The sequence below is a fragment of the Streptomyces sp. NPDC020299 genome (assembly GCF_044387825.1).
Classification (GTDB): domain Bacteria; phylum Actinomycetota; class Actinomycetes; order Streptomycetales; family Streptomycetaceae; genus Streptomyces.
In genome coordinates this window covers 215522-272005 of record NZ_JBIRWL010000009.1, presented here as the reverse complement: position 1 = coordinate 272005, position 56484 = coordinate 215522, and the positions used below count along the sequence as shown (strand labels likewise).

Below are 56484 nucleotides of genomic sequence, written 5' to 3'. Positions count from 1 at the left end.
AACCGCACGCGGCGGCGCCGGTCAGGGCCAGCACGACACCCGCGGCGACCAGCAGCCTGCGGTTGCCGCGCATGCTCGACATACTCGACTTGGACATGACGGTGCTCTCCTTGGGTCTGGACGCTCTCGGGGTCATGAGCGCTTCCGGGGTCATGAGCGCTCCCGGGGTCATGAGCGCTCCCGGGTCTTCCTGCGCATCTGGTCGATGTAGACGGCCGCCACCAGCACGACGCCCACCGCGACGTCCTGCCAGTACTGCTGGACACCGATGACGATCAGCCCGGTGGTGAGCACGGCGGGGATGAACACGCCGATCACGGTGCCCAGCACCGATCCGCGCCCGCCGAAGAGGCTGGTGCCGCCGAGGACCACCGCGGTGATCACCTTGAGGTTGTCGGTGGAGTGCCCGGCGATGGACGTCGTGCCGTACGAGGCCAGCCACATCACCGCGCCCAGCCCGGCCAGCAGACCCATCAGCCCGTACACCTTGATCAGGTGCCGCCCCACCGGGATGCCCGCGCGCCGTACGGCGGCCGGGTTGGAGCCGATCGCCAGGGTGTGCTCGCCGAACCTCGTACCGGCCAGAACCGCGCCGAACACGGCGGTGACCACCGCGGCCAGCACCACCATCCACGGGATGCCGAGCACCTTGCCGAAGCCGAGGCTGTTCTGCAGACGGGTGGCGGCCGCCCCGGCCGGGTCCTGGCCGCCCGTCGCGAGTTCGGCCAGACCGAGCGCCGCACCGAGGCCGCCGAGCGTCACGATCAGCGGGGGCACCTTCCCGGTCGCCACCACCGCTCCCTGGAGGGCGCCCCACGCGGTGCCGACGGCGAGGGCGATCAGGACGCACACCGCGACCGTGCCCCAGCCCGCCTCGGCCCCGCCGTGGTGGATGTTGTACTCGCCCGCGGCCACCGCGGCCAGGACGAGGACCGAGCCGATGGACAGGTCGATGCCCGCCGTGATGATCACGTACGTCATGCCGACGCCGAGCACCAGATAGATGGAGGCGTTCACGGCGATCTGCGTGAGGTCGTACGTGGTGAAGAACTTGCCGGGCGCGGCGATGGTGAAGAACGCGACCAGCGCCGCGAGGATCACGAAGGTCCACACTTCGCTGACGCCGGCCGCCCGCCGCAGCCACCCGGGGACCGCCGCCCCCGTGCGAGGGGGAACGGGCGGCTCCTGCGCCGGAACGGGCGGCCGGGTCCTCTGGCTGTCGGCGGTCATCTCCCGTCCTCCGATTCCTTCACCGCGGCCGGGCCCAGGGCCTGGTCCTGCCGCGCGGGGGCGTCGTCCAGCGATCCGGTCATGGCCCCGACGAGCTCCTCGATCGTGGTGTCCGCCGCGGTGAACGACGCGACCCGCCGGCCCAGCCGCAGTACCTCGACCCGGTCGGCCACCGACAGCACCTCGGGCATGTTGTGGCTGATCAGCACGGTGCAGATGCCCCGGTCGGCGACCTTGCGCACGGTTTCCAGAACGCGGGCGCGCTGTACGACGCCCAGCGCGGCGGTCGGCTCGTCCATGAAGATGACCTTGTTGGCGAACGCGACCGCGCGCGCCACGGCCACGGACTGCCGCTGGCCACCCGACAACGTTGTCACCGGAGCGGTCACGTCCTTCAGTTCCACACCGAGCTCGGCGAACGCCCTGACCGCCTCCCGCCGCATGGCGGGCCGGTCCAGCACACCCAGCCGGCCGAGGGCGCCACCGCGCACAAGTTCCCGGCCGAGATACAGATTGGCCGCCGCGTCGAGATCGGGCGCCAGCGAAAGATCCTGGTAGACGGTCTCGAGGCCGTGCCGCTGCGCGTCCATCGGCCCGCTGAACCGGACCGGCACCCCCTCCAGGCGGACCTCGCCGCCGTCCGGGGCGACCACGCCCGACAGTACGTTCACCAAAGTCGACTTGCCGGCACCGTTGTCACCGATCAGGGCGACGACCTCGCCGGGGTATGCAGTGAAGTCCGCGCCCTGGAGCGCCTGGACGTGGCCGAATCGCTTGAAGATGCCGGATGCCGTGAGAAGTGGTTCCCTTGCAGAGGCCATATGTGCCTTCTGGTTGCTCGTTGACAGTCCGTCGATTCTGGGCAGCCCGTGGGTGGGCGTCAAGGGTCGCGTGCGAACAGAGAGTTGGATGGTGCGGGGCCCCGGCCTGGGCCAGTGGTGCCGGTGACCGCCCTGCGGGGGAGAGTGCGGCGAGTCGAGGTGTGCACGCGGCCAAGATCTCTCTACGGTGGGTGCCCGACGGCTCTGCGGGGCAGCGGAACACGAAGGGGGTCGGGTGGAAGCCGAGTTGGCGGCGCTTGCCGCGTCCGGTGCCACGGCGTTCGTCGGATTACTGGTGTCGGAGGCCTTCGAGCAGGCGAAGGGCCGACTGGCCCGGTTCCTCGGGCGACAGCCCGGAGGCGAGGCGGCCGAGGAGGAACTGGCCTCCACAAGTGACGAGTTGGCGAGAGCGCGCGCGGCAGGTGACGAACGCGCCCAGGCCGCTGTCCACGCCCGGTGGGAGGAGCGGCTGGCAGGGATCTTCCAGCAGGATCCCCGTGCCGCGGGCGAACTGGCGTGGCTGGTGGCCGAGTCGGCGCCGCACGCGTCGCGGACCTTCGTCAGTCTGGTCAGCGGCGGGGTGAACTACGGGCCGGCCTTCCAGGGTTCGCACATCCACGGGGGCATCGTCTTCAACGTCCAGCCCGCACAGCCGCCGGGGCCGGACGGCCCGGACCGGCCGGACCAGGTTCCTGTCGTGACCGTACCGTTCAGCAACCGCACGGTCGAACTCGCCGCACTGGACGAGGCGCTCGGCGCGCCGGCACGCAGGCGGGGGTCCGTCGGCATCGGGGTGCTGGAAGGGCTGCCGGGCGTGGGCAAGACAGCCACGGCCTGGCGATGGGCCGAACTGGCCCGGGAGCGCTTTCCGGACGGACAGCTGTACGTGGATTTCGCGGCCCTGCGTGACCAGTCGGCACCGTCGGGTGCGGCGAGCGCGGACGTCTCCGAGGCCCTGGCCATGTGCCTGGGTGCGCTGCCGGGAGGCGACAAGGGCATCCCGGACTCGATCGCGGCGCGGACCAATCTCTTCCGGTCGCGCTCGGCGAACCTGCGCCTCCTGCTCGTCCTGGACGACGTGAACCAGCCCTCCCAGGTGCGTCCGCTGATTCCCAAGGGGCCGGGCAGCGCGGTCCTGGTCACGAGCCAGGGCCGGCTCGGTGAACTGGTCCTGAACGACGGCGCCCGGCTGATCCCCGTGAAACCGCTGGACCCGCGGGGTGGGCTGGCGCTGCTGAAGGACCGGTTGGGTGAGGAAGCGGTCGCGTCCGAAGGTGAGGCCGCTCGGCGGCTCGTGGAGCTGTGCGGTGGGCTGCCGGTGGCCCTGCAGGTCGTAGCGGCGCGCCTGGTCACCGACGACGGCCTGAGCATGACGGCGCTGGCCGGGGAACTGGAAGACGAGGCCGGCCGACTGGCCGGCCTGGCACTGTTCGGAGGGGAGTCGCCGGTGTCCGCTGTCCTCGGTTGTTCGTACCGGCTGCTGGCACCGGACGCGGCTCGGCTCTACCGGCTGCTCGGCTGGGTACCGGTCGGCGTCTTCGACGCCGGCGTGGCCGCGGTCGCCGCCGGGGCGGACACGAGCAGCGCGAAACGGCTGCTGGGCGTCCTGGCGAAGGCGAGCCTCGTCGAGACCATGCGGGACGGCCGTTACCGCATGCACGATCTCGTCCGTCTGCACGCGCGTGAGTGCGCGCTGCGGGAGGAGCCGGAGACCGAGTACGCGGCGCTGACGGAGCGGGTGGGCACGCACTACCTCGTCCTGACCGCGTTCGCCGACCGTGCGGTACGGGAGGACCGGCTGAGGGTCGCCCGGCTGTCAGCCCTGCTGCGGGACGCCGACAACCCGTTCGCCGCCGCCGGCGGGCCCTCCCCGCTGGAATGGATGGACGCCGAGCGCCCCGCCATCCTCGCGGTACTGCGCACGGCCGGCCGGCACGGGCTGCACACCCTGGTCTGGCAGCTGGCCGAGGCGTTCACGGCCCTGTTCCTGCATCGCCGCTACCTCGGGGCCTGGAAGGAGTCGCTGGAGCTGGGTGCGACGGCGGCCGCCGCCGCGGCGGCGTCGGCGGGCACGGCGGAGGAGGTCGCGCTGGCCACGGCGGCCGAGGCGAGGTTGCGCAGCCTGCTCTCGCGCCCGCTGCTGGACCTCGGGTACGACGATCGCGCGGGCGAGGAACTGGAACGGGCGGCCGCCCTCGCCGAGGTGGCCGGCGACCTCGTCGTACACGCTTCCGTGCGGGAGTTCCTCGGACGGTACCAGGACCGCTTCGAGCCCTCACGTGCCGTCGAGACGCTCCGCCTCTGCCTCGAACTCAACGAACGGGCCGGGGAAGCCCGCGGCGCGGCCATCGCCGCCTTCTTCCTCGGGTGCGCGCAGGACGCCCGGGGCGATCACGCGGAGGCCATGGCCGCACTTGTCCGGGCCCGCCGGGACCTGGCCGGCATGCGGGAGCCCGACCTGCGCATGGCGGCCCGGGTGGGCGCGGCCATCGGCGTCGTACACGATCACCTCGGCGAGACCGAGGACGCGGTCCGCGAACTGCGCGACGCGGTCCGGGTGCTGGAGGAGAAGGAAGCGGGGCACTACGCGGCGCAGGCCCTGGAGCGGCTCGCCGATGTCGTGGAAGGGGCGGGAGGCCAGAAGGACCTGGTGCGCGAGTACGTCGGGCGGGCCCACGCGATCTATTCGGCGGCCGGCAACCCCCGGGCGGAGATCCTGCACCGACGGCTCCAGGGCCTCGACGGCTGAGGGCGACCTCCGGACGGAGGGCCTGTTGCGAAAGGCCCGTCGTCCGCCCGGAGGGCGGGCCCGGCGCCCGCCGCGATGGGGGAGGCCTGGTGTCGCAGTCGGTGCGTGCTCTGGGGGCTCCCCCCGGCCGAAGGCTGGGGGAGGGACTTTCGCTTCGCAACAGGCCCTAACCGGTCGGTGCGGCGGGACGGAGGCGCAGGGTCACGTCCTCGTCGCGCAGGTCGCCGATCCGCAGTGTCACCGGGGTGTCCGTCAGCGGAGTCCCGGTGCGCAGGCAGGCGTAGACGACCGCGGCCGGCAGGCCCGGATCCAGGGCCGGCCCGGTGGTCGCCACCTCCACGGTCCGGCCGTCCCTGAGCCCGACCAGACAGCGGCCCCCGCGCACCGCCGACGCCGCGAGCAGGCTTCCGGGCAGCTCGGCGAGTGCCTCGCCGATCCAGCGCAGAGCCCCGGCCGCGGAAGACGCCGGATCGCGCCGGACGAGTACGGAGGCGCTTTCGGTCAGCCGGTGGTCGCGCTCGTCGTCCGTGCCTGCCAGATGGGTGAAGGTGACCGCGGTGTCGGGGCGACCGGCGTCGTATGCGGCGACGGCCGCCGGGAAGCGGCGCACGGTGACGGCCGGCTCTCCGCCGCTCCCGGTGACCTCGGTGATCACCTGCCACGAGGTGACGGGTGCGGCGGGCGGATCCGGAACCGGCAGTACCGGGGAAGCCGGGGACGGGGAGGACGGCTCCGGGAGCTTCAGGAGACCGTAGACCGCGGCGCGGAGCCGGGCGAGAGCGTGCCCGGGCTCCGCGAAGGCCTGCCCGGCGACCGCGGCGTAACGATGGGGCGCGTGCTCGCTCGCGGCCCTCTTCACCTGCTGGAGCAGATCCCCGCGAGGATCGAGCCGGGGTGCTGCGGCCGCCAGCGCGTGGACGGCCGTCCCGGGCACCGCGTCCTCACCGAACGCGCCCAGCAGTACGGGTGTGCCGGTCGCCGCGCCGTACAGCGTCACCGAACCGTGGTCGCCCACCAGGACGGTCGAGGCGACGAGAGCGGGTCGCCAGGCGTGGACGGCGGGGACCAGCAGCAGGCCCGCGTCCAGGGCGGAGGCGAGCAGGGTGCGGATCTGCCAAGCCCCGTGCGCCGACCACACGTTGGGATGGATGATCGCGCCGACCCGGTACTCGTCGCAGGGAAGCCGCGCGAGCAGACGGGGGAGGAGGTCCGGGTGGCGTCCCAGGAGCGACGTGGGCCCCCAGGTGGAACTGACCATGACCAGGCGCTGATGCTCCGCGACGCCCAGGGCCTCTCGATAGGCCTCCCCGCGCTGCCGGCTGGCGACCAGTTCGTCGAAGCAGGGATCACCTACCAGCAGCGTGTGCCCGGCCGCCTTCGGATGGGCGGCGAGCAACTGCTCCTCCTGCGCCGGGTGCGAGACCGCCAGCCAGGCCCGCCCGCTCTCCAGCAGGGAGTCCGGCACGACACCGGAGAGCCTCTCGCGCGAACTCCGCGAATCCGGCACGAGCTTCTGGAACCCGATGCCGTGCGGCAGCACCAGGACCGGGCAGTCGCCCTCCGGTACGTCGATGTTCTCGCTGGCCGAGAGGATGAGGTCGACAGCGATGTCCCGGAGCTGTTCCCAGGGCATGACCCGGCACCCTGCGTCGCGGAGGAGGTCCGGTACGCCGGAGTTGAAGGCGGACGTGGGGTCGTAGGCGAAGACGACGGTCACACGGGGGTCGTCGCGCAGGAGCGACGGCAGTGTCTCGAGCACCCGCACGGTCGATGTGACCGTACGGGCGGCGACGACGAGAGTGCGTTCGCCCGGGAAGGTGCTCCAGCGGTGGGCGTCACGCCCCACGGGCACGCGCAGCGGCCGGCTACCGAACAAGGCACCCGCCCCCGACGAACCCGCCTCTCCAGCCGGCTCGCGGCTCGCGGCTCGCGGCTTATGGTGCGTTTAGCGTATTTCAACCCGGTTGGCAATCTATGGGGCGGCTTCATCGCGGAGCATCGCCGAGACCAGACGTGTGGACTCGTACACGGTAACGAATTCAGTCGATCGCACCGTCCGGCGGCTCGGCCGCGGCGGAGGCATCCCGGTGCAGCAGGCGGAGTGTGTGGGCGAGCGTCTCGATGCCCGCATCGGTCTGGTCGATCTCCTCCTGAAGCATGCGCACCCGTGCCTCCAGCAGTGCGGCCTCAGCCGCCAGGGACACACTGGTGACGGCAGGGTCGGAGGCTTCCTCGGGGTCCGGTGGCATCAGGCGTCCCTCTGCTCTTCACTGCGATGGTTCAAGGAGAGCGGCGTGCGTGCCGCCCTCCGCAATGACCGGACAGCCGAGCCGGATGTGACAGCGCGCCCGCCAGGCGGCATCCGGCGGACGGGTGTCACAGATGCGCGGGTTGTCCGGTCCTATGTGGCAGCCCCCGGTACCTCGTCGTGAAGACAAGAGAGTGTGATTGATTTCCGGGGCCTCCCCACGCACAGGAATCCCGGAGGTTTCGCTGTCATGACCGCTGAGCGAGGAGAACAGGCCGCCTTCCGGCGCGATCAGGAACAGCGTTCGTCGCGGCGTGAGCGAATCCGGAGGATCTTCCCGGACCACTGGTCGTTCGTGCTGGGAGAGATCTGCCTTTACAGCTTCGTCGTCCTTCTCATCACCGGTGTGTATCTGTCCTTGTACTTCCATCCGTCCATGAAGGAGGTGAGATACGACGGAACGTACGCACCGTTGAGGGGCCAGTTGGTGTCGGAGGCGTTCGATTCGACCCTGCACATATCCTTCGACGTCCGCGGCGGCCTGCTGATCAGGCAGGCGCATCACTGGGCGGCGCTGGTCTTCGTCGCGGCTCTGCTCGTCCACATGATGCGCGTGTTCTTCACGGGCGCCTTCCGCAAACCCCGTGAGTTCACCTGGATCGTCGGCTTCCTGCTGCTGGTACTCGGTATGTTCGAAGGGCTCACGGGATACGACCTGCCGGACGACCTCCTGTCGGGGACGGGGCTCGCGGTCGTGAACGGGACGATCCTTTCCCTCCCGATCGTCGGAACCTATATCTCGATGTTCCTCTTCGGCGGCGAATTCCCGGGCACGGACCTCGTGGCCCGCTTCAACGTGATCCACGTCCTGCTCATCCCCGGCCTCATGGTGGGACTTCTGGTCCTCCACCTGTTCCTGATATTCCGTCACCGGCACACGCAGTACCCGGGTCCGGGGCGCAGCGAGAGCAATGTCGTGGGGCTGCCGGCGAAGGTGCGGGCCGTGAAGTCCGCCGGAGTCTTCTTCCTCGTGGCGGGCGTCATTGTCGTCATCGCCGCGGTCGTGCAGATCAACCCCGTCTGGTCGTACGGCCCCTACCGCAGTGATCAGGTCTCGGCCGGGTCGCAGCCCGACTGGTACATGGGGGTGGCCGACGGGCTGCTGCGGGTCATGCCCGGCTGGGAAGTCGTCTTCTGGGGGCACACGCTGGCGCTGGACAACCTGATCCCGCTCATGGCCGGCGTCGGCCTCTTCCTCGCCCTGGGCGCCTACCCCTTCGTCGAAGCCTGGGTGACCGGCGACAAGCGGGAGCGGCACCTCCTGGACCGGCCGCGCAACCAGCCCGTGCGCACCGCACTCGGCGTCGCGTGGCTGGGCTTCTACGCGACGGCCCTGATCGGTGCCGCGAACGACATCATCGCCATCCGCCTCCATGTCCCGGTCGAGTCGGTCACGTGGGCGGTCCGGGTCGGCCTGTTCGCCGTCCCGTGGGCGGCGTACGTCCTGACGAAACGGTGTGCCCTGGGCCTGCAGCGCAGAGACCGCGACACCGTGCTGCACGGCCGTGAGACCGGCGTCATCAAACGCCTGCCGCACGGTGAGTTCGTCGAGGTGCACGCACCGCTCAGCCAGGAGCGGCTGCACCTGCTGACCCAGCACGAGCAGTACGAGCCGATCGGTACCGATCCCGGGGCCGACGGAGGGGACGCGGCCACCGCGGCCCGCCTCACCCGGAAGCTGCGCGCCCGGCTCAGCAGCGCCTTCTACGGCGAGGACGCACAGATCACCAAGCCGACCGAGCAGGAGTACCGGCAGATCACCGGGGTGCACAGACACTGACCGCGGTACGGGATCGTGCGTGCCGGCCTGGTCGGGATCAGCGTCCGCACGCGGAAGAGCCGGGCATCGGTGACGATGCCCGGCTCTCGTCGGCCGTGCGGTCCTCGCGAGCCGTTCCGGCTAGGAAGCCAGCGTGATGTTCGTCGGCGTGCCCTGCCCGGCCATCTTGGCGTAGGGGCACAGCGAATCGGCCTTCTCCATCAGCGGGGCGGCCACGCCGGGATCGACGCCCGGCCACTCGACCACCAGGTCCACGCGCAACAGGTAGCCGCCGTCCGCGGGGTCCCGCCCGAACGCGACGGTCGCCTCGATGGAGATCGCCGAAGGGTCGAGCGCGGCCTGCCGTGCCACCAGGCTCAGCGCCCCGTGGTAACAGGCGGCGAAACCGGCGGCGAACAGCTGCTCCGGATTCGTACCCTGTCCGTCGCCGCCCAGTTCGGCGGGCATACGCAGGTCCAGATCCAGGACTCCGTCGGCCGAGCGGGCCCGGCCGGTGGCGCGGCCGTGACTCGCCGCACCGCCGCTCACCGTCACCGTCGTGGTGTAGATCGCGGCGAAGGACTCCCCGTCGAAGTCCTTTTCGGTGGACAGATCGGGCAACCTGGCCGGCTCGTTCACCGCGTGACCTCCTCGATGTCGCGGTCCACCGCCGGGCGCGGAGCCGGATCGGAGGTCCGGGGGCGGGAAACCACCGGCCGCCGGTCAGAGCCCACGGCCCTGTGTGTGCTGGGTGTCATGTTGTGCGCGCCTTTACGTGGTCGGGGCGTATCAGCCAGGGACGGTCCGGGACAGCTAGTTGACCGGCCTGTCCCCCCTGTTGTGACAAGCCTCGACGGAACACCCGCCCGCCCGGGGTCCGTGGCCGTCCGCAGCGTGCGGCAGCCGCCTCAGGCGTCCAGCGAAGCCACGTAAGGAACCAGTTTCGCTGGGTTCATCACCCACAAGAGGCGTTCGATGCCGCGCTCGGACACGTCGGCACAGAGCAGCACCTTGGCGTTGCCGTCCTCCGAGACCAGTACGGCGGGCCCGCCGTTGGCCTCGACCCAGCGGACATCCGTCCCCGGCCAGAAGCGCGGGGCGAAGGCGGCCAGATACCGGGAGACGTGTGGCAGCCCGGACACCGGGATCTTCGATGCCCCGCGCATCCCGCCGCCGTCGGCGTAGCTCACGACGTCCTGAGTGAGGACTTCCTCCAGTACGGCCAGATCACCGGTCCGAGCCGCGTCCAGGAACACCTCCAGCAGACGCCGGTGCGTGGCGTGGCTGACCGGTTCCCGGCGTTCCGCGGCCAGACGCCTGCGGGCGCGGGTCACCAGCTGGCGCGTGTTGGCCTCGCTGGTCTCCAGGATCTCCGCGATGCGGCGGTACGGGTAGACGAAGGCTTCCCGCAGCACGTATGCGGCGCGTTCCACGGGATTCAGCTTCTCGAGCAGGAAAAGGACGGCCAGGTCGACCGCCTCCGCCCGCTCCGCGCCCAGCTGCGGATCCGCCCTCGTGTCCACCGGTTCGGGCAGCCAGGGCCCCGTATACGATTCGCGCCGCACTCTGGCGGACTGGGCCACGTTGATCGCCAGCCGGGCGGTGACCGTGGAGAGGAAGGCGGCCGGTTCGTCGATCCCGGCGCGGTCGGTGCTCTGCCAGCGCAGCCACGCCTCCTGGAGGACGTCCTCGGCCTCTGCCGCGCTGCCGAGGACACGGTAGGCGATACCGAAGAGCTGGGGACGCGCCGCGACGAAGTCACTCGTCGCCCGCTCGAGGGAGCCTGGCCGGTCACCGGCGCGCATGTGTTCCTCCAGTCTCGGACCACCATGCTACAAGCCGGACCGGTGGTTCCTGCGTGTCGCCGCGAGCCGGACGGTCAACACGGTGGGATCCGCCGGACCGAACAGTGGGACGAACGCCCCAGCCAGTTCCGCGACCACCGCTCGGGGCCGCGACCGGCACGATGTCGCACAGGGCTCGACGGACATGCCGGACCACGACGGTACGACCGCTCACTCGTGGCGGAGGCCCTCCGGCCGCGTCGACCGCCACAGTGTGGGCAGGGTCAGCAGCGTCACGCCGACGGCGGCGGTCGCGCCGATGCCGGCCATGGCCGGCAGGGTGCTCCAGTCGTAGACCACGGACTTGCCCACGAGACCGAGCAGCGCGCCGCCGAGGAGCGTCCCGAGCAGCTCCGCGACGAGCAGCCCCAACGCGACGGGCAGTGCGGTCTGCCAGAGGACGGATCGGCCGAGCGTACGCCGCCCGGTACCGAAGGCGACCAGCACGGCCAGGACGCGTGCGCGGTCGCGGAGTTGTTCCAGCGCGCCGAGCAGCATGCTCGCGGCGATCAGCAGCAGGACGGCCGCCACCCCGGCGAGCAGGGCCCGCTTGATCCCGTCGAGGGCCGGATTGCCCTGCGGCTGTCCGGGGAAGTCGACGGTGAAGGAGGGGTCCAGCCGGGCGGCCGCGGTGCGGATGCGGTCCTGCACGTCCCTGCCTGCGGCCGGGTAGGTGAGGTCGACCGTGCTGACAGCGTGTGCGGTCGCGACCGGCCCAGCTGCCCCGGGGGTGGCGAACAGCATGCGCTCGGGGAAGTCACCTGGTGGATCGGCCTTCGTGGCGTGGGCGGTGGCGGTGATGCGCGGGGTTTTCCAGCTGGGGCCGTCCGCGCCGATGCGCAGCGTCACGCCCGACTTCCACGTGGTCATGTCGTCCGCCCCGGGCGTGCCGGCCGGGGTGACGAGGAAGGCGTCCCCGTCGGAACAGGCGGGCAGCACGGCCAGTCGGCGCAACCCGGCACAGCCGGCTATGCGGACCGTCTGCGGGAACGCGCCGTCGGACGTACTCACGGACAACTCCCCGAAGCCAACGGCCTGTTGAACACCGGGAGTCGCGGCGAACACCGAGGCGTACCGCTCCGCGTCTGCCTTGCCGTCATCGAGGCGGGCGTAACCGACCTGCGTGCGGGGCGCGGAGGACCCGTGTGCCGCCGGTGTGGTGCGGTCCGCGGATTGCTGGGTGATCCCGGTGAAGAGGGTCTGCAGTGCCACGGCACCGGCCACGGCGACCGCGATCCCGTTGACCGAGCGGGTGGCAGCCTCGCCGCTCAACTGCAGCCTTCGTACCGCCAGTTGCCAGGACAGCGGACCGAAGCCGCCGAACAGCCCGGTGAGGCGTTCCACGATCCAGGGCAGCACGGCGGTGACCCCGACGAGCAGCGCGAGCATGCCGGCGACCACCTGCACGACGGTGATGGGGTCGTGCAGGTCGGATGCGTTCCGCACGGACGTCCGCAGCAGGACCAGTCCGAGCAGGGGAAGGGTGATACGCCACCACAGGCGCCGGGTGGTCCCGCCGGACCTGCGGACGACTCCGAGGGGCTCCACGGCCACCTTGTCCATCGCCATCCGCGTGACGACGAGGGAGAGTGCGAGGACGCCGACGACCGTGAGGGCCGCCAGTAGGGGCTGCGGAGTGAGATCCTCGGTGAAGACGGCCAGCCCCTGTACCTCCACCAGCCCGATGAACCGGCGGCCCGTCATGAACAGGATCGCGCCCAGTGCGACCCCTGCCAGCGCGCTGACCAGCGTCTCGCCCGCGGCGATGCCGGCCGTCATCCGGCGGTCCGCGCCGACCAGCCGCAGGGCGGCCAGCCGCCGGTCCCGGTGTTCACCGCCGAACCGGACGGCCGCGGCGATGAACACACCGACCGGGGCGAGCAGTACGACGATCCCCGCGATGCCGAGCAGGGCGAGTTCGGGGGAGAGGGGCTTCTTCGGGTAGACCTTGCCGAAGTGGTCCAGTCGCCGCGTGCCCGCGACGCCGTTCACCATGTGGTCTCCGCCCAGGTAGAAGACGTACTCACCGGGGTCGAGCAGGCCCGGGTCGCCGACCTCGCCCACGACGGGGTGGGCGAGGCGCTCGCGCAGCAGTTCGCTGCCCGGTGCGGCCAGCAGCTTGCGCAGTGCCGGTGACACGACCATCTCTCCGGGCCGTGGATAACGCCGGAGTCCGGGCGCAAGCGGTGCGCCGGACCCCTCCGGCTGCACCATGCGGCCCCGGATCTTCTTGTCCCGGAACACGGTGTCGATGTCACTGATCAGCACAGTGCCCGCCGAGGGCTTGACGGCCCGGTCGTCGAGGTTGACGTCGATACGGTGGTGAATGCGCTCGTCCCGGTGGTGTCTGGCGGTGGGGATCGACGCGGCGAGCAACAGCACGGCGACGCCGAGCCCGACTCCGATGGCCGTCAGGGTGGTGCGGACCTTGCCGTCCCGGCCGCCGCTCAGGGCGAGCCGGGCACCGAGGCCGAGCGCGCGGAGTCCTCCGAAACGCCGCCCACCGCGCGGGGTTCTCGAGGTGACGGCATGACGCGCATCTTGCCGGGCTGGGCTCACTGTCTTCCTCATGGCCGTACGGAACGGGGGCGGCATGGCGTGGAACCCGCCTGCCGGCATGCCCGCACTATACACAGAAGGTATAGTCATGCACACCTACATGACGTCAACCATTGAACACCGTGTCACAACATCCTGCGTGCAAGCGGTCGCCGGCGCAGAACGTACGGGCAGTCGCCCGCTGGATCGGGGACGCGGAGATTTACGCGGCGCGGTACAGACCCCGGCCCGCGCGCTGGATCCGGGATGTGCCGACCAGGCGGTCGAGAGTGCTGCGCACGGCGTTGATGCTGCCGCTGTCCGTGGCACGGCCGAGAGCCTCGGCGACATCGCGGGCCCGGACGTCGGTGTCACCGGCTCCGGCGAAGTAGTCCAGGATCTGCTCGGTGAGTTTGCCGTACTTCTGCTGACCGCCCGCCTCGTCGGAGGCCGTGGTCTCGTCGACGGGAGCCGTCGCGGCCGGCTCCCGTCGCGGCTCCACGCGGGCGGCGCCGCCGGCTTCGGACGGTGCCGACCCGGCGGCGGACATGAGGGTCTGCAGCGCGCCCAGGGCCCGCTGGACGGAGCCGAGGTGCGCCTTGACCGCAGCCAACTCCCGCTCCAGGGCCTGCTTCTGGACCTCCAGCCGAGCCAGGTCGTCCTGGAGGCTCTCGGCGGTGACCTCGATCTCGTGCGCAGTGTGGGTTACAGACACCATGTGTTCCTCTCGCCCCTCAACCCTGTGGTCGCGCCCGTGCCCCGTGCCACGACATGTCATTCGACTCGCTGCCAGTACCACGCAACATCATAGGCAGGAACTGCGGGTTGGTGTGCCCGACGCGGTCGCGTACCGCGAGCGGGAGTCGAGGAAAGCGGCGATCTTGCTCGGGTTGAACACCCACATGACCCGGTGGATCCCCTCGCGCGAGGCCGCGACGGTCATGAAGGTCGAGGGGCGGCCGTCCCGGTGGAGCAGCACCCCACCGCGTCCGTTGGCCTCGACGGACCGTACCTCCACCTCGCCCCAGAACCTCGGATACGCGGTCGAAAGGTTCGCCACGCGGGTGCGCCCCAGTACCGGCACGCGCGCGGCGCCGCGTATGCCGTTGCCGTCGGACAGGCTGACGGCATCCGGGGTGAGAAGCGCTTCCAAGGAGGCGATGTCGCCGTTCTGCGCCGCCGCCACGAACGTCTCCAGCAGGCGCCGGTGTTCGGCGGCGTCGACATTCCCGCGGTGCTCCGCGCCGAGGTGTGTGCGGGCGCGGCTGACGATCTTGCGGACGTTGACGACGGTCAGCTGGAGGATTTCGGCGATCTCGGCGTAGGCGTAGTCGAACGCCTCGCGCAATACGTATGCGGCCCGCTCCGTGGGGGTCAGCTTCTCCAGGACGAGCAGGATCGCGAGTTCCAGGGCTTCGGCCCGCTGGGCGCCCACCTCGGGATCGCTGCTGGTGTCGACGGGTTCGGGCAGCCAGGGGCCGATGTAGGTCTCGCGCCGCACCCGGGCGGACTGGGCCACGTTGATCGCCAGCCGGGTGGTGGTGCTGGACAGAAAGGCCGCCGGGCTGACGACCACCGAGCGGTCCGTCTTCTGCCAGCGCAGCCACACCTCCTGCACCACGTCCTCGGCCTCGACCGCGCTGCCCAGTACGCGGTATGCGATTCCGAAGAGGCGTGGCCGGAGTCCCACGAAGACGGACACGGCCCCGTCCAGGGCATCGTCCGCGGGGGGTGTCTCGGGATGCATGATCCTTCTGTCTCCGTTCCTCCGCGGGGCGGGACCACCCACAGGGCCCTGCTCCCGTCGCATCAGCCCTACTGACCGTGGAGGCCACTGTTTTGTGACAGGTGTGACGTGTCGCTGCGGCCGTGGCATCGAAAACGTGTGGATGTTGTGCGTCTGGGCCGGCCAGGCAGGCCGCTCACAGTCACTTGACTGATGCATCAGGCCTCCGCCGGTCCCAGGCTTGGAGGAGCAGCCGCCGTGGCGGGAAGACGAGAGAGGACGAAGTATGAGCGGGCGGGACACCCGGCCCGAGCCGGTGACGTGCCGGACGGTCGTCGCTCTTGTCGAAGAGGAGGCGGCGTTGCCGGTCATGACAGATCTCCGGTACGACAGCGCGGAGCCGTATTCAGTATCCATGGCATTCAACGCGGGCACCGACGTGGCCATTGAGTGGGAATTCGGGCGCGAACTCCTTGTTGCGGGTCGACGGCGCCTCGCAGGCCTCGGCGACGTCCAGGTGTGGCCTGAAGAAATCCGCGGTCACGGGTTGGTGTACATGTCATTCAGGTCGGGCTGGGAAAAGTTTGTCGTAGCCACATCGGCGGTGGTGATCGACGAATTCCTGCACCGCACGTTCGAGGCCGTGCCCCTTGGAGAAGAAAGTCGTCATGTGGGTGTCGAAATTCGGGTGAGCCACTTGCCGGATGATGCATGACGACTGCACCGGTCATATGAGAGGCGGCACCTGACGGGTACGATGGCGGTGGGAACTACCCGTTGACGAAGGAAGCTTCACGTGCTGTGCCCGACGCCTGCTGTGCCGATCAGTGATCGTCCGGTCCTGCCTGAGCTTCCAGCCATGGTTTCCGCCCGGCCCGTTCCGGTCCGCACGCGACGATGATCGGACGGGACAAGGAGCTGCGCACCCTGCGGGGGTTGCTGGCGGACGCCGCGGCCGGGCACGGCAGTGCGCTGCTCGTCCATGGTGCCGCTGGTGTCGGCAAGTCGGCTCTGCTGCGCACGCTCGGGGCCGAGGCCACCGGGAGCGGCTTCCAGGTGCTCCGCACGTCCGGGGTGCAGCCCGAGCAGTGGCTGCCGTTCGCCGCGCTGCAGCTGCTGCTGCAACCGGTCACCCGTGGCATGAAGGACCTGGCGGCTCCGCACCGGTCGGCGCTGAGCGGCGTGTTCGGAGCCGGGGACACCGAGCCCGAGATATACCGGGTCGCACTGGCCGTGCTCGAGCTGCTCGCCGACGCGGCCAACCGGCAGCCGCTCCTGCTGCTGGTCGACGACGTGCAGTGGATCGATTCCTCCAGCAGGGACGTGCTGAAGTTCGTCGCCCGGCGCACCCGCGACCTCGCCATACAGGTGATCGCCGCCTCCCGGATCCAGTACTCCGAGTCGTACGTGCTCCTGGACCTCCCTCTGGAACCGCTCGGCCCGCCGGCCGCAGCCGAATTGCTCGATGTCAGCAAGCCCGACCTGCCGGCGCCGTTGCGGGCGCTCATCCTGGAGCGTGCCGCGGGCAATCCGCTGGCCCTGGTGGAGCTGCCCAAGGCGGTGCAGGGCGTGAGCACGCAGATGGACGACCTGCCGCTGACCCAGCGCCTGGAGGATGCGTTCTCCGCGCGTACCGATGCGGTGAGCCGGGAGTGTCGCACGCTGCTCCTGGTCATGGCCGCCGAGCCGGCGGCGCCCCTGAACCTGCTGCTGGACGTGTCGAGTCGCCTCTCCGGCTCGGCGGTCTCCGTCGATGCGGTGCAGGAGGCGGTCGACGCGGATCTGGTCAGCCTGGTCGGCTACACCGCCGAGTTCCGCCATCCGCTGATGCGCACGGCGATCTACACCCACGCTACGCTCGCCGACCGGCTGGCCACCCACCGTGCCCTCGCATCGGTGATGGACGACAGCCCGGAGCATCAACTCGCCCACGAGGCAGCGGCCACCATCGGGCCGGACGAAAAGCTGGCCGCCAGACTCGAGCGTTTCGCCGATGAGTCGCAGGCCCGAGGAAAGGTGGCGGCCGCCGTCCCGGCGCTGCGCCAGGCGGCCGACCTGGTCGCCGATTCGCAGCGCCGGACCGGCATCCTGGTCCGGGCGGCCGAGCTGTCCAGCGAGATCAACGACCGCATCGGCGTCCAGAAGCTGCTGGACCGCACCGACAAGAGCGCGCTGGGCCGGGTGGAGCGGGCCCGCCTCATGGTGGTGTCCGACAGTTCTGCTTTCGAACCGGGCGAGCCGCAGCGACGGATCCAGGACATGGTCACGGCGGCGGCCGGAGCGTTCGACGCGGGAGCCGAAGACGTCGCGGAGAACCTGCTGTGGCGCGCCGGCGCACGATGCTTCTTCCAGGACGGCGATGCTCAGGTGCGTGCTCGGGCCGCAGCGGAACTGGACCGATGGAATCCTGATCCGGACTCCCCCCACGTGCTGACGGTGCGGGCGTACACCGAGCCGTACCAGTACGGGGCCGACGTGATCGCACGGCTCGACAGAATCCGGGCAAACCGTCAGGACGGCCGGAGCCTGCATTTTCTCGGCAGTGGCGCGATGGTCATCGGTGACATCAGCCGCGCGGCCCATTACCTCGCGCTGGCGGCCGCGGCATGGCGGTCGCAGGGCCGGCTCGGGCTGCTCGCCCGTTCGCTGGCCGCCAGTTGGCCGCAGGTGTACCTCGGCCGTCTCGAGCGAGCTCGCGAGGAGTCCGCCGAGGGGCTGACCCTGGCCGAGGAGACCGGGGAATGGATCGTCTGGCTGGGACTGAAGGCTACGGCCGGCCTGGTGGCGGCGCTGCGCGGAGAAGCCGAACAGGCAGCGCGGACGGTCCGCGAACTACGCACGCACAGTCTGTTCCCGGGCATGCCGTTCGTCACCGTGATGGCACAGCAGACCGACGGCCTGCTCGCTCTCTTCGACGGCCGCGCGATGGAGGCATACCACCTTCTCGCTCGTGCGTTCGATCCCGGTGACCCGCACTACCACTCGGTGAGTCGCTGGCTGCTCGCACCGGACCTGGCCGATGCCGCGGTCGCCGCGGGCACCGTGCAGCAGGCCCGGGAACTGCTGTCCGGCCTTCCGGAGCTGGCCGGACAGCTGCCTTCGGAAATGATGGCGGTGGCGCACGCCTACACCGACACGGTGCTGGCTCCGGACGACGCAGCGGAGGAGCGCTTTGCCGCGGCCCTCACCGCACTGCCGGCCGACTGGACCCTGTCACGTGCCCGGCTGCATCTGCACCAGGGCCGCTGGTTGCGCCGCCAACGCCGCAATGTGGACGCCCGGCACCCGCTTCGACTCGCCCGCGACGAGTTCGACCGTGCCGGTGCGCGGCCCTGGGCCGAGATGGCCCGCGAGCAACTGCGTGCCACCGGCGAGTCGAGCAGCCGACGTTGCGCGAACACCGGCGAGCAGCTCTCGGCCCAGGAGATGCAGATAGCCGTGCTGGCGTCACAGGGGCTGAGCAACAGGGAGATCGGCCAGCGCCTGTTCATCTCGCACCGGACCGTGGGCGCGCATCTGTATCGCATCTATCCACGCCTCGGCATCACCGGCAGGGGCAGGCTCGCCGCCGCACTCGCCGCTCTCCACGATGAACAGCCCAGATCCGACGTCTCCAGCGCCCCGGCGTGACGCGCCGGCGAGGGAAGCGAAACGTCGCCCGCCCGTCAGCCGTGAGGTGAGGCCGCGGCGGGGCGGCCCCCGTCTGCCGCCGGGGACCACCCCGCAGGGAGGCCTACTGCTGCCGCACGAGCCAGTCGGCGAACCGGGTCTCGGCGATATGCGCGTCAGGACCCGGCACGAGGGTGGTCTCCGTCAGCCCGGCACCGGAGTACGGGGCACCCGGGTCCGTGACGACCGTGCGGGCGTCGTTCTTGTCGCCGAGTATCCGACGGATGAGCTCGTCGAGCTGGAACACGTCGGGGCCGGCGACCTCGACCACGCCGTTGACCGGTGCGCCGACCGCGGTGCGGCCGACGGCCGCGGCGACGTCGTCGGAGTAGACGGGCTGGAACTTGACAGGTGCCAGGCGCACGGTGTCGCCCTCGGTCGAGATGTCCGCGATCCCGCTCACGAACTCGAAGAACTGCGTGGCGTGAACGATGGAGTACGGGATGTCGGAGGCCTTGATCAGTTCTTCCTGCGCCTGCTTGGCGCGGAAGTAACCACTGTCCTGGAGGCGGTCGGTGCCGACCACGGACAGCGCCACGTGGTGCGTCACGCCGGCGTTCGCCTCGGCCTTCAGGAGGTTGCCGGTCGAGGTGCGGAAGAAGTTCATGACCTCCTCGTCGCCCCACGAGGGGGAGTTGGACACGTCGACCACGACTGACGCGCCCTGCAGCACCTCGGCCAGTCCTTCGCCGGTCAGAGTGTTGACCCCGGTGTTGGGCGAGGCCGCGACCGCCTCGTGCCCGTACTCGTTGAGCTTGCCGACCAGCTTCGAGCCGATGAGCCCGGTTCCACCGATCACTACCACCTTCATGGCGGTGTCCTTTCGTGGGTTTTTTCGGTATGCACCAGGAGAGACCGGGCAGCGGCTCCACTTGTGACATCGCTCTATTCGACGAGCTTGCCAGCGGTCGAGACCTCGGCCATCAGGGAGGAAATCTCGTCGGGGATGGCCGGAATGCTCTCGCGGGTGATACCGGTCGTGGGCGACCACACGAGGTTGACCTGCTGAGCGGGGTCCAGCTGGGGGTGGTCGCTGCGGTTGTGGCAGCCGCGAGTCTCGCGACGCTCCAGCGCTGCTTCGAGGGTGGCGCGGGCCGACAGGGCCGCGGACTTGAGGTCGAAGGCGTGCGCGAGATCCTGGAAGCCCGCGATGTCCGGGTGCACGCCGACGTCCTCCATCCGCTTCTCGATCACCGAGAGTTCCGCCAGCCCGGCACGCAGGCCTTGTTCGTCGCGTACGACTCCGGCGTGCTCGGTCATGGTGTTGCGGATGGCACGCTGCAGGGCGCGGACGTTCTCCGGTCCGTCGGCCTCGAGGAGATCGTCGATCTCCGAGCGGGCCTGTGCGATGGCTGATGCCGACCGCGGCTGGGCGGTCAGCGACTGCGAGTAGGCGGCGGCTGCCTGACCCGTGATGCGGCCGAAGACCAGCAGTTCGATGAGGCTGTTCCCGCCGAGGCGGTTGGCGCCGTGCAGGCCGCTGGACGCCTCCCCGATGGCGTACAGGCCGCGCACGTCGGTGCTGTGGTCCTCGTGACGTACCCACACACCGCCCATCGAATAGTGAGCCGTGGGCGCGATCTCGATCGGCTCGCGGGTGATGTCCAGCATCTGCAGATCGAGCAGGGTCTGGTAGACGCGGGGGAGCCGCGTCATGATCGTCTGCCGGGGCAGATGGGAGACATCGAGCCACACGCCGCCCTTGGGCGTGCCGCGCCCTTCCTTGATCTCCGTGTAGGAGGCCAGAGCGACGCGGTCGCGGGTGGACAGCTCCATGCGGACGGGGTCGTAGCGGTTCATGAACCGTTCCCCGAGCGCGTTGCGCAGGATGCCGCCCTCACCTCGCGCGGCCTCGCTGACGAGGGTGCCGGCCGCGTTCTCCGGCTCGATGATCCCGGAAGGGTGGAACTGCACGAGCTCCGGGTCGCGCAAGCGGGCCCCGGCCTCCACGGCCAGACGGAAGGAGTCGCCCGTGTTCTCGTCGCGTCGCGAGGACGTGCGCCGCCAGATGCGGGTGTGGCCGCCCGCCGCGAGGATGACGGCGTCGGCATGGATCAGGTAGCGCGTCCCGTTCGTGAGATCGAAGCCGTAGGCACCGAAGACAGCGCCGTCGTGGACGAGGATCCGGGTGATGTAGACGCCGTCGAGCACCGGGACCTTCAGCTGGTTCGCGCGACGGATCAGCGTGCGCTGGATCTCCAGGCCGGTGTAGTCGCCGGAGAAGGCGGTCCGCCGGAACCTGTGCGCGCCGAAGAAGCGCTGGGAGATCCGGCCGTCCTCCTCCCGGGCGAAGGCCATGCCGTACCGCTCCAGGTCGCCGATGCCGCGAGCGGCGCCCTGGGTGACGATCTCCACGGTGCGGGGATCGGCGAGCAGATAGCTCTCCTTGAGAGTGTCGGCGGCGTGCTGCTGCCAGCTGTCCTCGGGATCCATGGTGCCCAGGGCGGCGTTGATCCCTCCGGCGGCAAGCGCCGTGTGCGCGTCCTCCTTGGGGCGCTTGCCGACCGCGAGGACGTCGACACCGGCCTCGGCCAGTTCGATCGCTGCTCGCAGTCCGGCGCCTCCGGTTCCGATCACCAGCACCATGGTGGAAATACGTTGTTCGGTGATAGCCACGATCTACTCCGGTCGCCGAGGGATTGTCAGTCAGTAGGACCAGGATGTTCCGGAATCTGTGACACCTCTCGTGGACGCTCCTGTGGCGAGCACTCCTGGGCGGGACAGGAGCCGGCCGTCACAACTGCGTGGGCTTCGTGGTCATACCTCCAGCCAGGTGAAGCACACGGGAATGGGGCAGCAAATGACCGTTCACTCCGGAGACCTCCGCTTGCGCCACGAACGGCTGGTGTTCGCGAGGATGCGCACGTCGCAGGACCGGTTCGCGGACGGGATCACGGCCTTCGCCGGCACGATGACCTTCGTGTACGTCCATGCCGTCTGGTTCGCGGTGTGGATCGCCCTCAACCTCAGGCTTTTCGGCTCCGCGGCGGTCTTCGACCCCTACCCTTTCGGGCTGCTCACCATGATCGTGAGCCTGGAGGCCATCTTCCTGTCCACCTTCGTGATGGTGAGCCAGAACAGGCATGACGCTCGTGAGAACGTCAGGGCCGATCTGGATTTCGAGACCGATCTCCGCGCCGAGGTCTGGGCGGTGCACATAGGAAAGGTGCTCGGCCTGGACCCGCAGGAGATCGAGCTTCACGTCCAGGAGGTCATCCGGCAGAGCAGGAACGCGGTGGAACCGGGGTCCGCGGATTCGTGTCCGGGCCGAACCCATTCTGCGCCCATATAGTGTCTTATGCCTCACTTCGGACTTACTTCCGGCGAAAGGGCATGTCATGAAGTTCGCAGTCATCGGTGGTACCGGGCTCATCGGGTCGCAGGTGGTCAAGCAGCTGAACGCCGCCGGGCACGAGGCGGTGCCGCATTCGCAGTCCACCGGGGTCGACATCATCAGCGGCCAGGGGCTGGAGGAAGCGGTGGCGGGGGCCGACGTCGTGGTCAACCTGACGAACTCCCCGACCTTCGACGAAGCCTCCCTGGCCTTCTTCCAGACCTCGATGGACAACCTCCTGGCCGCGGCGCACAAGGGCGGCGTCGGTCACTTCGTCGTCCTGTCGATCGTCGGCACGGACCAGGTGCCGGAGCTGGACTACTACCGGGCCAAGGCGCTCCAGGAGAAGATCCTCGCGGCCGGGCCGATCCCCTACTCGATCGTGCGGGCCACGCAGTTCATGGAGTTCATGGACGCGGTCCTGTCCTGGACCGCCGACGGCGAGACCGTCCGGCTGCCCGCCACGCCCATCCAGCCCATCGCCGCCAGGGACGTGGCCGCCGCGGTGGCGGAGGTCGCCGCCGGCGCCCCGCTGAACGGCATCCGCAACGTCGCCGGCCCCGAGATCCTCACCCTGGACGAGGTGGGCCGGATCACCCTGTCCCACAAGGGCGACAACCGTACGGTCGTCGTCGACCCCACCGCCGGCATGTTCGCCGTCGTCAAGGGCGACGTCCTCACCGACAAGGACGCCCGCCTCGCCCCCACCCACTACACCGACTGGCTCGCCTGACCGGGAGTTTCGAACAGTCAGGGGTGCATGAGCAGCATGATGACTGTTCCCAGGGCCATCGATCCGTCCCAGAAGTAGCCGTAGCGCCCATTCGTGCTGGTGGACATGGCCGCGGCAGCCGAAACGCCGCGTAGCGTGGGCATGCCGCGGGTCAGTGACCAGAGAGCGTACGCGAGCAGGTACAGCGACAGCACTCCGGTGACCATCGGGGGCTTGTGCGAGGGGCCCGCCATGGAGAGCGTCATCCAGGCCATCGCGGCCATGCCGGCCGCGTACGGCAGCCGCTGTGCGGTCGCGGTCAGTCCCGACTGCCGGCAACGGCCGGCCGGGGCCAGCGGGAACCACAGGGCGGCAGCCGTGAAGAAGGCCGCCAGCGGCAACTCCGGCAGCGCGAAACCGCAGTTCCATGGCATCACCGCCATGGCCAGGGCCATGGCGGTGTGGAGGAGATGGTCCACCCGGCTGCGCCATCGAAGACGCCGTGACACGAGGGCGTACCGCAGTGCGCGGACGGCCACCGACGCGAACAGCGCTGTCAGCATGCAGTACACGACATCGGTGGCGCTCATGCCTTACCGCGTCCTCCCGCAGCGCGACGGTCAGTCGGTGGGCCGCGGGGCGCGCAGGTGTGCTCGCTTCTCCAGTTCCTCGTCGTCGACGAGCGTGAGCATCGGCTGGCCCGGCGCGCACATCATGAACACGACGTACTTGGCCGGCGCGTCCGACGAGGCGTTGCCGTTCTGGTAATGGATCACTTCACCGCCCGGCTCCCAGAACGTCTCACCGGCCTTGATCACGTGCTCCGGTTCACCCTCGAGCTCCCACCGGACCGCGCCCTCGATCACGTAGCCGAAACACGGCCCCGAGTGGCGGTGCGGGGGAGTCCCGGGGTCACCGGGGGCCCATTCGACAAGGACGGTCATTCCCGAAGCGCCCTCGGGAACGAAAGGCGGCTTGACGTCCGCCAGCATCTTGGGGCCGAAGCCGTCCTCTGAATGCATTCCGTGCATTTCATGCATTGTGTTACACCTCCGAATACCTGCCCGGAGTGGACGACCTCGCGTCGTCGATACCGGGCTCACGACAACATGCTTGACTGTGAAGACAAAGCACGGCCCGTATCTGTGACACGCCGCGTGCCTTTGCCCTGCACGCGGCGAGTCCCCATATCACCCTGCCCCCTGCCGGGGGCGTCCACAATTCGGCGAGCCGCAGCTTCGAGAGGGCAGCGCACCGCGGCAATCGGGCGCGAACCGGCTCAGCCGAACATGCCCACCTTGTAGCCGCCGGCCGGCTGCTGGGTGATGATGTTGATGCGGTTGTAGGCGTTGATGATGGCGATGAGGGTCGTCAGCGCGGCGAGTTGGTCCTCGTCGAAGTGCTTGACGGCGTTCGCCCAGACCTCGTCGGGGACACCGCCGGCCGCGTCCGCGACGCGGGTGCCGTGCTCGGCCAGCTCCAGCGCGGCGCGCTCGGCCTCGGTGAAGACCGTCGCCTCCCGCCAGGCGGCGATCAGGTTGAGCCGCACCGAGGTCTCCCCGGCGTGCGCGGCCTCCTTGGTGTGCATGTCGGTGCAGAAGCCACAGCCGTTGATCTGGCTGGCGCGGACCTCCACCAGATGCTGAACGGTGGCCGGCAGTGTCGAGTCCGACAGCGCCTTGCTGGCCGAGAACAGGTGCTTCAGCACCTTGCCCGCGAGGGGATTGCCGTAGTAGTTGAGACGTGCGTCCATGGGTCCTCCTGGCAGAATCGCCGTTACGCACTTCTGACCGGACTCCCCGGCACGGTGTGACAGCCGGACTGTGTGATGCGGGTCTCGGCTTCTCCGGACGGTCCTGCCCGAAGAACCCTTGTCCGGCGTTGTGTTGTCTTCGGCGCGGTGCTCGGTACTGTCACGAAAGTGGCATGAGCGCGGTCCTAGGTGAGGTGAAGGGGTGGATACCTCCCCATCGTCTGCCCACGCTGTGACAGGAAGGCCGCCATGAGTGATCCGTCCCGGCCCACTGAGACGGTTGCCCGAGGGAGGAAGGCATGATGTCCCCGACGATTCGCAGGGCCGTGATCCCGGCCGCCGGACTCGGCTCCCGCCTGCTGCCGCTGACCAAGGCCATACCGAAGGAGATGCTTCCGGTCGGTGACAAACCGGTCATCGAGCACACGGTGCGCGAGCTGGTGGACTCCGGCATCACCGATATCACCATCGTCGTCTCCGGAGGGAAGAGCCTCATCCAGGACCACTTCCGCCCCAACCCCGCCCTCGTGGAACAGCTCCGCAAGGACGGCAGGACGGCCTGTGCCGACGCGGTGGAGGAGGTCGCGGAGCTGGGCCGCCAGGGCCACATCACTTACCTCGACCAGTACGGTCCGTACGGCAACGGCACTCCGGTGCTGAACGCTGCCCGTGCCTTCGGCGACGAACCGGTGCTGGTGCTGTGGCCCGACGACGTCTTCGTGGCCGAGGTCCCCCGTGCCCAGCAGCTGATCCGCGCGTATGAGCAGACCGGCTGCCCGGTGCTGGCCCTCATACCGATGGACCCCGTCGACTCCCAGCGCTACGGCGTGCCCGTCGTCGAAGAAGACCTCGGAGACGGCCGACTGCGCATCACCGGCCTGGTCGAAAAGCCCGAGCCCGCCGCAGCCCCGTCGTCGTACGCGGCTATCGGGGGTTACGTCGTCACCCCGGGCATCATCGACGAACTGCGCGAGCAGACCCGCCGCTGGTACGAGCACAGGACCGGTGAGGTCTACCTGACCGACGCCATCAACGCCTACTCCTCCACCCGCGCCACGTACGGGCAGGTCATCAAGGGCCGCTGGTACGACACCGGCAACCCCGCCGACTACCTCGTCGCCCAGATGGCCTCCGCCCTCGCCCACCCCGAGTACGGTCCTGTCCTGCGCGGCCTGGTCACCGGACCGGACGGCGACTACCCGTCGACGAACGTGACCGTCTCGTCGAGCGGCGCTCGGCCCGTACGGGTGTAGGGCACCGCGGCGTCCTCGAATCCGATCGACATGCCGCAGAAGAGGACGAGGTCGTCCGGGGGCGACAGGACCTCCGCGACGGTCCTGCGATAGACCGACCACGCCATCTGCGGGCAACTGTGCAGGCCTTCGGCGCGGAGCAGCAGCATCACGGTCTGCAGATACATGCCCACGTCGGACCACTGGGGCCGGCCCAGACCGCGGTCGATGTAGCAGAACAGGGCGGCGGGCGCGCCGAAGCAGTCCCAGTTCGCGGAAGCGGCCCTCTGGCGCGCCTCCCAGTCCTCGCGCGCGATGCCGAGTGCGCTGTAGCGCTCCGCACCGAAGGCGGATCGGCGCTCGCGGTAGGGGGACTTCAGTGTGGACGGGTACATCTCGTATTCCCGCTCGTCCCAGGGATCGCATGCCGTTACGCGCCCGCCGGCGAGCTCCTTGAGTTCGGCGAGCGGCCGGCCGGCCAGCACGTAGACGTGCCACGGCTGGAGGTTCGACCCGGACGGCGCCCAAGCCGCCGCGGACAGCACCCGCTCCAGTACCTTCCGCGGGACGGGCCGGTCGCTGAATCCACGTACGGCCCTTCGGCTCGTGACTGCCTCGTAGACGTCCAAGGTCACCCATCTCCGTCTTCTGCTCTCCATGCCCGCCCCCTGACAGTCGGGGGCTACAAAACGTAACAAAAATTGCAAAGCGGTACAGGTGGCAGGTCAGGGGCCTGGCGGGGCCGGTTGATCCGATGCCGGTGAGCCGCTCGCCGGCAGGTGATCCTCCGCCCACAAGAACAAGACGGCCAGGGGGATGAGGAAGGCCTTGCCGTGCGGAGAGAGGGCGTAACGGGTGCGCGACGACAGCCCCGGCCGGACGTCCCGGGTGACGAGGTCGATCGCGGTCAGTTCCTGAAGGCGCTGGGCGAGCATGCGGTCATTGATGCCGCTGACGCGCTCGCGAATATGTGCGAAGTCGGCCGGGCCTTTGGCCAGAGCCATGAGGATCAGGCCGTTCCAGCGTCTGCTGAGCAGGTTGAAGGCCCGGGTGATGGCCGGAGAGCTGTCGGTGGTCATGGTGCGTGTCCGCTCCGGTACGGGGCGAGGCATCGCGGTTCAACACCTCGCGCGGTATTCCGTGGTCGTGGTCATGGGGCGGGACGGGAGCCGGCCCGGGTGTCTGCCGGGACGCCGTAAGGCGCTCGCCATCAGCCGTCACCGTCATGGCGACGGGCGTGGGTGTGCGCGTGCCGCCGCACCGGCAGAGCGGCGCCGGATCCCGCCAAGGCCGGGAGCAGCTCCCCGGAAGCCGTCGCACCGGTCTTCGTGCCGCGGGCTTCCCCGGTGACCCAGTGGCCGCACATGACTGCCGTGAGCCCGCAGACGCTCCACAGGGCGAGGACGGCGAGGTGGCCGGCACCGGCGTTGCCGTCGAAGTACGTGGTGTCGCGGAGCAGGCTGGCTCCGGCGCCGGGGGGCAGCCACTGGCCGACGTGGTCCACACCCTCGGGGAGCATCTCCGGGGCGGAGGTGGCGCCGGAGAAGGCGTTCCCGACGAAGACCATGAGCGCGGCGCTGAGCCCAAGGCCCCCCGGCCCGACGAGCCGGATCACGCCGGCGGCGGTGGCGCTGATGGCGAGCAGGTCGAGCGAGAGAATCGCCCAGGTGGCCACGGGATGGTGCGGCAGCGCCCCGAGGAAGCCCTGGGCCACCAGATAGATGCCCAGGGCCGCGACGGCGCATGCGACGAGAAGTGTCAGCACTCGGTGCCGCGGGCGGGCCAGGCCGCGAGCCATCGTGACGAAGGCCCCGATCAGGATGCCGCAGATCGTGAGCGGGAAGACCGATGAGCTGAACACGGCACCTCGGGGGTCCTCTGTGGCGACGGGCACCACGTCGACCGCCTTCACGAGGATCTTCACCGAGGAGTCGGCACCGGCGGCTCCCTGCCGGGCGGCTGCCTGCTTGTGGGTCTTCGCCCGGGAATGTGCGGCGGCGGCCTTCTGCTGGGCGGCCTTCTGCTGTGTGATCTGCTGGGTGGCCCTGTCGGCCAGCTGCTGTCCGACATCGGTCAGCAGCTGGGCCACGGAGGGGCCGGCGGCGGTGGCCTTCAGCACGGTGATGCCGTGCCCGGAGATCGCGAAGGCGCCGTAGACATCCCGGTTCTTGATCGCCGATCGCGCGGCCTGCTGGTCGGCATAGAGGTGGAAGTCGAACGCGCCGGGCTTCGCACGGGTCAGTCCCTCCACCGCGTGCTGGCTGGCCGGCCCGGTGCCCACGATCCCGACCGGGACGTCGCGCGGCGAGGTCCGAGCCGCCGGCCAGGCGAACGCCATCACCGCCAGAGTGATCGCTATGGGCAGTGCCACGGCGGCGATGGCCACTTCCCGCCATGTCCGGTGACGCGACAAGGGGTTCCTCACAACCCGCCCTCTCCTAAAAAAGAATGATCGTTTTTTTATCTCTCCAGTGTGGCCCGTCGCGTCGGCAAACGTCAACACGAATGTTCGTTTTCTTTGTTACGCTGGTCTCATGCCCAAGGTCACCCAGCAGCACATGGACGCCCGCCGTGCGCAGATCCTGGACGCGGCGCGCCGTTGTTTCCTCCGTGACGGTTTCCACTCCACGTCCATGCAGGACCTGTTCGCCGAGGCGCAGCTGTCCGCGGGCGCGGTGTACCGGCACTTCACCAGCAAGGACGAGATGATCCTCGCGATCGCCGAGGAGAACATGCGCGATGTCCTCGACATCACGCTCGCCGTCGCCACCAACCGGCAGGGCCGGTCCATGGGGGCGGTCATGGCGGAACTGCTCGACGTGATCCGGGTCAAGTCCGTGGAGGAAGACGTGGCCGGCCTCGCGGTTCTGGTCTGGGGGGAGGCCATGCGCAACCGCTCCCTGGCGCGCAAGCTCGACCATCTCATGGGCCGCATACGCGCCAATCTGGTCACCTTGGTCCGCGACCACCAGGAACGCGGCGGCTTGCCCATGGACGTGTCGGCTGAGGCGATCGCTTCAACGATGGTCTCCATGCTCCCCGGCTACATCCTTCAAGTGGCTCTGCTCGATCCGGCCCTGGTGGCCGAGGTGCCTGACGCGGTGCGGGCGTTGTGGCCGGGGCCGGCCGGTGAGCGCTGAGCGGTTCCGCCACCTGCCGGGCCGCACACGGGCGGTTGTCAGGGCAACAGGTCGTCGACGTCTGTCGCCGCGGTCGCGCCGTAGCGGGCACGGATGATGGCGATCACGGTGTCAGTGGTGCGGTCGAGGTAGCTGCGGCCATCGGGCAGCCGCGCCTCCGGGCTGATGTAGCTGCGCGGTCCGACGTGGGTGGCCGGGTCGAGCCGGTGCACGGTGATCTTCCCGGCACGAAGGGCCCGATTCCATGGGCTGTGGCGGAACAGCCGCCAGCGTTGCGGGAACATCCAGGTGCCGACCCGCTCGATCCGGTCGTTCGCGCTGGTGAGCTGATGCACGTGCACGGCATGGGTGAGGTCGTTGGCACCATTGTGGAACCCGCCGAGCATGATCAGCAGAAGCGGGGAGCGCAGCCGGGCGTGCAGTGCGTCGACCGCCCCCGCGGCGACCTGGGCGCCGCCGCTGTAGCTGAGCAGCACCACGGGGATACCGCTGCCGGGCTCGTAGCCGGCAAGCCGGAGCTGGGCGGCGATCTGAGAGCCGACGGCCCGGTCGTACAGAGGACGGTACCGGTGGTCGGCGGCGACGAAGGTCTGCATGACATTGTGCAGGAACAGCAGCAGACCGACTCGGCGGCCCACCCACGACCACACAGGCCGGTCGGCAAGCGGTTCCGCCAGTGGTGAGTAGGGCTGCACCTGACCCAGCACGCGCAGCTCCGGCGCTCCGGCGAGCACGGCCCTGACCAGCTGGCCGCCGTCACGGGTGTCGCGGGAGCGGCGCTTGCCGATGCCGTCCAGGTAGACGAGGTAGGCAACCGGCGGACTGTCAGGGGCCGCACCCCGTGCATAGGGCACACCCGCCGGGAGCTCGGTGACAGGGCTCCGCCAGCCGGCGCTGTAGGCCAGCACCTCGTAGCGGGCCAGCAGGGCTTCGACGAGCAGAACCGGCCCCAGCACGCAGACCCAGAGCAGAAGGTCGTTCATGCGATCGGCTCCGGAATCCTGGGCGCACTGATTCTCACGACCAGGCGCCGCGCAGTCTCCACAGCAAGCCCCAGGCCCACTCCGGCGACGGCCACACAACCGGCGGCGGACCACCAGCCCAGCCCGGTCGCCGCGGCGAGCGGACCGGCGAGACCGGCTCCGACCCCGACGAACAGCAGCAGGTGGAACAGGGGCCCGAGCAAGGGAAACGCAAGGACGGCGGCGAGCACCAGCGGGGCGACCAGGCGGGGTGTCCACACCACCCCGCCGCCTGGCGGGGGAGGGGACCGCACCAGCTCGGCCAGGGTCTCGGCGGTCAGCGGCCACAGGGCGAACACAGCACCCTCCGCCATGCCACCGGCCAGGAGCAACCCGGACACAGATGCGCGCGACATGCCGGGCCGGCGCGCCACCATGGGCAGGATGCGCCCGGCGGCCTCGGACAGCCCGGCGAACAGCAGCAGGACGACGACAGGTGACATGGCTCAGCCTCGCGGTGCCGGATCGGCGGAAGCCCGCCGACCGACCGAGCCGGCGGTGTCCACGTATCGCTCGAGTTCGTCGGCGGCCCGCAGGTATCCCCCCGCCTCCCGCTGGGCGGCCCTCAGATTCGCTGCGGTTGCCTGGAACGAGGGGTCGTCCAGCAGGCGCCGGGCGAGGGTACGTACGGAGGCCTCGGTGACGTCCTGGGTGCGCATCGACAGTCCGGCGCCGAGCCCGGCGACCTGCCCGGCCACCATCGGCTGGTCAGCACCCTGCGGGACCACCAGCATCGGAACCCCGGCGTACAGGGCCTCGTTGACGCTGTTCATCCCGCCGTGGGTGACGAACAGCGCCGCGCGGGCCAATACCTCCGGTTGCGGTACGAAGCGACGGGCGAGCACATTGGCCGGCAAGGGCTCCAGAGCGGAGGGATCGGTCTGCCCGGTGGCGATGATCACGGTCCCGCCCAGCGGGGCGAGCGCGGTGGCGAAGGTGCGCAGCAGTTGCGGGGCGGCGTTGAACACCGTGCCCAGCGAGGCGTACAGGACCGGCTCGCGCAGCTGTTGGGCCGGAAACGACGGGTCGACGGGACGGGCCCCGACGCTTGGTCCGACGAACCGGTAGGACGGGTCGAATTCCTCGGCCGCGGGCTGGAACGCCCGCGAGGTGTAGACCAGATTGAGCGGCTGGCGGATGTTTATCAGGTCGACCAGTGGCAGTCCACGCGTGTCGAAGCGGCGACGCAGACTCCAGCGGGACCGAAGGTAGGCCTGGAGGCCGCGGGGCCGGGCCAGCGCCGCGGCCAGCAGGTCCCACGAGGGGCGGGTGATGCTGGGGACGTGCCGGTTGTAGGCGAACGTGGTGAACGACGAAGCCGCAGGCACCTCGAGTTCGCGGGCGGCGATCGCGCCCCACAGGCAGTCGCTGTCGTGGACGATCAGGTCGGGTCGGACGCGGCGCAGGTCGGTGAGCACAGCGGGCAGCAGGCGGACGGCGGCACCCCCGAGCGTCTCTATGAACATGGCCGGCGTCGGCGGGTCGGGTAGCGGCTGGTCGCCCCCGGGGTAGGGGTACACCGTCGCGCCGGCGGCTTCGATCTCCTCGCGGAACGCGGGTGGGGCGTGGTACGTCACGGTGTGGCCGCGCCGGACGAGCTCGGCCACCACCGGCAGCGTCGGGTTGACGTGCCCGTGCATGCCGATGTTGAGGAACGCGATGGTACTCACAGGTCAACCCCTGAAATGGAAGAAGTGGATGCCTCGCCCGGACCGGCGGATGCCATCGGAGCGCCCTCGAGCCGGTACAGGCCCGGACCGCTGACGCACAGCCCGTCGAGAAAGCGCCCCGCCGTGCGGGACGCGGTCTGGATCAGGCGCTGGGCCTGGCGGAAGTCCCACGGAGCGGGCCAGGTCTCGATTCCGGTCGGCAGCACGACGGTCGGGATGTGCTGGGACACCTCGTGCAGGTCACGCTCGATCTGGTGGTGCAACAACAGGGTTCCGGCCCTGGCGGCGATGGCACTGGCACGTCGGCGTGGGGTGGTGGGGCGCAACGGTGCGCTCTCCGGACCGGTCGACAGCACCACCACGCTCGCCGCCCCGGCCCGCAGGGCCGCCAGTACCGGGACGTAGGCGATCACCCCGCCGTCGACGAGCACTCGCCCCTCACGATCCACCGGGGGCAGCATCCCGGGGATGGCCGCGCTGGCCAGCAGCGCGGACTCCAGGTCGCCGTGGTCGAGCAGCACCGGACCGCCGGTGTCCAGGTCCATGGCCACCGCGGTGAACGGGATCGACAACTGCTCGATCCGCGACGGCAGTTCGGCCCGGGCGATCAGCCGGCGCAGGCCGCGATCGGTGAAGACGCTGGCCCGTGACAACAGGCGATGGCCCAGCGGATAGACCTCACGGCGGTGCAACTGGGTCCATACGTGGTCCAGCCACGGCGCGGCTCTGTCGGGGTGGGCGGCGGCGATGGCTCCGTTGAGAGCACCCACCGACGTTCCGATGATCATGTCCGGGATGAATCCGCGCCGTTCCAGCGCGTACCCGCTACCGACGTGCGCCGCTCCGAGTACGCCACCGGCGCCCACCACCACGGCCACGGGCCGGGGAAGGGAGCGCAGGCCCGTCCGCGGCGGACTCCCGGGCGGGCGGCTCGATGGGGTTGGTCTTTGCGACACGTAAACCCTCCGCCTTTCTCACGACGGCGTCGGATCGGATGGGGTTCCGCAGTAAAGGACCGGTCGGGCACCCGGTCTGTGACACCGAACCCGTCGGCGAAGCGCCGGGCCATGGCGCGGATCGTCGGACGACACCCGGACATGCGGGGTGGCCGCCAGAAGCGAGTGGCCGTTGGAAGTGACCGGCCTGTCAGAAAGAGGGCGCCGTTCGCGGCGATCGGCCCAGGGCTTGTTCGGCCCAGATGGTCTTGCCCGTAGAGGTGTAGCGGGTGCCCCAGCGCTGAGTGAGCTCGGCGACGAGGAACAGTCCCCGGCCGCCCTCGTCGCTGACCTGGGCCCGGCGCAGGTGAGGGGCGGTGTTGCTGCTGTCGGAGACCTCGCAGATGAGGGAGCGCTCCTTGATCAGCCGCAGCCGGACCGGTTCGGTGCCGTATCGGATCGCGTTGGTGACCAGTTCGCTGACCACCAGTTCCATGGTGAACGCGGCCTCCTCCAGCCCCCACGCGGTGAGCCGCTCGTCCACCAGCTTGCGTGTCTCCGCCACAGCGGCCGCGTTCGCGGGGACGTCCCACTCGGCGACGTGTTCCTGCCCGAGGACCCGGGTGCGGGCGACGAGCAGGGCGATGTCGTCGGTCCGCGTCTCGGAGTGCAAGGACTCCAGGACCGTGTCGCACAGTTCTTCCAGCGAGGGCACGGGCCGGGCCAGGGCGCGGCGCAACTCGTCGATCCGTTCGTCGATGTCGTGGCCGCGGGTTTCGACGAGTCCGTCGGTGAACAATGCCAGCAGGCTCCCCTCGGGAACGTTCACCTCCGTCGCCTCGAACGGCAGGCTGCCGAGCCCGAGCGGGGGCCCGGCGGGCACGTCGACGACCTGTGTGGCGCCGTCCGGGTGCACCAGAACCGGGGGCGGGTGACCTGCCCTGGCCAGCGTGCAGCTACCGGAGACGGGGTCGTAGACGGCGTACAGACAGCTAGCGCCGATGTCGCCGGGGATCGCGTCGTAACCGGTGACACCGGCACCGGCTCCGTCGCCCGCCTCCTCCGCCGGGTGGGTCACCATGTCGTCGAGGTGGGTGAGGAGTTCATCGGGCTGCAGGTCGATGTCCGCGAGGGTACGTACCGCCGTCCGCAGCCGGCCCATGGTGACCGAGGCGCCGATGCCGTGGCCGACGACGTCCCCGACGACCAGGCCGAGACGAGTGCCGGGCAAGGGGATCACGTCGAACCAGTCCCCACCCGCCTCGGTGGCGCGGCCGGCGGGCAGGTAACGGGCAGCGGTCTCCGCGCCCGGATGCGTGATCGGGCCACGCGGCAGCAGGGTGCTCTGCAGCAACAGCGCGATGCCGCGTTCGCGGGTGAACCGGCGGGCGTTGTCCAGGCAGATCGCGGCACGGGCGACCAGGTCCTCGGCGACGGCCAGATCTTCGGCGGCGAAAGACTCACGGGAGGCGCCATGGCGGAGGAAGGCGGCGGCTCCGAGAGTGGTGCCTCGCGCTCGGACCGGCACCGTGATCAGCGAGTGCGCTCCACAGGCGCGCAGTTCCGCCGCCGTCGTGGGCTCGTCGGCGAACCACCGGGTCACCTCTGGATCGGTGAAGTCGTGCAGTTCCGCTCTTCCGGTCGCCACACAACGGCTGACCGGTGACGAGGCCGGGTGCAACCGCGTCCCGCCCGGGGCAGGTCGCGCCCCTGCCGCGAAGAACTCCGGCCGTAGCGCGGCCCGGCGCAGCAGAACGGGGCCGGAGAGAACAGCCGCAGGCAGCTCACCGCTGAAGACCGCCTCGAACAGGTCGACGCTGACGACGTCCGCGAAACGGGGCACGACGAGCTCGGCGAGCTCCTCAGCCGTCCCCTCCAGTTCCAGGCTGGCGCCGATGCGGGTGCGGGCCTCGCCGAGCAGGGACAGCCGCTCCCGTGACTCGTACTGCTCGGAATAGTCGTACGCGGTCATCGCCACCGCGCGTACCCGGCCCACCGGGTCCTTGAGCGGGAAGTAATCCACGGCCCAGGCGTGCGCCTTCGGTTCGCCGGGAACCTTGAGGAAAGCCTCTCTCTGCGCCGGGTCGCCGGTCGAGGCCACCCGCCGGATCCATCGGTCGTTCTCGATCAGCGGGGCATCCGGGATCAGGTCGCTGATACGCCGGTCGCGGAGTTCGTCCTCGCGCAAACCGGTCGCCCGGGCCATCCTCCGGTTCTGCTTCAGGCTCCGGGCTTCGCCGTCGAATATCCCGAGGTGAGCTGGATGCTGCTCGAACACCCACCGCATCAACGCCTCGTCCCCGGGGTCCTGTGCACCCGGCCGAGCCTCCGCGGGAACCCGGGGCTCCGCGGTCAGCAGAAACCCGCCCGGCCGTTCGGACGCCGCCAAAGGCGACACACAGACCCACGCTTCGACAGAGCGGCCGTCACGGTGCAACAGCGCCGCCCCGTCGGCGGTGAAGAGACTGCTGAGGGGCTTGCCGATGACTTCTTCGGGTGTGTAACCCCACAGCACCTGTGCGGCGCTGCTCCAGAGGACTATCCGCCCAGAAGGGTCAAAGACGGCGACGGGCGCGGCTGTGTCGACGTGGATTCGTGCCGGTCCTGGAGGCAGCGGACCGGACCGTGCGGGGGAGTGCGCCATGGTGCCTACCTGGTGTGCCGTGCCGGATGACCGCCGGACTGCCTTCGCCATCGGCTCTCTTCACGATCGTTCCACCGCTGACCGCCGTCAAGACGAGCGTCCGGCACCCCGGCGCGAGCACGCACAGACGTTGCGTGGCACAGCCATATTTTGTTTCAAACGATACCGTATCGGATGAATAGGTGGCTGGTAGCCTGGAACTGTGACTGCTGACGCTCCGCACCCTTCCGCCGCCTCGCGTGCGACCGACCGTCCCGGGGACACCTCGCCTTTCGCTCTCGGCCTGCTGCTGCGCCGGGCGCACTGGCATGCGGCCGCGGTGATGACGGAGGCGCTCCGCCCGCTCGGTGTCGAGTTGCGGCATTTCGCGGTGCTGCTCGTGCTGGTCGACCGCGGGCCCACGGTGCAGCGGGATCTGGCGGCGGCGACGGGGTCGGACAAGGCGGGGATCATGCGGGTCGTGGACGACCTGGAACGCATGGGGCTGGCGGTGCGCAAGGCGGTTCCGGGGGACCGGCGGGTGCGGGCGGTGGAGATCACACCTCGGGGTGTCGAGCTTTTCGACGCGGCACACGTGGCGGCGGAGCCGCTGGCCGAGCGCCTGGTCGCCGACCTGGGGCCCGGTGAGTCCGAGCAGCTGACGGGCCTGCTGACCCGACTCGCCCACCCCGGCGAGGCGTAAGCACTCCCACGGCAGGGCGTCACCGTCTCGGGCTGGGCGCAGGCAACGCAGACACCGTGTGACGCAGTCCTGCACCGGGGCATCACACGGTGTTCGTCTGCCCGAGTAGCTACGCGGCGAGGAGTTCCGCGAGCTCCTTGGCCTTGGCGGCCGCGTTCTCCAAGGCGCGCTTGCGGGAGGTCTCGTAGAGCGGGATGAGCTCCGCCATGGCCGGGTTGCGGGGAGCCATGGTGAGTTCCGGGACGATGAAGTGCAGGTCCAGGCCGAGGGTGTCCTTGAGGACGGCTTCCAGGTAGTTCTGCACGAAGTCGAAACCCTCGCGCGGCGTGCCGGGTGCGTAGGAGCCGCCGCGGCTGGCGACGACCACGGTCGGGGTGCCCTGGGCGGAGGGTGCCTCGCCCGCGGTGCGACCGAGGAGGAGCACGCTGTCCAGCCATGCCTTGAGGGTCGAGGGGATCGAGAAGTTGTGCATGGGGGCGCCGATCAGGACGGCGTCCGCCTGTTCCAGTTCCCCGATGAGTTCCACCCGCGCGGCGAACGCGGTGGACTGCTCCGGGGTGCGCTCGGACGGGGTGGTGTAGCCGGCGGACCAGGCGGCCGCGGTGATGTGTGGGACGGGCGATGCGGCGAGGTCGCGGTAGATCACCGTGCCCTCCGGGTGCTGTTCCTCCCACGTCTTGCGGAAGACGGCCGTGACCGAACGGGACGAGGACGCCTCGCCGGGGAACACGGACGAGTCGATGTGCAGCAGCGTGGCCATGGGTTGTCTCCCAAGAGAAGATCGGCGCTCAATTTCAGTCGAACACGTGACGGTATCGAATGAGACTATAGCGAGTGTAACGGATGGGTCGCCCTGACCCACTGCCGTCCCGGTAAGGCCTCAGACGCGCACCGGCAGACCGTCCTCGCCGTCCGGCTCCTGGACACTGCCCCGCCTGGTCACGGCCACCAGCAGCGTGTCCGCTGCCGCTATGGCCTCATGCACGTCCCGGGTTCCCATCGTGATGCACAGCGTGTAACTCACGTCTTCAAGCTCGCGTGCCCTTTCCCGCGCCTCCTTTTCGGCGAGCGCGATCTGCAGGGACGCGTACCGGGTCAGCAGCCCTCTGACGACCTTCGGATCCGGAACAACGAGCACGGTCAAGCCCTCTCTCTCGACGGGCGAGTCACCCCCGCACCTTGAGTGAGGGACCGGATGCCCACGACTTCTGTGACGAGAGCTACTCCGTCGCTCCCTCGTTCACAGCCGTGTCACACCGTGCTGATCCGTCTGGTCTATCTGGTGTCGCACAACGAACAGAGGGACCGATGCGTGAGATTCTGATTGTCGGTGGAGGCTACGCGGGCTTCTACACCGCATGGCGCCTTGAGAAGAAGCTGCGTAAGGGCGAGGCACGGGTCACGGTCGTCGACCCGCGTCCATACATGACGTACCAGCCCTTTCTGCCGGAGGTGACGGCTGGATCGGTCGAGGCACGTCACGCCGCCGTATCATTGCGGCGACATCTGCGCGGCACCCGCCTGATCGCTGGGAGCGTGACCGAGATCCGCCACGCGGACCGGACGGTGTCCGTGCGCTCTGCGAGCGGAACGGACTACGAACTCCCCTACGACACCCTTGTGGTCACCGCCGGCGCCGTGACCCGCACCTTCCCTGTCCCCGGGCTGGCGGAGCAGGCGATAGGCCTGAAGCATGTGGAGGAGGCGGTGGCCATCCGAGACCGGCTGATGACGGCGTTCGATCAGGCGGCGTCGCTGCCGCCGGGCGCCGAGCGGCAAAGGCTGCTCACCGTCACGTTCGTGGGCGGCGGGTTCTCCGGCGTCGAGGGCTTCGGTGAACTGCTGTCGCTGGCGACCGCGATGGTCAGGTTCTACCCGGAGCTACGCTTCGACGAGGTGTCGTTCCACCTGGTCGAGGCCCGAGGCCGGATCCTGCCTGAGGTGGGAGACAAGCCCGGTGCCTGGGTCGTGCGCTCTTTGGAACAGCGCGGCGCGCGAATCCATCTGAACACGCAGCTGCTCTCCGCCGAAGACGGCCACGTCGTGCTGTCCAACGGAGCGGAATTCGATTCCGCGCTGATCGTCTGGGCCGCTGGGAACGCTTCGAATCCCATCGTGCACAACCACACCGATCTGCCCGTCGACGAGAGGGGCCTGATCGTGGTGAGACCTGATCTGCGCGTGGGCACCGACAGCGAACCCGTGCCGGATGCCTGGGCGGCCGGAGACGATGCGGCCGTTCCGGACCTCGCCTCTCCCGTACCGGGCGCGCGTACGGTGCCGAACGCCCAGCATGCGGTGCGGCAGGGCAAGCGCCTTGCGCAGAACATCGCAGCGAGCCTCCGGGGTGGCAAGATCCGAAACTATCGCCACAGCAGCCTGGGAGTGGTGGCGACACTGGGTCTCGGACGAGGCGTCTTCCAGTACAAGAGCATCGTTGTCAAGGGACTTCCCGCCTGGCTCATGCACCGGGGCTATCACGTCCTTGCTGTGCCCACCTGGGAGCGCAAGGTCCGCGTTCTCGCCGTATGGCTCACCGCCGCGCTGTGGGGCAGGGATCTCGTCTCCCTCGCCTCCGTTCAGCACCCTCGGGACGCGTTCGTCACGAACGGCAATCCGAACCGGCCCCATGAGAGCCGGGCGGGCGACCACTCGGTCGCATGAGCGTGCCGGAGAGTCCCTTGTCGGGGAGACGTCGGACGACTTCGACTTCGACGTCGTCGGCGTTGTCACAACTGGCCGGCCCCCCAGTGGAGGACACCATGGATCCGAGTAAGGAGGCTGAACGCGGCCTCACCGACATCGAAACGTACCTCTACCGGGAGGCTCATCTGCATGCGGCACGTCAGCGTGTGGCAGCTTTCACCGCGCGGGCCCCATGGCTGACCCTGGAACAGAAGACGGATATCGAGCGGTGGTATCTCGACGAGCAGAAGTACGTGGCTCGTATGGTCACCGAGCACATCTCGGACCGCATCGGTCTGGCGCAGGAGCAACACCAAGTGCGCTTCAGGCACTGGCTGCGCGGAACGGCGATCGCGATGGCTCTGATCACCGCCGCGATGCTGTGTGTCGCTGTCATGCTGGGGACGTTGCGCTGAGCCCGTTCCGTATCCGGCTCTGCCTTCCCACGGCCCAGTCGAGGCACTGCGCTCCCCGCGGCGACTCCTGGGGAGGGCCCGGGACAGCTGATGTCACAAGACGCGTGCATGCCCGGTCGAAGGATCGAGCCGGGAAGCGAAGCGAAGGAGGTGTGTCGTGTGCGAGGACTCAGCCATCGGGTGGGGGAGTTCCCTTGCCGGGCGCAGGCGCTGCATGGTGACGCCCCGTCATCGGCGCGCGGAAGTCTCTGAAGCCCTCGTGAAGGCCGAAGGGATCATTGGGTGCGGCCGTGTTGTGTGGTGCCGCGTGAGCAGGAGGATGCCGTATGGACCATGCTGACGCGGTGCCGGTCGCGGAGTTGCTCGACGAGCGTCGGCACCTGCTGGAAGTCGCCTACTGGATGCTGGGCAGTTGTGGTGAGGCGGAGAGTGCCGTCAACGAGACCTACCGCCGGTGGTACGGGCTGTCCGCCGCGGAGCACGGGCGGATCACAGCTCCCCGGCGCTGGCTCGTGAAGACCACGGGCGGGATCTGTCTGGACCTGCTCGCCGACTCCCGCCGGGGTGCGGCCGGCCGGAGGGACCAGGGGGAGGAGCACCATCCGAAGACGGCAGACGCCGACGGGGCGCAGGCGAGCCTGGCGGAGGAGGTCAGCCGGGTTCTGCTGGACGCGCTGGACTCCCTGTCGCCGGCCGAGCGTGCGGCGTTCGTGCTCAATGACGTGTTCCGGATGGCCCCCGGAACAGTGGCCGACATCGTGGGACGCTCAGAGCCGGATTGCGCCGAGCTTGCCGAACGGGCCCGCCACAGCCTTCGGACACAACGCTCACGCCCCACCCCGCCGGACGAGCGCGATGTCCTCGCCCGCGCCGTCCGCCAGGCCTGCGTGGACGAGGATGCCGAACTGCTCGAGTCGCTGCTGTGTCCGGACGCCACGGCGTTCTTCGACGGCGGCGGTAAGGTCCGGGCACTGAGCAGGCCCGTGCACGGCAGTCGTCAGGTCGCCCACAGTCTGCTGACGCTCCTGGCTCGCCACCCTCGCACCACGCTGACCACCCACTCCGTCAACAACCGCACCGGTCTCATCGCCCGCTACGACCGTCAGGTCGCCGCCGTCATCAGCCTCGACATCGCCGAGCACCACGTCACACAGGTCTGGGTCGTCCTCAATCCCGACAAACTGCGCTCCTGGAACGAGTCCCCAAGCCCCCGCGACCCCGGCTCGCATCGAGACCCGTCACAGTAGGGCGATCACCGCGCGGGTTCCGCGCGGAAGGGCCCCAGGTCCGGCGCCGTCACGCATCACCCGTCACGGGACGGAGTCGCCGGGCAGCGGGAACGCAGGTCGAGGAACGCGAGTCGAGGAACGCGGCGATCTTGCTCGGGCTGAACACCCACATCACCTTGTGGATGCCTTCCGTCGAGGCGGCTGTCGTCATGAATGCCATGGGCCGGCCATCCCGGTGGATCGTCACGCCCGTAAGGCCGTTGGCTTCGACCAACCTGGGCTCTGCTGCTCGCCACAGCCGTGGACAGGTCGACATTCTGGCGATACGTGGACGGCCCAGCACAGGTATACGGGCGCAGCCCCGGAGACCGTTTCCGTCGGACAGACTGACGGCATCGGCGGTCAGAAGGGTCTCCAGTGCAGCCACGTCCCCCGTTTGAGCCGCTGAGACGAAGGCGTTCAAGAGGCGTCTGTGCTCCGCCCTGCCCACACTCTCCCGCCGGCCGTCCGACAGATGCCCGCGGGCGCGGCTGACGATCTTCCGGACGTTCACGAGGCTGAGCTGAAGGATTTCAGCGATCTCGGGGTAGGTGTAGTCGAACGCTTCACGCAGCACGTACGCGGCGCGTTCGGCGGGGCTCAGCTTCTCCAGTACCAGCAGCAGCGCCAGTTCGAGGGCCTCTGCGCGCTGCGCGCCCACCTGCGGATCCGAGCTGGTGTCGACCGGCTCGGGCAGCCAGGGCCCGATGTAGGTCTCCCGGCGCGCACGCGCCGAGTTCGTGACGTTGATCGCCAGACGGGTCGTGGCGCTCGAGAGGAAGGCGACCGGGCTGACCACCGCGGAGCGGTCTGTCTTCTGCCAGCGGAGCCACACCTCCTGAACCACGTCCTCGGCCTCGACCACGCTGCCGAGCACACGGTAGGCGATGCCGAACAGACGTGGCCGGCACTGCACGAAGACCGAGACAGCCTCTTCAAGGTCCGCTCCGGGTGGGGACGGTGTGAGATCCATGGCAGGTGTCAGCAGCCGTCGACGAACGTGACCGTCTCGTCGAGCGGCGCTCGGCCGATACGGGGCTGGCGTGCGGTGACGTCCTCGTACCCGATCGACATGCCGCAGAAGAGGAGGAGATCATCCGGGGGCGACAGGACCTCGGCGACGGTCCTGTGATACTTCGCCCAGGCCATCTGCGTGCAACTGTGCAGCCCTTCGGCGCGGAGCAGCAGCATGACGGATTGCAGATACATGCCCACGTCGGACCACTGGGGTCGCCCCATGCGGCGGTCGATGTAGCAGAACAGGGCGGCGGATGCGCCGAAGCAGTCCCAGTTCGCGGCGGATGCCCGCTGTCGGGCCTCCAGGTCGTCACGCGGAATGCCGAGTGCGCCGTAGCGCTGCTCGCCGAAGGCGGATCGGCGCTCCTGGTAGGGGCTCTTCAGCGCCGTCGGGTACTGCTCGTACTCCGGCTCGTCCCAGGGGTCGCCTGCGGCTATGCGCTCGCCGGCGCGCTTTTTGAGCTCGGCCAGCGGCCGGCCGGTCAGCACGTAGGCATGCCACGGTTGAAGGTTCGACGCTGACGGCGCCCAGGCCGCGGCGGACAGCACGCGCTGCAGCACCTCGCGCGGGACCTGTTGGTCGGTGAAGCCCCGCACGGCCTGCCGGCTCGCGACCGCCTCATAGACGTTCATGATCGCCTGCATCCCTTCCGTTCGATGCGCCCATATTCGTTGTGTCTGCGACAGTATCACTTAAGACTATCTCGGTCGAGGTGTATGGGGAGGCGCATGGCGAGAAGGGGGCTCGTGCGGGAGTGCTTACGCCTCGCCTGCTGCGGGGTGGGCGAGTCGGGTCAGCAGGCCCGTCAGCTGCTCGCGCTCACCGGGCCCCAGGTCGGCGACCAGGCGCTCGGCCAGCGGCTCCGCCGCCACGTGTGCCGCGTCGAAAAGCTCGACACCCCGAGGTGTGATCTCCACCGCCCGCACCCGCCGGTCCCCCGGAACCGCCTTGCGCACCGCCAGCCCCATGCGTTCCAGGTCGTCCACGACCCGCATGATCCCCGCCTTGTCCGACCCCGTCGCCGCCGCCAGATCCCGCTGCACCGTGGGCCCGCGGTCGACCAGCACGAGCAGCACCGCGAAATGCCGCAACTCGACACCGAGCGGGCGGAGCGCCTCCGTCATCACCGCGGCCGCATGCCAGTGCGCCCGGCGCAGCAGCAGGGCGAGCGCGAAAGGCGAGGTGTCCCCGGGGCGGTCGGTCGCACGCGTGGCGGTGGAGGGGGTGGCTCTGCGAGGAAACGCGGTCACGCGGTCACATTACAGGTATATGCACTTTCGATACAGTTTCACTTTAAACTAAATTAGTGCTGCGACGCTGTGGTCCAGCCGTACGGTGCTTTCGCCGAGTGAGCATCACCAACGCCGTACCCAACACCAGGCCCATTGCCGGCAGCACGGGGAGCCCGCCGCTCGGCGCGAAGCCCCGCATGGCCAAGCGTCCCAGCGCGGCGACGTTCATGGCCAGCCCGAGCCACAGCGGCCAGGCCTGGCGCAGGCCGGCGTCCGGACTGGTCCGCTCGTACAGCACGACCAGCCCGCGTTCCAGTGGCCCGAGCGCGGATATGACGCCGACCAGGACGACGCCGAGCACGAGCAGCCATGGCACCCGCAGTGCCCACCACGCCGCGGACCCGACCGTCGGCTCGGGTGCGAGGTCGGTCAGGTAGAACGCGGCGGCGACGGCCAACACCGGCAGCATGTGCCACAGGTACAGCGTCATGCTGGCCGCGCCCACGGGGCGGACCACGCGCCATACCCGATCCCGCTCCAGCAGCCGCCGCACCGGCGGCGCGGCGAGGAGGCACAGCCCGACCTGCGCCACGACCCACGCCAGCATCGCGGCCGACGGCGGATCGGTGTTGCCGGGGGTCTGCCCGGTCACCCGGATCAGGCTGACCGGGAACGGCCCGAGGGCCACGAGCGCGGCAAAGGCCACCCCGCCGCCCACCGCCATCCCGAGCGGCACGAGCCGGCGCCCGGTCAGCAGACCGTCCCGCCAGCAGAAGCCCAACTGGTAGGCAACACCCCACACGAGCACGTAGTCGAGCAGTCCGACGTACGGCGCATGCACCGTCACCACGAGCGCATCGGTCGCCAGGGCGACTGCCCCCATCGCCGACGGGACGAGGAGTCCCCAGCGCCGGTGTGCCGCATACAGCGGCGGCGTCAGGGCGCTGAGCAGCAGATACACCGGAAGGAACCAGAACTGCATGGCCATCGCCCAGCCCACCAGCGCCAGTGTGCCCGCGTCCACGCCGGCCACCGAACAGATGCCGACGGCGAGCAGCACCAGACCGCTGTAGACACCGGCCGGAAGAAGCAGCCGCAGCGCCCGCCGCCCCAGCCACCCGGCGGCCGTACCCCCCGCGGCCCGGGCGCGCGACCAGGAACCGCCCGCGGCATGGCCCCCGGCCAGGAAGAACAGCGGCATGATCTGGAACGCGAGGGTCAGCCACTGGGTCCAGGGAACGGTCGCCAGCAGCTCCGGGGCGATGATCCTTCCACCGGGCTCCCGGACCAGGGCCGTGATCAGCCAGTGGCCGAGCACCACCAGTACGATCGCCCACGCGCGCAGGAAGTCGACGTAGCGGTCTCTGCTCATGGACCGTCATGCTGGCGCAGCCCTGGCGCCATCGTGCCCGGGAAGCCCAAGCCGCAATGATTCCGTGCCCGGTACGACACCGCCCGCAGAGCGGCCTGTGACCCCTGCGGGAAAATCGGTGGCGCCCTGACGCGGGCGCCTCTAGGGTGAGATTCACTTCACGCAGTGGCTGTCGGCCGCTGCCGTCAGCCGAGTGAGAAACGGGAGGTGTGACCGATGGCTGTCTCTGTGATGGGCGCTGCCCGCAACCAGAAGTTCATCCACTCCACCTCCGTGGTCTCCGGCTGACCTTTCCTGTCCTCTTCGCGCCTGTGAGTGCGCGTGGCCGGGGCCGCCCTGTGAAGGGTTCCCCTTGAATCTCTCCTCTCTTTCGGCTTCTTCCGCTTCGTCGCACCCTCTGGCCCAGTACGGCTGGGACGAGGGCTGGGAAGCCGAGTTCGCTCCGTATGCCGGGCAGGGTCTCCTGCCCGGTCGTGTCGTACGTGTCGACCGCGGCCAGTGCGACCTCGTCACCCCGCTCGGCACGGTCCGGGCGGACACCGAGTTCGTCGTCCCCCGGGATCCCATGAAGGTGGTGTGCACGGGGGACTGGGCCGCCGTCGACCCCGAAGGCGGCGATCCGCGGTACGTGCGGGCGCTGCTGCCGCGCCGTACCGCCTTCGTGCGGTCCACCTCCTCCAAGCGGTCCGAGGGGCAGATCCTCGCCGCCAACGTCGACCACGCGGTCATCGCCGTCTCGCTGGCCGTCGAACTCGACCTGGGCCGCGTCGAGCGGTTCCTGGCCCTCGCCTGGGAGTCCGGCGCGCAGCCCGTGGTCGTGCTGACCAAGGCCGACCTCGTGCCGGACCCGGTGGGACTGTCCTATCTGGTGCAGGACGTGGAGACGACGGCGCCGGGAGTGCCGGTGCTCAGCGTCAGCGCGCTGCACGGCGACGGGCTCGACCTGCTCGTCGCCATGGTCGGCGGCGGTACGTCCGTGCTGCTCGGGCAGTCCGGTGCCGGCAAGTCCACGCTCGCCAACGCGCTGCTCGGCGAGGACGTGATGGACGTCCGGGCCGCACGGGACGTGGACGGCAAGGGGCGCCACACCACCACCACGCGCAATCTGCTCGCGCTGCCCGGCGGGGGCGTGCTGATCGACACGCCCGGGCTGCGGGGAGTGGGGCTGTTCGACGCCGAGACGGGCGTCGGGCAGGTGTTCTCCGAGATCCAGGAGCTGGCCGACGGGTGCCGGTTCCAGGACTGCGCGCACGAGAGCGAGCCGGGGTGCGCGGTGCAGGCCGCCGCCGACTCCGGGGAGCTGCCCGTGCGGCGGCTGGAGAGCTACCGCAAGCTCATGCGGGAGAACCAGTGGATCGTGGCCAAGACCGATGCGCGGGTCCGCGCGGAGCTTCGGCGGGACTGGAAGCGGAAGGGCGCCATCGGTCGGGCCGCGATGGAGGCCAAGCGGAGGGGGTGGCGGTAGGGGGCGGGGCTGTCGTTGCCGTCTGCTGGGGGCTGCCGCTCCCAGGCCCCCGCTTCGGCCTGAACGGCCTCGTCCTCAAGCGCCGGACGGGCTGAGTAGTGCCGGGCGGGGTGATGATGCCGGGCCGGCTCAGGTGTCCGATTTCCGCCAGCCGTGGTCCCCGCCCTCGCCCACACTGGATGGCATGACGGACGCAGACACCAGGTACGAAGCCGTCCGTAGCCGGGACGCACGGTTCGACGGGGAGTTCTTCTTCGCCGTCGAGACGACCGGGATCTACTGCCGGCCCAGTTGCCCGGCGGTGACGCCGAAGCGGCACAACGTGCGGTTCTTCGCGACGGCCGCCGGCGCGCAGGGAGCGGGGTTCCGGGCGTGCCGGCGGTGCCGTCCGGACGCCGTGCCCGGGTCCGCCGAGTGGAACGTGCGCGCGGACGCCGTGGGCCGGGCGATGCGGCTGATCGGCGACGGTGTGGTGGACCGGGAGGGCGTCGCCGGGCTCGCCGCGCGGCTGGGGTACAGCGCGCGGCAGGTCCAGCGGCAGCTCACCGCCGAGCTCGGCGCCGGTCCCGTCGCGCTGGCGCGGGCGCAGCGGGCGCACACCGCGCGGGTGCTGCTGCAGACCACCGAACTGCCGGTCACTCAGATCGCGTTCGCGGCCGGGTTCGCCAGTGTGCGGCAGTTCAACGACACGATCCGCGCGGTGTACGCCGCCACGCCGACCGGGCTGCGGGCCGCCGCGCCCCGCGGCCCGGGCCGGGGCCGCCGGACCGCGACTCCCGGCGCGGGGATCCCGCTGCGGCTCGCGTACCGGGGGCCGTACCGGTCCGCCGCCGTCTTCGACCTGCTCCAGCGGGAGGCCGTACCCGGCGTCGAGGAGGTGAGCGGTCCGCCCGGCCGCCGTGTGCACCGGCGCACGCTGCGGCTGCCGTACGGCACCGGAATCGCCGCCGTCGAGGAACGCACGGGTGCGCCGAGGACGGGGCCGGCCGCCCACCCGGGCGCCCACCCGGGCGGCTGGCTCGACGCCCGGCTGCACCTCACCGACCTGCGGGACCTGACGACCGCCGTGCAGCGGCTGCGGCGGCTGTTCGACCTGGACGCGGACCCGTACGCGGTCGACGAGCGGCTCGGCGCCGACCCGCGGCTGGCCCCGCTGGTCGCCGCCCGGCCGGGCCTGCGCTCGCCCGGCACCGCCGACCCGGCCGAGCTCGCGGTGCGGGCGCTGGTGGGGCGGGCGGAGGCGGAGCGCCTCGTCCAGCGGTACGGCAAGGCGCTGGACGCCCCCTGCGGCAGCCTCACCCATCTCTTCCCGGAGCCCGCCGTACTCGCCGAGGCCGAGCCGCACGGCACCCTGGGCGCGCTGGCCGCCGCGCTCGCCGACGGCACCGTACGGCTGGATCCGGGCGCCGACCGGGAGGACACCGAGGCGGCACTGCTCGCGTTGCCCGGCCTCGATCCGGCCGTCGTCGCCGTCGTCCGCGCCCGCGCCCTGGGCGACCCCGACGTGGCCCCGCCGGGCACCGACGTACCGGACGGCTGGCGGCCCTGGCGGTCGTACGCCGTCCAGCACCTCGTGGTGGCGGGGGAGTGGAGGCCCTAGCCCTCCAGGCCCCAGCCGAACACGGCCCCCTGCCCGGCGCATCGGCTCTTGGGCCCAGGGCCGTCGGCCTACCGCGGGTTCGGTTCGGCCGTGCGGGTGGTCCGCCGGTGGTGTTCCGTCAACCCCCGTTCCGCGTGTGGCACCTTCGCCTCCGGCGGATCTGCGGGAAAGGCGGGCGCACATGGTCGACTCCGGGCGGATCCTCGCGGCGGCGCTGCTGACGCTGGCGGGTACGACACCGGCGGCCGGGGCCGGTTTCCCCGTTCCCCCGAGGACGATCGCGCGGCCCGTCTGGACCGGCAGTTGGGAGGCCGCCCCCTCCGGTGCCGCGTCCGCGGTGCCCGGCGCCACCATCCGCAACGTGGTGCACCTCAGTGTCGGCGGCCGGGTGCTGCGGGTCCGCCTGAGCAACCGGCTCGGCACCGCGCCCCTCACGCTCGGCGCGGTCACGGTCGCCCTGCGGCGGCCGGGCGGCCCGGACGCCGTGCCCGGCACGATGCGCACGGCCACCTTCGACGGCGCCCCGACCGTCACCGTGCCGCCGGGCCGGGACCTGGTCACCGACCCGGTGCCGCTGGCCGCACCGGCCGCCGCCGACCTGCTCGTCACGGTCCACACGCCCACCGTCGCCGGCCCCGCCACGTACCACCGCACCGCCCTCCAGACCGGCTATGTCGCCCCCGAAAGCGACGGCGACGGCGACGATGTGGCCGCCGACGAGGACGGCGGCGCGTATCCGGTCGCCACCAGCCACTGGTACTACGTCACCGGCGTCGACGTCCGCGGCTCCGCCGCCGGCAGCGTCGTCGCGTTCGGGGACTCCCTCACCGACGGCACCTGCACCACCCCCGACGCCAACCGCCGCTGGCCCGACCGGCTCGCCGAACGCCTGCGCGCACTGCCCCCGCGCCACCGACCGGGCGTCCTCAACGCCGGGATCGCCGGCAACCGCCTGCTGCGCGAGGGCACCGGGCCCGGTGCCCTGACCCGGCTCGACGCCGACGCCCTGGCCCGGGCCGGGGTCCGGGCGCTGATCGTGCTGGAGGGCATCAACGACATCATCAAGGGCACCCCGCAGGCCGGTGACGTCCTCGACTTCGAGGACGCCTACCGGACGATCGTGGCCCGGGCGCACGCCCGCGGGATCAGGGTCGTCGGCGCCACCCTCACGCCGTACGGCGGGCACGGCGCCTTCACGGCGGCGCGGGAGGCGGTACGGGAGCGGGTCAACGCGTTCATCCGGACGGGCGGCGCCTTCGACGCCGTCGCCGACTTCGACGCGGCCGTCCGCGACCCGGACCGGCCGCAGCGCATCCTGCCCGCCTACGACTGCGGCGACCATCTGCACTTCGACGACGAGGGCGCTCGGGCGCTGGCCGACGCGGTCGACGTGGCCTCCCTGCTGCGGCGGGCACCATCGGCAACTCCAGTGCCACGTACGGTCGTTCGACGGGGTACTCGGCACGCCGTTCGAGACGGGAAGATGCGCCGGATTTTCCGGATGCCCCGTTTTCATCCGGCCCGCGCGGTGGACAATTAGGGGCATGAACCAGCAGGGGGGAAAGCCCGTCCGTCACGAGGACGACTGGTGGCGGCAGTTGTACGACGACTCGACCCCGGACACGGGTCCCACGGCCGAGGCGGAGTCCCTGGACGACCGGTTCGCCTCGGCGGCGGGAGCGGTCGGGACGGGAACCGCACCGCCGGCGCCGCCCGCCGAGAGCACGGTCCCCGCGCAGCGCGCCGCCGCTCCGGCCGAGGGCTCCCCGTCGCAAGGCGCTCCCTGGGGGCCGCCCCCCGCCGCACCCCCGTCCGCCGCCGTCCTTCCGCCCGGTCCCCGGCCGCCGGGGTTCGAACCCGCCGGGGAGGCTGGGGAGTACACCGGACCACCGCGCGAGGAGAGCTCCGCGGCGTCCGCGCCGCCGCGTCCGTCCGCACCGCCGAAGCCCGCCGCGGCCCCCGCCGTCCCGGAGCCCGAGGGCGTCCACCCGGTCACGCACCTCGATCTGCCCGCCCTGCCACCGCCCTCCGCCGGAGTCGACTACGTCGGGTCCGGACCGCCGACCTACGATCCCGAGCCCACCGCCCTGCCGGCCGCCGACCCGGACGGACTGGACGAGCTGGTCGCGGACACCGTGCTGGACGGGGCGCGCTACGGTGCCTGCACGCTGCGGGCCGCTTCCGTGCGCGGGGACTCCGCGCGGTTCAGGGGGGAGCCGCGCCGCGACTCGCTGCTGACCGCGCGGTTCGGCACCGGGGACCAGGCGCTGGTGCTGGTGGCGATGGCGACCGGGGCCCGGGCCACACCTCAGGCGCACCGGGTGGCCGCCGAGGCCTGCCAGTGGATCGGACGGGCCGTGGGCCGCAGCCACGCACGCCTGGTCGAGGACATCCGGGCCGGCCGCCGCGGCGACCTCAAGTCCGGTCTGCACCGGCTCACCGACCGCAGCCTCGGCAAGCTCCGCGCCGGCGCCACCGAGCAGGGCGTCGACCCGGAGGAGTACGCGGCCACCCTGCGCTGTCTGCTGCTGCCCGCCCACCCCGACTGCCGTACGCGCGTGTTCTTCGGCGTCGGCGCGGGCGGGTTGTTCCGGCTGCGCGGCGGTGCGTGGCAGGACATAGAGCCGCGGGTGACGGCCGCCTCCGCCACCGGTGAGCCGGTCGTCGGCTTCGGCTCGCCGCCGGCCGAGACGCCGGAGGGCGACCGGCTCACCATGGACTTCGGCATCCCGACACCCCCGAGCCCTTTCGAGCCGGCCCCCGAGCCGCCCCGCGAACCCTTCCGGTTCCGCACCTCCATCGCCCGACCGGGTGACGCCCTGCTGATGTGCACCGCGGGCCTCGCCGACCCGCTGCGCGGCGAGGCCGCCCTCTGCGCCTACCTGGCACGACGCTGGTCCGGCCGGACCGCGCCCGGCCTCGCCGCGTTCCTCGGGGACACCCAGGTGCGCGTGAAGGGCTACGCCGACGACCGGACGGTGGCAGCCGTGTGGGAGGCGTAACCGGCGCCCCTGTGGATTGATGGAAGGCATGGCCAAGCAGAACGTCGCCGAGCAGTTCGTCGACATCCTCGTCCGCGCCGGCGTGCGCCGTCTGTACGGCGTCGTCGGCGACAGCCTCAACCCGGTCGTGGACGCGGTGCGCCGCAACTCCGCGATCGACTGGATCCACGTACGCCACGAGGAGACCGCCGCGTTCGCGGCCGGCGCGGAGGCCCAGGTGACCGGGAAGCTGGCCGCCTGCGCCGGCTCGTGCGGCCCCGGCAACCTCCACCTCATCAACGGGCTGTACGACGCCCACCGCTCGATGGCACCGGTCCTCGCCCTCGCGTCGCACATCCCGTCCAGTGAGATCGGTCTGGGCTACTTCCAGGAGACCCACCCCGACCGGCTGTTCACCGAGTGCAGCCACTACAGCGAGCTGATCTCCAGCCCCCAGCAGATGCCCCGGCTGCTGCAGACCGCGATCCAGCACGCGGTGGGCCGCAGCGGCGTGAGCGTGGTGTCCCTGCCCGGTGACATCGCCGACCGGCCCGCCCCGGAGAAGGCCGCCTCGGCCGCCCTCGTCACCTCCCGGCCCACCGTCCGGCCCGGCGACGCCGAGATCGACGAACTCGTCCGGATGATCGACGCCGCCGGCCGGGTCACCCTGTTCTGCGGCAGCGGCACGGCCGGCGCGCACGCCGAGGTCATGGAGTTCGCCGGGAAGATCAAGTCACCGGTCGGACACGCCCTGCGCGGCAAGGAGTGGATCCAGTACGACAATCCGTACGACGTCGGCATGAGCGGACTGCTCGGCTACGGCGCCGCCTACGAGGCCACCCACGAGTGCGACCTGCTGATCCTGCTCGGCACCGACTTCCCGTACAACGCCTTCCTCCCGGACGACGTGCGGATCGCCCAGGTCGACGTGCGGCCCGAGGTGCTCGGCCGCCGGTCCCGGCTGGACCTGGCCGTGTGGGGCGACGTACGCGAGACCCTGCGCTGTCTGATCCCGCGGGTGCGGCTCAAGGACGACCGGCGGTTCCTCGACCGGATGCTGAAGAAACACGCGGACGCGCTGGAGGGGGTGGTCAAGGCCTACACGCGCAAGGTGGACAGGCACGTGCCGATCCATCCCGAGTACGTGGCCGCCGTGCTCGACGAACTCGCCGCCGACGACGCCGTGTTCACGGTCGACACCGGGATGTGCAACGTCTGGGCCGCCCGCTACCTCTCGCCCAACGGCCGCCGCCGGGTGATCGGTTCCTTCTCCCACGGGTCCATGGCGAACGCGCTGCCGATGGCGATCGGCGCCCAGTTCACCGACCGCCGCCGCCAGGTGGTGTCGATGTCCGGGGACGGCGGGTTCAGCATGCTGATGGGCGACTTCCTGACCCTGGTGCAGTACGACCTGCCCGTGAAGGTCGTGCTCTTCAACAACTCCTCGCTCAGCATGGTCGAGTTGGAGATGCTGGTCGCGGGCCTGCCCGCGCACGGCACGGCCAACACCAACCCCGACTTCGCCGCCGTGGCCCGCGCCTGTGGAGCCTTCGGGATCCGGGTCGAGAAGCCCAAACAGCTCGCCAGATCACTGAAGGAGGCCTTCCAGCACAAGGGCCCCGCCCTCGTCGACATCGTCACCGACCCCAACGCGCTGTCCATCCCGCCGAAGATCAGCGCCGAGATGGTCACCGGGTTCGCGCTGTCCGCGTCGAAAATGGTGCTGGACGGCGGAGTGGGCCGCATGCTCCAGATGGCGCGCTCCAACCTGCGCAACGTACCCCGGCCCTGACCGGACACTCGCAGGACCGGTGGATTCCGGCCAGATTCGCGCGGGAGGCCGCGGTCGCCGGGACGGGAAGCGGGTGCACTCCTTCCGGGGTGACGGGACGCCCGTGACGTACTGCGGCGGCCCATGCGCACGGAACGCGGTTGCCACGGCGCTCGAGTCGCGCCTCAGGCGCGGTGGACCCGTGGCCGAACCGCTGGTCGTCGCCGGCCCCGCATGACTGCCCACCGGCACATGGGGCATGGATCCCCGTGAACGTGTTCGACCAGGAGGGGCAACGGCAACGGCGTGCGGGCGGGGGACATGAAGAGGCAGGCACGAGGGGGCGGTCCCGTGGTCATCGGGGCCTCCTCGGCGAAGCAGGCGGGGGAAGATGCCGACAACACGGAACGGACGCGACCGCCCCAGCTGAGGCGGAGACTGGGACGGGCGGACCTGCGGGCGGTGCCCGAGGCCCGCAGAGCGCTGCGCGAAGCCCTCAGGCACTGGGGGAAGCCGGGGCGCTCCGAGATTGCCGAACTGCTCACCAGCGAACTCGTCACCAACGCGCTCGTGCACACCGATCGCGAGGCCGTCCTGACGGCCGTGGTCGAACCGCACGGACTGCGCGTGGAGGTACGGGACTTCGTCGCCCGCAGACCCCGCCTCAGCATGCCGGACGCCGACGACGGCACGCACGGCCGGGGTCTGTTGCTGGTGCAGTCCCTCGCGGACGCGTGGGGTGTACGGGCGCACGGGGTGGGGAAGTCGGTCTGGTTCGAACTCGACGCGGAGGCCGCGTGAACGGGACGGGGGCGTGACCCTGAAGGTCACGCCCCCGTCCCGTGGCGTCCGGTCCCGGCCGGAGCGCTGTGTGGAGCCCTTCGGCGCTAGCCGAACTGCTGCTCGAGGTCCTTGAGTTTGCGCTCCAGGGAGTCCAGGCGCGGCAGCGCCATGGTGTCGTCCTCCGCGGTCAGGTCGACGGTTCCGTGCTCAGACCCTTTGCGGACGGGCTGAAGGGAGGGCCGTGAGCGTACGGGCAGTTGCTCCGGCGCGGATATGGCAGGCTCCGCGGTGAGTTCGGCGGCCTGGGCGGAGGCGCGCTCCACCTGCACCTCCACCTCCATCTGACGGTCGCCGCGTCCGACGAAGCCCCGGTGGCCGCGGCTGATCGCCTTCAGCTGGGCGCGCTCCACGCGCTTCTGCTCGCGGCGGCGCTGACGCGTCTGCTCCTTCTGGCGCTGGTCCTCGCGGACCTCCTCGACCGCCTCGTCCAGGCTGCGCACGCCCTCCAGGAGCATCAGCGACCAGGCCTTGTAGGTCTCGCGGGGGGCCCGCATCCAGCGGACGACACGGATCTGCGGCAGCGGACGCGGCACCAGGCCCTGCTCGCGCAGCGCGGCCCGGCGGGTCTGCTTCAGGGCGCGGTCGAACAGTACGGCCGCCGACAGAGACATGCCGGAGAAGAACTGCGGGGCGCCCGCGTGGCCGATGCCCCTCGGCGCGTGCACCCAGTTGAACCAGGCGGCCGCACCGGCGAACGTCCATACGAGTATGCGCGAGCCGAGCGCCGCGTCACCGTGGCTGGCCTCGCGCACCGCGAGCACGGAGCAGAACATCGCCGCGCCGTCCAGGCCGAACGGGACCAGGTACTCCCAGCCGTCGGTCAGGCCGAGGTTCTGCTGGCCGAAGCCGACCAGGCCGTGGAAGGAGAGGGCGGCGGCGACCGCCGCACAGCAGAACAGAAGGACGTAGGAGGCGGTGCCGTATATGGCCTCCTTGCGCCTGCGGCGCTCCTCGCTGCGCTCCCACGAGTCGTCCGCGCTCGCGTTCTCCCCGGAGGAGCGCTTGCCGCGCGCGAGCACCGCCACCGCCGCCAGCATGCCCAGGAGCAGTACGGCGCCGGGAAGCAGCCAGTTCAGCGATATGTCGGTCAGTCTCATCTGGGGTCCCTTGCATTGGGATAGGGCGTAACGCCCGCCATAGTGACCCAACCCCACCGGCCCTCAGGGGGTTTCGGGGCAAGAGGCCGCCAAGGAAGTGCAAGGGGATGCCCAGGGCGGCGTTCTGCTCGAACTGCCGCGTGAGGGGCGGGAGTTGAGTTCGAATAAGAGTACCCGGACGGATGGTTCCTCGGAAAGTTCCCGCGACGGGTGAGGAAGTTGTGAATTCACTGTCCCCGGGCGGGAGACGCGCCGGTGTTCCGGCCGCCGCGATCCTAGTGGACGCGGGGGCCGGCCTGCTCCTGAGGGTGGGTCAAGCGGCAGCGGTGGCAGTCAGTTTGGCGATGCGGACGGTGTCGCAGGTGCGCGGGCAGGTGGCGCAGGTGTCCTCGGGGCGGAGGGTGTAGAACATGCAGCAGCTCGCCCGGTCCCGGGTGGGCAGCGGCTCGCCGTCCGGTCCGGCGAGGGTGCGGAAGGCGGCGGAGCCGACGTACGGCCGGGTGGCGCCCGGCAGCAGCAGCTCCAGCTCCCGCACGGCCCGCTCCTGCTCGCCGAGCAGGTGGGCGACGTACCAGAGCCCCTCGACCAGCTCGTCGGTCGCCATGCCCCACAGTGCCCGCCCGCGCCGCCGCATCGGCGGCCCGAACCCGGCCAGCACGGGTTCCAGGTGCTCGGCCACCGCCGCCCGCACCCGGTCCCGCAGCGCCTCCTCGTCCGGCACCACGACCGCGCCGGGCAGCGCCGCCGCCGGGTCGTCCGGGAGGCAGGCGAAGGAGGCGGCGCGGACGGCCATGCGGCCGGCGGTGCGGTCGTACGAGACCTCGGTCACGGGCAGACGCGGCACCCGCCGGTGCAGGAACCACGGCACGGTGATCAGCAGGCAGGCGGGCCAGGCGTAGCGGTGCAGCCCGAAGCTCGCCACCACGTCCGGGCGGGCCCGCTGTCCGTAGTCCCGCAGCACCTGGGCCTCGTCCCAGGCCAGGAAGCCCGCGAGGTCCGGGCCGCCCTCCGTGAGCGAGGCGGCCCGGACCCATTCGCCGCCGCGCGGAGCCGGTTCCCCGGGGCCCAGCTCCGTGACGGCCAGGCCCGGGTAGGCCTCGGTGAGGCGGGCGTAGGCGGCGGAGAGGGGCGAGGCCGGGACGGGCATGGGGCACCACCGATCGGAAGCGTCAAAGGTAAGCCTTACCTTACCTACTTTCGGGTGCGGTTTGAACTGTCGCGCCCAGCGCCTAATGTGCTTGACGGACGAGTAACAACCCGTCGTAATGACCCCAAGTGCCGACAAGCCGGAGGAGGACCCCGTGAAGCAGGGCGTGCAGGACCTCCGAGCGGACGTCCGGGTGCCCCCGCAGCCCCTGGCGCGGGACGTCGACCGTCAGGCCCCGGCCTCCCCGGCCGCCCGCGGCGAGCACACGCACGGCGAGCCGCCCGTCCCGGACCCGCGGCCCGCGGTCCAGCGGTCCTCGGTCCGCGGCCAGATCCTCGACGCCCTGCGCCACGCGCTGGTGTCGGGCGACCTGAAGCCCGGCGAGGTGTACTCCGCGCCCGCCCTCGGGGAACGCTTCGGGGTCTCCGCGACGCCCGTGCGGGAGGCCATGCAGCAGCTCACGCTCGAGGGCGCGGTGGAGGTCGTGCCCAACCGGGGCTTCAGGGTCGTGGTGCGGGGCGCGCGGGAACTCGCGGAACTCGCCGAGGTGCGCGCGCTGATCGAGGTGCCGGTGATGCTGCGGCTCGCCCGCACGCTGCCCGCGGAACGCTGGGCCGAGCTCAGGCCGCTGGCCGAGGACACGATCCGCGCGGCGTCCTCCGGCTGCCGGGCGACGTACGCGGAGTCCGACCGGGTCTTCCACCGGGCGGTCCTGCGCCTGGCCGGGAACGAACAGCTCGTCCAGATCGCCGAGGACCTGCACCGACGCGCCCAGTGGCCCCTGGTCGGCGGCCCCGCCCACTCCGCCCGCGCGGAACTCCTCGCGGACGCCTCCGAGCACACAGCCCTGCTGGACGCCCTGATCGCACGGGACCTGACCGTCGTACGGTCACTGGTGGGGGAGCACTTCACGGGCGCGGGCTGAGCGGCGGGGGAGGGGCCGAGATCGCCCGGACGCCGCCTTCGCGTCGGCGCCGGTACGGCACTCCGCACGGGCGGGGCAACCGTCGCTCGTCGAGCCCCCCTCTGCCAGGCCCCTTCACGTCGGCACCGATGCGGCGCTCCGCATGAGCAGGCCGGTGCCGCGGCCGAGGCGTCGTCGACTGCGGGCCGGGAGGAGGCCTCGGGCCAGTCTGGAACGTCATTCTTCGAGACGCCTTCGTGCCAGGTTCGCGTCGACGCCGTCACGGCGAGCAGCATGGGCGGGGCCGGCGGCCGGTGCCGCGGGCGCGGCGTTGTCGGCTGCGGGCCGGGAAAGGTGGCCTCGGTCCGGTCCGGGTCGTCGCTCTGCGAGATGTTCTCGTGCCGGGTTCGCGTCGGCGTCGGCGCGGCGAGCCGCATGGGCAAGGCGGCCCGGTGCCGCGGCCGAAGCGGCGTCGGTCGCGGGCCGGGAGGGGCGGTCCCGGGGCGGTCAGGAACCGTTGCTCGTGGTTTCGGAGAAGCTGTCGTGCCAGGCCGCTTTCGCGCCGGAGTCGCCGGTGCGGTAGACGTCGACGACCGCGCCCGCGGCCGGGGACAGTACCGTCACGGCTATCCGCACGGGCGGGGCCGACCAGCGGCCGGTGTCCGCCGAAGCGTCGTCGGCCGCCGGGCCGGGGGGTGTGACCTCGGGGCGGTCAGGAACCGTTGCTCGTGGTTTTGGAGAAGCTGTCGTGCCAGGCCGCCTTCGCGCCGGAGTCGCCGATGCGGTAGACGTCGACGACCGCGCCCGCGGCCACGGCCAGGGACAGTACCGTCACGGCTATCCGCACGGGCGGGGCCGACCAGCGGCCGGTGTCCGCCGAAGCGTCGTCGGCCGCCGGGCCGGGGGGTGTGACCTCG

Annotated in this window: 50 protein-coding genes and 1 pseudogene (1 of these 51 running past the window's edge); 19 read left to right on the top strand and 32 right to left on the bottom strand. The window is 70.7% G+C overall.

Annotated elements, in window-relative coordinates:
* The 3 genes from ACH45E_RS24190 to ACH45E_RS24180 all read right to left on the bottom strand — a co-directional run.
* A protein-coding gene (locus tag ACH45E_RS24190; RefSeq protein ID WP_361451820.1) for an ABC transporter substrate-binding protein crosses the window boundary here: on the bottom strand, positions 1 to 97 show its beginning. Its footprint begins 917 nt before the window's first position; only the first 97 of its 1014 coding nucleotides appear in the window; its start codon is at positions 95 to 97; its stop codon lies off the left edge, out of view.
* Positions 98 to 168: 71 nt separating this feature from the next.
* Positions 169 to 1230, bottom strand: a complete 1062-nt coding sequence (locus ACH45E_RS24185; protein ID WP_361451823.1) for an ABC transporter permease — start codon at positions 1228 to 1230, stop codon at positions 169 to 171.
* A complete protein-coding gene (locus tag ACH45E_RS24180) occupies positions 1227 to 2051 on the bottom strand; it encodes an ATP-binding cassette domain-containing protein (RefSeq protein WP_361451826.1) in 825 nt (274 codons plus the stop codon). The genes ACH45E_RS24185 and ACH45E_RS24180 overlap by 4 nt, the downstream gene beginning before the upstream one ends.
* Positions 2052 to 2286: 235 nt before the next feature.
* Between ACH45E_RS24180 and ACH45E_RS24175 the strand changes: the two genes are divergently transcribed.
* A complete protein-coding gene (locus tag ACH45E_RS24175; protein WP_361451829.1) occupies positions 2287 to 4800 on the top strand; it encodes an NB-ARC domain-containing protein in 2514 nt (837 codons plus the stop codon).
* A 166-nt stretch (positions 4801 to 4966) separates the two neighbouring features.
* Here ACH45E_RS24175 and ACH45E_RS24170 read toward each other — a convergent pair whose 3' ends face one another.
* Complete coding sequence (locus ACH45E_RS24170; RefSeq protein ID WP_399041417.1) at positions 4967 to 6652, bottom strand: hypothetical protein; 1686 nt, start codon at positions 6650 to 6652, stop codon at positions 4967 to 4969.
* 187 nt (positions 6653 to 6839) lie between these two features.
* Entirely contained in the window at positions 6840 to 7049 is a 210-nt protein-coding gene (locus ACH45E_RS24165; protein ID WP_361451835.1) for a hypothetical protein, read from the bottom strand.
* A 249-nt stretch (positions 7050 to 7298) separates the two neighbouring features.
* Here ACH45E_RS24165 and ACH45E_RS24160 point away from each other — a divergent pair, with 249 nt between their 5' ends.
* On the top strand, positions 7299 to 8888 hold the full coding sequence (locus tag ACH45E_RS24160) for a ubiquinol-cytochrome c reductase cytochrome b subunit (RefSeq protein ID WP_361451838.1): 1590 nt from the start codon (positions 7299 to 7301) through the stop codon (positions 8886 to 8888).
* 120 nt (positions 8889 to 9008) lie between these two features.
* Here the strand turns inward: ACH45E_RS24160 and ACH45E_RS24155 are convergent, their stop codons facing one another.
* The 5 genes from ACH45E_RS24155 to ACH45E_RS24135 all read right to left on the bottom strand — a co-directional run bounded on the left by ACH45E_RS24155 (position 9009) and on the right by ACH45E_RS24135 (position 14996).
* Positions 9009 to 9506: an Ohr family peroxiredoxin gene (locus ACH45E_RS24155; protein WP_361451841.1), complete on the bottom strand. Its 498-nt coding sequence runs from the start codon at positions 9504 to 9506 to the stop codon at positions 9009 to 9011.
* A 269-nt stretch (positions 9507 to 9775) separates the two neighbouring features.
* Positions 9776 to 10672 (bottom strand): RNA polymerase sigma-70 factor, encoded by an 897-nt coding sequence (locus ACH45E_RS24150; protein WP_361451844.1) that lies wholly within the window; start codon positions 10670 to 10672, stop codon positions 9776 to 9778.
* Positions 10673 to 10882: 210 nt separating this feature from the next.
* Positions 10883 to 13282: an FtsX-like permease family protein gene (locus ACH45E_RS24145; RefSeq protein WP_361451847.1), complete on the bottom strand. Its 2400-nt coding sequence runs from the start codon at positions 13280 to 13282 to the stop codon at positions 10883 to 10885.
* 190 nt (positions 13283 to 13472) lie between these two features.
* Positions 13473 to 13967, bottom strand: a complete 495-nt coding sequence (locus ACH45E_RS24140) for a hypothetical protein (protein WP_361451850.1) — start codon at positions 13965 to 13967, stop codon at positions 13473 to 13475.
* Positions 13968 to 14054: 87 nt separating this feature from the next.
* The gene (locus ACH45E_RS24135; protein ID WP_361451853.1) at positions 14055 to 14996 is read right to left on the bottom strand and encodes a sigma-70 family RNA polymerase sigma factor; all 942 of its coding nucleotides are present in this window, start codon (positions 14994 to 14996) and stop codon (positions 14055 to 14057) included.
* A gap of 265 nt (positions 14997 to 15261) precedes the next feature.
* Between ACH45E_RS24135 and ACH45E_RS24130 the strand changes: the two genes are divergently transcribed.
* The gene (locus tag ACH45E_RS24130; RefSeq protein WP_361451856.1) at positions 15262 to 15690 is read left to right on the top strand and encodes an SsgA family sporulation/cell division regulator; all 429 of its coding nucleotides are present in this window, start codon (positions 15262 to 15264) and stop codon (positions 15688 to 15690) included.
* A 182-nt stretch (positions 15691 to 15872) separates the two neighbouring features.
* Positions 15873 to 18605 (top strand): AAA family ATPase, encoded by a 2733-nt coding sequence (locus ACH45E_RS24125; protein ID WP_361451859.1) that lies wholly within the window; start codon positions 15873 to 15875, stop codon positions 18603 to 18605.
* 103 nt (positions 18606 to 18708) lie between these two features.
* Here ACH45E_RS24125 and ACH45E_RS24120 read toward each other — a convergent pair whose 3' ends face one another.
* Entirely contained in the window at positions 18709 to 19455 is a 747-nt protein-coding gene (locus tag ACH45E_RS24120) for an SDR family oxidoreductase (protein WP_361451862.1), read from the bottom strand.
* A 74-nt stretch (positions 19456 to 19529) separates the two neighbouring features.
* Positions 19530 to 21230: an FAD-dependent oxidoreductase gene (locus ACH45E_RS24115; RefSeq protein ID WP_361451906.1), complete on the bottom strand. Its 1701-nt coding sequence runs from the start codon at positions 21228 to 21230 to the stop codon at positions 19530 to 19532.
* Between the two features lie 214 nt (positions 21231 to 21444).
* Here ACH45E_RS24115 and ACH45E_RS24110 point away from each other — a divergent pair, with 214 nt between their 5' ends.
* Both ACH45E_RS24110 and ACH45E_RS24105 read left to right on the top strand, forming a co-directional pair.
* Positions 21445 to 21936 carry a DUF1003 domain-containing protein gene (locus ACH45E_RS24110; RefSeq protein ID WP_361451865.1) on the top strand — a complete coding sequence of 164 codons (492 nt, stop codon included), beginning with the start codon at positions 21445 to 21447 and terminating at the stop codon, positions 21934 to 21936.
* Positions 21937 to 21982: 46 nt separating this feature from the next.
* Positions 21983 to 22711, top strand: a complete 729-nt coding sequence (locus ACH45E_RS24105; RefSeq protein ID WP_361451868.1) for an NAD(P)H-binding protein — start codon at positions 21983 to 21985, stop codon at positions 22709 to 22711.
* Between the two features lie 17 nt (positions 22712 to 22728).
* On the opposite strand, the gene ACH45E_RS24100 is transcribed toward ACH45E_RS24105, so the two are convergent.
* The 3 genes from ACH45E_RS24100 to ACH45E_RS24090 form a co-directional block, all read right to left on the bottom strand.
* Positions 22729 to 23280: a DUF5134 domain-containing protein gene (locus ACH45E_RS24100; protein WP_361451871.1), complete on the bottom strand. Its 552-nt coding sequence runs from the start codon at positions 23278 to 23280 to the stop codon at positions 22729 to 22731.
* 30 nt (positions 23281 to 23310) lie between these two features.
* Entirely contained in the window at positions 23311 to 23730 is a 420-nt protein-coding gene (locus tag ACH45E_RS24095) for a cupin domain-containing protein (protein ID WP_399041412.1), read from the bottom strand.
* A gap of 239 nt (positions 23731 to 23969) precedes the next feature.
* Complete coding sequence (locus ACH45E_RS24090; protein WP_361451874.1) at positions 23970 to 24443, bottom strand: carboxymuconolactone decarboxylase family protein; 474 nt, start codon at positions 24441 to 24443, stop codon at positions 23970 to 23972.
* 302 nt (positions 24444 to 24745) lie between these two features.
* Between ACH45E_RS24090 and ACH45E_RS24085 the strand changes: the two genes are divergently transcribed.
* Entirely contained in the window at positions 24746 to 25696 is a 951-nt protein-coding gene (locus ACH45E_RS24085) for a sugar phosphate nucleotidyltransferase (RefSeq protein ID WP_361451912.1), read from the top strand.
* On the opposite strand, the gene ACH45E_RS24080 is transcribed toward ACH45E_RS24085, so the two are convergent.
* The 3 genes from ACH45E_RS24080 to ACH45E_RS24070 all read right to left on the bottom strand — a co-directional run bounded on the left by ACH45E_RS24080 (position 25639) and on the right by ACH45E_RS24070 (position 28046).
* The gene (locus tag ACH45E_RS24080; RefSeq protein ID WP_361451915.1) at positions 25639 to 26304 is read right to left on the bottom strand and encodes a nitroreductase; all 666 of its coding nucleotides are present in this window, start codon (positions 26302 to 26304) and stop codon (positions 25639 to 25641) included. The two genes, ACH45E_RS24085 and ACH45E_RS24080, sit on opposite strands and share 58 nt — an antisense overlap.
* Before the next feature lie 96 nt (positions 26305 to 26400).
* Positions 26401 to 26754 carry a helix-turn-helix domain-containing protein gene (locus tag ACH45E_RS24075; RefSeq protein WP_361451877.1) on the bottom strand — a complete coding sequence of 118 codons (354 nt, stop codon included), beginning with the start codon at positions 26752 to 26754 and terminating at the stop codon, positions 26401 to 26403.
* 131 nt (positions 26755 to 26885) lie between these two features.
* Positions 26886 to 28046, bottom strand: coding sequence for an ABC transporter permease (locus ACH45E_RS24070; RefSeq protein WP_361451880.1), 1161 nt, complete (start codon positions 28044 to 28046; stop codon positions 26886 to 26888).
* Positions 28047 to 28209: 163 nt separating this feature from the next.
* Here ACH45E_RS24070 and ACH45E_RS24065 point away from each other — a divergent pair, with 163 nt between their 5' ends.
* Positions 28210 to 28815: a TetR/AcrR family transcriptional regulator gene (locus tag ACH45E_RS24065; protein WP_361451883.1), complete on the top strand. Its 606-nt coding sequence runs from the start codon at positions 28210 to 28212 to the stop codon at positions 28813 to 28815.
* A 38-nt stretch (positions 28816 to 28853) separates the two neighbouring features.
* Here the strand turns inward: ACH45E_RS24065 and ACH45E_RS24060 are convergent, their stop codons facing one another.
* The 5 genes from ACH45E_RS24060 to ACH45E_RS24040 all read right to left on the bottom strand — a co-directional run bounded on the left by ACH45E_RS24060 (position 28854) and on the right by ACH45E_RS24040 (position 35086).
* Positions 28854 to 29798 (bottom strand): hypothetical protein, encoded by a 945-nt coding sequence (locus ACH45E_RS24060; protein WP_361451886.1) that lies wholly within the window; start codon positions 29796 to 29798, stop codon positions 28854 to 28856.
* The gene (locus ACH45E_RS24055) at positions 29795 to 30280 is read right to left on the bottom strand and encodes a hypothetical protein (RefSeq protein ID WP_361451888.1); all 486 of its coding nucleotides are present in this window, start codon (positions 30278 to 30280) and stop codon (positions 29795 to 29797) included. The genes ACH45E_RS24060 and ACH45E_RS24055 overlap by 4 nt, the downstream gene beginning before the upstream one ends.
* A gap of 3 nt (positions 30281 to 30283) precedes the next feature.
* Entirely contained in the window at positions 30284 to 31507 is a 1224-nt protein-coding gene (locus tag ACH45E_RS24050) for a macrolide family glycosyltransferase (protein WP_361451891.1), read from the bottom strand.
* The gene (locus ACH45E_RS24045; protein ID WP_361451894.1) at positions 31504 to 32385 is read right to left on the bottom strand and encodes a patatin-like phospholipase family protein; all 882 of its coding nucleotides are present in this window, start codon (positions 32383 to 32385) and stop codon (positions 31504 to 31506) included. The genes ACH45E_RS24050 and ACH45E_RS24045 overlap by 4 nt, the downstream gene beginning before the upstream one ends.
* Before the next feature lie 268 nt (positions 32386 to 32653).
* Positions 32654 to 35086, bottom strand: coding sequence for a SpoIIE family protein phosphatase (locus ACH45E_RS24040; RefSeq protein ID WP_399041407.1), 2433 nt, complete (start codon positions 35084 to 35086; stop codon positions 32654 to 32656).
* A 202-nt stretch (positions 35087 to 35288) separates the two neighbouring features.
* On the opposite strand from ACH45E_RS24040, the gene ACH45E_RS24035 reads away from it, so the two are divergent.
* On the top strand, positions 35289 to 35768 hold the full coding sequence (locus ACH45E_RS24035; protein WP_399041404.1) for a MarR family winged helix-turn-helix transcriptional regulator: 480 nt from the start codon (positions 35289 to 35291) through the stop codon (positions 35766 to 35768).
* Positions 35769 to 35877: 109 nt separating this feature from the next.
* Here the strand turns inward: ACH45E_RS24035 and ACH45E_RS24030 are convergent, their stop codons facing one another.
* The gene (locus ACH45E_RS24030) at positions 35878 to 36528 is read right to left on the bottom strand and encodes an NAD(P)H-dependent oxidoreductase (protein ID WP_361458202.1); all 651 of its coding nucleotides are present in this window, start codon (positions 36526 to 36528) and stop codon (positions 35878 to 35880) included.
* A 120-nt stretch (positions 36529 to 36648) separates the two neighbouring features.
* Positions 36649 to 36906, bottom strand: coding sequence for a DUF5133 domain-containing protein (locus tag ACH45E_RS24025; RefSeq protein WP_399041458.1), 258 nt, complete (start codon positions 36904 to 36906; stop codon positions 36649 to 36651).
* A 170-nt stretch (positions 36907 to 37076) separates the two neighbouring features.
* Between ACH45E_RS24025 and ACH45E_RS24020 the strand changes: the two genes are divergently transcribed.
* From ACH45E_RS24020 to ACH45E_RS24010, 3 genes are all read left to right on the top strand, one after another.
* Positions 37077 to 38432, top strand: a complete 1356-nt coding sequence (locus ACH45E_RS24020) for an FAD-dependent oxidoreductase (protein ID WP_361458208.1) — start codon at positions 37077 to 37079, stop codon at positions 38430 to 38432.
* Between the two features lie 98 nt (positions 38433 to 38530).
* Positions 38531 to 38869, top strand: a complete 339-nt coding sequence (locus tag ACH45E_RS24015; RefSeq protein ID WP_361458210.1) for a hypothetical protein — start codon at positions 38531 to 38533, stop codon at positions 38867 to 38869.
* Positions 38870 to 39195: 326 nt separating this feature from the next.
* A complete protein-coding gene (locus ACH45E_RS24010) occupies positions 39196 to 40116 on the top strand; it encodes an RNA polymerase subunit sigma (RefSeq protein ID WP_361458213.1) in 921 nt (306 codons plus the stop codon).
* Between the two features lie 49 nt (positions 40117 to 40165).
* Here the strand turns inward: ACH45E_RS24010 and ACH45E_RS24005 are convergent, their stop codons facing one another.
* The 4 genes from ACH45E_RS24005 to ACH45E_RS23990 form a co-directional block, all read right to left on the bottom strand.
* A complete protein-coding gene (locus ACH45E_RS24005) occupies positions 40166 to 41110 on the bottom strand; it encodes a sigma-70 family RNA polymerase sigma factor (RefSeq protein WP_361458216.1) in 945 nt (314 codons plus the stop codon).
* An 8-nt stretch (positions 41111 to 41118) separates the two neighbouring features.
* Positions 41119 to 41787 carry a nitroreductase gene (locus ACH45E_RS24000; protein WP_361458219.1) on the bottom strand — a complete coding sequence of 223 codons (669 nt, stop codon included), beginning with the start codon at positions 41785 to 41787 and terminating at the stop codon, positions 41119 to 41121.
* A 126-nt stretch (positions 41788 to 41913) separates the two neighbouring features.
* The gene (locus ACH45E_RS23995; protein ID WP_399041400.1) at positions 41914 to 42405 is read right to left on the bottom strand and encodes a MarR family winged helix-turn-helix transcriptional regulator; all 492 of its coding nucleotides are present in this window, start codon (positions 42403 to 42405) and stop codon (positions 41914 to 41916) included.
* 43 nt (positions 42406 to 42448) lie between these two features.
* Entirely contained in the window at positions 42449 to 43759 is a 1311-nt protein-coding gene (locus ACH45E_RS23990; protein ID WP_361457293.1) for an acyltransferase, read from the bottom strand.
* 352 nt (positions 43760 to 44111) lie between these two features.
* On the opposite strand from ACH45E_RS23990, the gene rsgA reads away from it, so the two are divergent.
* From rsgA to ACH45E_RS23960, 6 genes are all read left to right on the top strand, one after another.
* Positions 44112 to 45224, top strand: coding sequence for a ribosome small subunit-dependent GTPase A (gene rsgA / locus ACH45E_RS23985; RefSeq protein WP_361457296.1), 1113 nt, complete (start codon positions 44112 to 44114; stop codon positions 45222 to 45224).
* A 184-nt stretch (positions 45225 to 45408) separates the two neighbouring features.
* Complete coding sequence (locus ACH45E_RS23980) at positions 45409 to 46824, top strand: AlkA N-terminal domain-containing protein (protein ID WP_361457299.1); 1416 nt, start codon at positions 45409 to 45411, stop codon at positions 46822 to 46824.
* 181 nt (positions 46825 to 47005) lie between these two features.
* A complete protein-coding gene (locus ACH45E_RS23975) occupies positions 47006 to 48364 on the top strand; it encodes an SGNH/GDSL hydrolase family protein (protein ID WP_361457302.1) in 1359 nt (452 codons plus the stop codon).
* Positions 48365 to 48368: 4 nt separating this feature from the next.
* Positions 48369 to 49826, top strand: a complete 1458-nt coding sequence (locus tag ACH45E_RS23970; RefSeq protein WP_361457305.1) for a protein phosphatase 2C domain-containing protein — start codon at positions 48369 to 48371, stop codon at positions 49824 to 49826.
* 28 nt (positions 49827 to 49854) lie between these two features.
* On the top strand, positions 49855 to 51597 hold the full coding sequence (locus ACH45E_RS23965; protein WP_361457308.1) for a pyruvate dehydrogenase: 1743 nt from the start codon (positions 49855 to 49857) through the stop codon (positions 51595 to 51597).
* 330 nt (positions 51598 to 51927) lie between these two features.
* A complete protein-coding gene (locus ACH45E_RS23960; protein ID WP_361457311.1) occupies positions 51928 to 52377 on the top strand; it encodes an ATP-binding protein in 450 nt (149 codons plus the stop codon).
* An 86-nt stretch (positions 52378 to 52463) separates the two neighbouring features.
* On the opposite strand, the gene ACH45E_RS23955 is transcribed toward ACH45E_RS23960, so the two are convergent.
* Together ACH45E_RS23955 and ACH45E_RS23950 are read right to left on the bottom strand one after the other, a co-directional pair.
* Entirely contained in the window at positions 52464 to 53516 is a 1053-nt protein-coding gene (locus ACH45E_RS23955; protein ID WP_361457314.1) for a DUF2637 domain-containing protein, read from the bottom strand.
* Between the two features lie 313 nt (positions 53517 to 53829).
* On the bottom strand, positions 53830 to 54663 hold the full coding sequence (locus tag ACH45E_RS23950; protein WP_361457316.1) for a (2Fe-2S)-binding protein: 834 nt from the start codon (positions 54661 to 54663) through the stop codon (positions 53830 to 53832).
* Between the two features lie 118 nt (positions 54664 to 54781).
* Here ACH45E_RS23950 and ACH45E_RS23945 point away from each other — a divergent pair, with 118 nt between their 5' ends.
* Complete coding sequence (locus ACH45E_RS23945; protein WP_361457319.1) at positions 54782 to 55588, top strand: GntR family transcriptional regulator; 807 nt, start codon at positions 54782 to 54784, stop codon at positions 55586 to 55588.
* 691 nt (positions 55589 to 56279) lie between these two features.
* On the opposite strand, the pseudogene ACH45E_RS23940 reads toward ACH45E_RS23945, so the two are convergent.
* Positions 56280 to 56484, bottom strand: a pseudogene (locus tag ACH45E_RS23940) (hypothetical protein); the annotation flags it as partial.

Coding starts and splice junctions, on each gene's coding strand:
- ACH45E_RS24185 (WP_361451823.1), bottom strand. CDS start 1,230: ATGACCGCCGACAGCCAGAGGACCCGGCCGCCCGTTCCGGCGCAGGAG.
- ACH45E_RS24180 (WP_361451826.1), bottom strand. CDS start 2,051: ATGGCCTCTGCAAGGGAACCACTTCTCACGGCATCCGGCATCTTCAAG.
- ACH45E_RS24165 (WP_361451835.1), bottom strand. CDS start 7,049: ATGCCACCGGACCCCGAGGAAGCCTCCGACCCTGCCGTCACCAGTGTG.
- ACH45E_RS24160 (WP_361451838.1), top strand. CDS start 7,299: ATGACCGCTGAGCGAGGAGAACAGGCCGCCTTCCGGCGCGATCAGGAA.
- ACH45E_RS24150 (WP_361451844.1), bottom strand. CDS start 10,672: ATGCGCGCCGGTGACCGGCCAGGCTCCCTCGAGCGGGCGACGAGTGAC.
- ACH45E_RS24145 (WP_361451847.1), bottom strand. CDS start 13,282: ATGAGGAAGACAGTGAGCCCAGCCCGGCAAGATGCGCGTCATGCCGTC.
- ACH45E_RS24140 (WP_361451850.1), bottom strand. CDS start 13,967: ATGGTGTCTGTAACCCACACTGCGCACGAGATCGAGGTCACCGCCGAG.
- ACH45E_RS24135 (WP_361451853.1), bottom strand. CDS start 14,996: ATGCATCCCGAGACACCCCCCGCGGACGATGCCCTGGACGGGGCCGTG.
- ACH45E_RS24130 (WP_361451856.1), top strand. CDS start 15,262: ATGAGCGGGCGGGACACCCGGCCCGAGCCGGTGACGTGCCGGACGGTC.
- ACH45E_RS24125 (WP_361451859.1), top strand. CDS start 15,873: ATGATCGGACGGGACAAGGAGCTGCGCACCCTGCGGGGGTTGCTGGCG.
- ACH45E_RS24120 (WP_361451862.1), bottom strand. CDS start 19,455: ATGAAGGTGGTAGTGATCGGTGGAACCGGGCTCATCGGCTCGAAGCTG.
- ACH45E_RS24115 (WP_361451906.1), bottom strand. CDS start 21,230: ATGGTGCTGGTGATCGGAACCGGAGGCGCCGGACTGCGAGCAGCGATC.
- ACH45E_RS24110 (WP_361451865.1), top strand. CDS start 21,445: ATGACCGTTCACTCCGGAGACCTCCGCTTGCGCCACGAACGGCTGGTG.
- ACH45E_RS24105 (WP_361451868.1), top strand. CDS start 21,983: ATGAAGTTCGCAGTCATCGGTGGTACCGGGCTCATCGGGTCGCAGGTG.
- ACH45E_RS24100 (WP_361451871.1), bottom strand. CDS start 23,280: ATGAGCGCCACCGATGTCGTGTACTGCATGCTGACAGCGCTGTTCGCG.
- ACH45E_RS24095 (WP_399041412.1), bottom strand. CDS start 23,730: ATGCATGAAATGCACGGAATGCATTCAGAGGACGGCTTCGGCCCCAAG.
- ACH45E_RS24090 (WP_361451874.1), bottom strand. CDS start 24,443: ATGGACGCACGTCTCAACTACTACGGCAATCCCCTCGCGGGCAAGGTG.
- ACH45E_RS24085 (WP_361451912.1), top strand. CDS start 24,746: ATGTCCCCGACGATTCGCAGGGCCGTGATCCCGGCCGCCGGACTCGGC.
- ACH45E_RS24075 (WP_361451877.1), bottom strand. CDS start 26,754: ATGACCACCGACAGCTCTCCGGCCATCACCCGGGCCTTCAACCTGCTC.
- ACH45E_RS24065 (WP_361451883.1), top strand. CDS start 28,210: ATGCCCAAGGTCACCCAGCAGCACATGGACGCCCGCCGTGCGCAGATC.
- ACH45E_RS24060 (WP_361451886.1), bottom strand. CDS start 29,798: ATGAACGACCTTCTGCTCTGGGTCTGCGTGCTGGGGCCGGTTCTGCTC.
- ACH45E_RS24055 (WP_361451888.1), bottom strand. CDS start 30,280: ATGTCACCTGTCGTCGTCCTGCTGCTGTTCGCCGGGCTGTCCGAGGCC.
- ACH45E_RS24040 (WP_399041407.1), bottom strand. CDS start 35,086: ATGGCGCACTCCCCCGCACGGTCCGGTCCGCTGCCTCCAGGACCGGCA.
- ACH45E_RS24030 (WP_361458202.1), bottom strand. CDS start 36,528: ATGGCCACGCTGCTGCACATCGACTCGTCCGTGTTCCCCGGCGAGGCG.
- ACH45E_RS24020 (WP_361458208.1), top strand. CDS start 37,077: ATGCGTGAGATTCTGATTGTCGGTGGAGGCTACGCGGGCTTCTACACC.
- ACH45E_RS24015 (WP_361458210.1), top strand. CDS start 38,531: ATGGATCCGAGTAAGGAGGCTGAACGCGGCCTCACCGACATCGAAACG.
- ACH45E_RS24010 (WP_361458213.1), top strand. CDS start 39,196: ATGGACCATGCTGACGCGGTGCCGGTCGCGGAGTTGCTCGACGAGCGT.
- ACH45E_RS24005 (WP_361458216.1), bottom strand. CDS start 41,110: ATGGATCTCACACCGTCCCCACCCGGAGCGGACCTTGAAGAGGCTGTC.
- ACH45E_RS24000 (WP_361458219.1), bottom strand. CDS start 41,787: ATGAACGTCTATGAGGCGGTCGCGAGCCGGCAGGCCGTGCGGGGCTTC.
- ACH45E_RS23990 (WP_361457293.1), bottom strand. CDS start 43,759: ATGAGCAGAGACCGCTACGTCGACTTCCTGCGCGCGTGGGCGATCGTA.
- ACH45E_RS23980 (WP_361457299.1), top strand. CDS start 45,409: ATGACGGACGCAGACACCAGGTACGAAGCCGTCCGTAGCCGGGACGCA.
- ACH45E_RS23975 (WP_361457302.1), top strand. CDS start 47,006: ATGGTCGACTCCGGGCGGATCCTCGCGGCGGCGCTGCTGACGCTGGCG.
- ACH45E_RS23970 (WP_361457305.1), top strand. CDS start 48,369: ATGAACCAGCAGGGGGGAAAGCCCGTCCGTCACGAGGACGACTGGTGG.
- ACH45E_RS23965 (WP_361457308.1), top strand. CDS start 49,855: ATGGCCAAGCAGAACGTCGCCGAGCAGTTCGTCGACATCCTCGTCCGC.
- ACH45E_RS23955 (WP_361457314.1), bottom strand. CDS start 53,516: ATGAGACTGACCGACATATCGCTGAACTGGCTGCTTCCCGGCGCCGTA.
- ACH45E_RS23950 (WP_361457316.1), bottom strand. CDS start 54,663: ATGCCCGTCCCGGCCTCGCCCCTCTCCGCCGCCTACGCCCGCCTCACC.
- ACH45E_RS23945 (WP_361457319.1), top strand. CDS start 54,782: ATGACCCCAAGTGCCGACAAGCCGGAGGAGGACCCCGTGAAGCAGGGC.